The following is a 57,166-nucleotide window of genomic DNA, read 5'->3' as shown; positions in this document are numbered from 1 at the left end:
TCGTCGCCACGCTCGAGCTTGTCGCGACGATCCTGGAACTTGTCGACGATCACCTTGACGGCATCGTCATACTGAACCTTGACCGCTTCGAGATCGCTCTGCGCCTTGTCGTCGGCAACCGAGAACTTCCACCATTCGTGACGATCGACGCTGTCGAGCAGGTCCTGATCGATGACCGAACCCTTCTTCAGGCCCTTGGGCACGGAGGTCGAGGTCTGGCCGACCAGCATCTCGCGCAGACGCGACCAGGTCGCACGGTTGAGGATCGAACGCTCGTCGTCCGAATCCTTCTTCAACCGCTCGATCTCCTCGCGCTCGATCGCCATCGCGCGCTCGTCCTTGTCGATGCCGTGGCGATTGAACACCCGGACCTCGACGACCGTACCGGCAACGCCCGGCGGCAGGCGCAGCGACGTATCGCGCACGTCCGATGCCTTTTCACCGAAAATCGCGCGGAGCAGCTTCTCTTCCGGCGTCATCGGGCTTTCGCCCTTCGGCGTGATCTTGCCGGCGAGAATATCGCCCGGCTCAACCTCGGCACCGATATACACGATGCCCGCTTCGTCGAGGTTGCGCAGGGCCTCCTCGCCGACGTTCGGGATATCGCGCGTAATGTCCTCCGGCCCGAGCTTGGTGTCACGCGCCATGACTTCGAATTCCTCGATATGGATCGAGGTGAAGACGTCGTCCTTCACGATACGCTCGGAGATGAGGATCGAATCCTCGTAATTATACCCGTTCCACGGCATGAACGCGACGAGGCTGTTGCGGCCCAGCGCGAGCTCGCCGAACTCGGTCGACGGGCCGTCGGCCAGCACGTCGCCGGCGTTGATCACGTCGCCCACCTTCACCAGCGGACGCTGGTTGATGCAGGTGTTCTGGTTCGAGCGCTGGAACTTCATCAGCGTGTAGATGTCGACGCCCGAGCGGCCCGCTTCCACGTCGCCCGTTGCCCGGATGACGATACGTGCCGCATCGACCTGGTCGACGATACCCGCCCGCTTGGCCGAGATCGCTGCACCCGAATCGCGGGCCACGGTCTCTTCCATGCCGGTGCCGACGAACGGCGCCTCGGCCTGTACCAACGGCACGGCCTGGCGCTGCATGTTCGAGCCCATCAGCGCGCGGTTGGCGTCATCGTTTTCCAGGAACGGAATGAGCGATGCCGCGACCGAGACGAGCTGCTTGGGGCTGACGTCCATCAGCGTGATGTTGTCAGGGATCGCCATCAGGAATTCGCCCGCCTGACGCGACGAGACCAGTTCCTCGGTGAAGCCGTTATCGGTGTTCAGCTCGGCATTGGCCTGCGCGATCGTGTGCTTGGCCTCCTCCATTGCCGACAGATAGACGACGTCGTCGGTGACCTTGTGGTCGATGACTTTGCGGTATGGCGTCTCGATGAAGCCATACTTGTTGACGCGGCTGAACGAGGCGAGCGAGTTGATCAGACCGATGTTCGGGCCTTCCGGCGTCTCGATCGGGCAGATGCGGCCGTAATGCGTCGGGTGAACGTCGCGGACTTCGAAGCCGGCGCGCTCACGCGTCAGACCACCTGGCCCAAGTGCCGACACGCGGCGCTTGTGAGTGACTTCCGACAGCGGGTTGGTCTGATCCATGAACTGCGACAGCTGCGACGAACCGAAGAATTCGCGCACCGCCGCAACCGCCGGCTTGGCGTTGATCAGGTCGTTCGGCATGACGGTCGACACGTCGACCGACGACATGCGCTCCTTCACGGCACGCTCCATGCGGAGCAGGCCGACGCGATACTGGTTCTCGAGCAATTCGCCGACCGAACGGACACGACGGTTACCAAGGTTGTCGATATCGTCGATATCGCCCTTGCCGTCCTTCAGATCGACGAGCGTCTTGATCACGGCGAGGATGTCCTCGCTGCGCAGCGTCGTGACGGTGTCCTCGGCATCGAGGTCGAGACGCATGTTGAGCTTGACGCGACCGACGGCCGACAAATCGTAGCGGTCGGGATCGAAGAACAGGCCGCTGAATAGCGACTCTGCCGTCTCCAGCGTGGGCGGCTCGCCCGGGCGCATGACGCGGTAGATGTCGGACAGAGCCTGCTCGCGCTCCTCGGCCTTGTCGACCTTGAGCGTGTTGCGGATCCACGGACCGGTCGCGATGTGATCGATGTCGAGCAATTCGATCCGGTCGATCCCGGCGGAATCGAGCAGTTCGAGATTCTCGGCCGACACTTCGTCGCCAGCCTCGATATAGATCTGGCCGGTCGCTTCGTTGATCAGGTCATAGGCGCTGTAGCGGCCGAAGATCTCTTCGGTCGGGATCAGCAGGTCGGTGAGGCCGTCCTTGGCCGACTTGTTCGCCGCGCGCGGGGAAATCTTCTGGCCCGATGGGAACACGACTTCGCCGGTCTTCGCATCGATGATGTCGAACATCGGCTTCTGGCCGCGCCAGTTCTCGGCCTGGAACGGGATGATCCAGCCACCCTGGCCGCGGACGAAGGTCACGCGGTTGTAGAAGTGGTTGAGGATTTCCTCGCTGGTCATGCCGAGCGCGTAAAGCAGCGCCGTGACCGGCAGCTTGCGCTTGCGATCGATGCGGACGTTGACGATGTCCTTGGCGTCGAATTCGAAATCGAGCCACGAACCGCGATACGGGATGACGCGGGCGGCGAACAGATACTTGCCCGAGGCATGGGTCTTGCCGCGGTCATGATCGAACAGGACGCCCGGCGACCGGTGCATCTGGCTGACGATCACGCGTTCCGTGCCGTTGATGATGAAGGTGCCGTTGCCCGTCATCAGGGGCATGTCGCCCATATAGACGTCCTGCTCCTTGATATCGAGCACCGAGCGGGCATCGGTATCGGCGTCCACCTCGAACACGATCAGGCGCAGCGTAACGCGCATTGGTGCTGCATAGGTGATGCCGCGCTGGCGGCATTCGTCGGTATCGAACTTCGGCGGCTCGAGCTCGTAATTGACAAAGTCGAGCTCGGCCGTGCCGGCGAAGTCGCGGATCGGGAACACCGAGCGCAACGTCTTCTCGAGGCCCGAGACATAGCCGATCGACGGGTCGGAGCGTAGGAACTGCTCGTACGACTCGCGCTGAACCTCGATCAGGTTCGGCATCTGCACGACTTCGTGGATGTTGCCGAACACCTTGCGGATGCGACGCTTCAGCGTGCCGCCGTCATATGCCTTGGATGCCATGTGGTCTTTCGCCCTCGGTCTTGGCCCTTGCGGGCCGAATTAAGTGCCCGGAAACGCCCGGGCGGGCACGCAGAAAGACGCCAAAAAGCCGCTTGTCGTCCTTCTCGGATAACAGCAGCTTGTCGGCGTCTCTGGAACCACGATCTCCAATACGATCGACATGCTGCGCGACGGCACGTCATTTCCCGAAGATTGCGGTGAGAGGCGGATATAGGGAACGTGTTGGATTCTGTCAAACACGGACGGCCAGCGATGCCGCGGAGCGTGAGGCGCCACTCGTCGCCTCGCGCTCTCGTCTTGCCGCGTCGGGCAACGCGGTCCTATGGCGGTCGGACAAACTGACCTAAGGCGCCGCTGTGATTTCCCCTACCGCAAAATTCGTGCGCCTCGCCGCGCTGTCGCTGCTCTTCGTCGAGGGAGCGGCGCTCGCGCAGAACGTCCAGACGCCACCGCTCGTGCCGGGGCTGGAGGATTTCCAGCTGCCCGCGTCGCCATCGACCACGCCGACGCCGACGCCCGTGCCCACACCGGCACCGACGCGCGTCCCGACGCCGGCGCCCGTGCCGACGGCAACGCCCGTCGCGCCGGTCCGCCGGGCGACGCCGACTCCGGTGCCCACCTCCGCACCGCCAGCCAAGCGTGATCTGCCGGCGGTTTTGGCTGTGCCGACGCCAACGCCTACGCCGTCGTCCACGCCGTCGGTACCTCTGGAAGACGTGCCGCTGCCGGCTGCCACCCCGGTGGTGCCCGTGGCGCCTGTCGCGGATAGCGGTGCCGATGCCGGCGGATCGCGCATACCTGCGGTCATTGCGCTCGTCGTTCTGGCGGCGCTTGCGCTGGTGGGGCTGGCCCTGTTCCGTCGCCGCCGCCGGCGCACGGACCAATGGGATCACGAGGAAATTTCGGTCGAGGTCGCGACGCCAGACGCGCCGGCGCTGCCGGAGGCGCCGCCTGCCGACCTGCCGATCCCGGCGCTATCAACGCCCGCTGCGCCGGATGTGCCTGCGCCGCCGCTGCCGGCCTCGCCGGCACCCTCGTTCCTGCGCCCCGCGGCCAGCCCAGCGAGCACGGCGCGCGCGCAGATCGAGCTTGACCTGCGCCCGGTCCGCGCCGGCACCAACCTGACCAGCGCCGCGGTCGATTACGAGGTCACCGTGCGCAACGCCGGGGAGGCGACGGCGACCGACATCCGCGTCGATCTCGGCCTGATCAGCGCTGCGGCCGATCAGGATGCGGTGCTCAGCGGCTTCTTCGCCGCACCGATCGGCCGCCCGCTGGTCGCGCCGTTCGTCCTGGCGCCGGGGCAGCAGATATCGCTGAGCGGCATGGCGATGCGCCCGCGCGACACGCTGAACGTGTTCTCCGTTCAGGACCGGCCCTTGTTCGTGCCGCTGTTCGCGCTGAACGTGCTGTACGGCTGGGAAGGCGGCGCAAGCGGCCAATCCGCCAATGCCTGGGTGATCGGCATCGAGCGCGCCGATGGCGGCAAGATGCAGCCGTTCCGCCTGGATACGCCGCCGCGCATGTTCGACCGCGTCGGTCAGCGCCCGCATCATCTGGCGATCGCCCGCTGATCTGCGAAATCCCGGACCGTTCGTGTCTAGTGAAGTCGAGAAACCTGCGGGTGGTGTCTCGACTTCGCTCGACACGAACGGTGGGGGTGGGTCGAATCAAACGCTTAGACAGCCTTTCTAATCCCTCCACCCGGTTGATCTTCCCCGCGGTCCGCGCAATGCAGCGGTAATATTCAGGAGTTCGCCGCCATGAAGATCACGCTCGCCATCCTCGCCTGTGCCGGCCTTGCCACCGCCGCCACGGCGCAGCAGGATCCGACCCGCAGCACGCCCGCCGAGGTCGCCGCTTCCGCCGCGACCCCGCCTGCCGGCGACATCCCCGCCAAGTTCACCCCGCCGAACACCGCCAATGACTACGAGCGGCGCGAAGTGATGATCCCGATGCGCGATGGCACCAAGCTGTTCACCGTCATCATGGTCGCCAAGAATGCGGTGAACGCGCCGATCGTGCTGACGCGCACGCCGTACGACGCCGGCAGCCGCGCCAAGCGCCAGACCAGCTCGGCCCTGCTCTCCACGCTGCCGCTCGCCGACGAGATGTTCGTGAAGGCGGGATATATCCGCGTCTACCAGGACATTCGCGGCAAATACGGCTCGGAAGGGGATTACATCGTCACCCGCCCAGTGATCGGTCCGCTCAACAGGACCAAGGTCGATCACGTCACCGACGCCTATGACACGATCGACTGGCTGGTGAACAAGGCGCATCTGCCCGAGAGCAACGGCCGCGTCGGCATGATCGGATCGTCCTATGAAGGCTTCACCGTCGTCATGGCGCTGCTCAACCCACATCCCGCGCTCAAGGTCGCAGCACCCGAAAGCCCGATGATCGACGGCTGGATGGGCGACGACTGGTTCCACAACGGCGCGTTCCGCTTGGCCAACATCGCCTGGCTCGGCAGCCAGACCGGCTATAAGGGCGCGGGCAAAGCACCGCCGACCGGCGGTTATGACGATTACGTCAACTTCCGCGACGTGGGCTCGGCCGGCGATTGGGCGGCGAAGTCCGGCTATGCGCAATTGCCGTACTGGCAGAAGATGACCGCGCACCCCGCCTATGACGAATTCTGGCAGGGCCAGGCGCTCGACAAATTGCTCGCCGCCAACCCGTCCAACGTGCCGACGATCTGGGAACAGGGCCTGTGGGACCAGGAGGACATGTACGGCGCGATCCATTCGTGGGAAGCGCTGAAGGCCAAGGGCAAGACCGGCAACAACTTCCTCGTCATGGGCCCATGGCGGCACAGCCAGGTCAATCGCACGGGAAGCAGCCTGGGGCCGTTCCAGTGGCGCGGCGACACCGCACAGCAATTCCGCGAGGAAATGGTGCTGCCGCTGTTCAACCAATATTTGAAGGACGGCCCGGCCGTAACGATGCCTGCCGCGACGATCTACAATACCGGCGAGAACCATTGGGACAAGTTCGCCTCCTGGCCGCTGGCTTGTGAAACGGGCTGCGCGTCGCCGCTGAAACCGATCTATCTGCAGGCCAGCGGCGGGCTCGGCTTCGAGCGCGACGGGGCAGGGGGCGACAGCTACGTCTCCGATCCGTCCAAGCCCGTGCCGCATTTGCCGCGCCCGGTGAACTTCGATGACGGCCGCTGGGGCGACTGGCTGGTCAGCGACCAGCGCGGCGTCGATGGCCGGCCGGATGTGATGACCTATGAAACGCCTGCGCTGACCCAGGCGGTGCGCGTGTCCGGTGCCCCGATCGCCGACATCTTCGCCAAGACCACCGGCACCGACGGCGACTTCGTCGTCAAGGTGATCGACGTCTATCCCGGCGAAGTGGCCAGCGACGCCAAGATGGGCGGCTATCAACTGGCGATCAGCATGGACATCTTCCGCGGCCGCTACCGCGACAGCTTCGCGCACCCGAGCGCGATCCCGGCCAACAAGGTGCAGCGCTACAAATTCCGCCTGCCGACGGTGAACCACGTCTTCCAGCCGGGCCACCGCATCATGGTGCAGGTCCAGTCCTCGCAATTCCCGCTCTATGATCGCAACCCGCAGAAATACGTCCCCAACATCTTCCTCGCCAAGAAGAGCGATTACCAGAAGGCTACCGTGACGATCGAACGCGGCGGGGCGCAGGCAAGTGCGGTGTGGCTGCCGGTAGTGGCGGTCGACCAGAGCGCGGCAATGGCGAAATAGCCAGCGGCTACCAACGCAAGACGCGATTGACCTTATCGATAAACGGTAATATCGTTTATCGATAAGGAGTCGCGCATGAACGATCGTCTACTGGGCATCGGCGCCACGGTTCTCAAAGTGACCAACATCCTCAACTGGATGTGCGTGGTCGGCTTTGCCGTCGCGCTCCTGCTGTCCTTTCCCTTCGCGCCGGTGATCCTGGCGCATCTTGCGGCCAAATACACGACGCAGCCGGTCCTGCCGATCCTAATCGTGCTGCGCTTCATGTGCGTCCTGGGACTGCTCGTCGGCCCGCCGGTGCACGTCGTGCTCACCCGGCTGCGCGCGATCGTCGCGACCGCGCAGAGCGGCGATCCGTTCGTCGCGCGGAACGCCGGGCGGTTGCAGGCGGTCGGCTGGGCGCTGCTGGCGATCCAATTGCTCGACGTGACGTACGGGCTGATCAGCTGGGGGCTCGCCGCGCACCATGTCGATACCGCCGGCTGGGCGCCGTCGCTCGGCGGCTGGATTGCGGTACTGATGGTGTTCGTGCTCGCCCGCGTCTTCAAGATCGGTGCGCGGATGCGCGATGAGCTGGAACTCACCGTCTGATGCCCGTCACGATCAAGCTCGACGACGTGCTCGCCGCGCGCGGCATGACGCTGACCGAATTGTCGCAGGCGGTGGACATCACGCTCGCCAACCTGTCGGTGCTGAAGACCGGCAAGGCGCGCGCGATCAGATTTTCCACGCTGGAGGCGATCTGCACCGTGCTGCACTGCCAGCCGGGGGACATTCTACACGTCGAGGGGGACAGCGAATGATCAAGGCATTCTTCAGCAATCTGCTGGGCGCGTATCGTGACGGCTGGGGCGCGGCGCGCGCGCTGCCCTGGCTCGTCGCGCTGATGATCGGCATCGAATTCGCGCAGCACATGATCGAACTGCAGCTCGGCTTCTTCTCGCTCGATCCGGCGGTGCGCAAGGTGGCCGCGGCGGCACCGATCCGCATGGCGTTCGGCTGGCCCAAGATGCTGACCCTCTATGCCGTCGGCTTCCTGGTGACACGCTATTATGCCCTTGGTGACCGGCGGGCGGCACTTCGGCCTTCGCACCGTGCGTTTCGCCGGTATGCCTGGGTCGTGCTGTTTCAGCTGATCCCGGCCGCGATCATCATCTATGCCGAGCCGATCGCAGCCGCAGCGGGCGGTACGCAGGATCATGTACTGCCCTTGCGCGCGGTGATGGGGCTGGGGCAGCAACTGCTCGAACCCTTGCTGTTCCTGTGGTTCGTCAGTGCCGCGATCGGCAATGACAGCGACGGCCCGATCTCCTCGGCCAGGACTACCGGCTGGCTGTATCTATGGGCGCTGCCGCTGATGTTCGTCACGCGCGTGCCGCTCGGCATCTTGCACCAGATGCTCAATCGCTGGCCGGCCGGTCAGCCGCCCGCGGCGCAATATGCCTTGCTCACGCTCGACGCGCTCGTCGTCGGCGCGCTGGCCATGGTGCTGCCCGCGGTCCAGGTGCGCATCGCGCGCTACATCGCGGATCGGGCGCGATCGCGCGCCGCCGCGTCGTCCGTGCCGCAGGACACGCACTCTCCCTTTGCGGCCTAGCCGCTTCGGCAACCGGTGGGGAGGCAGACGGATCGTTCGACGCGGCGATCCGTTGATGCGGTCCGACCTTATTCCGCGGCGCCGTTCGCCCAAGAGGAACGATCATGAGCGAACCAGAAGCACGCATCTACGGCATGGCCGACGAGGAAAACCACCAGACGCCGGCGCCCGGCGGCGTCCGCGGTGAGGGCGCACCGATCGTCGATGACCCTGAGTTGCGGCACGACGTCACCGCCGGCGACCGCAAGGTGACCGTGCAGGAAAGCTCGGGCGTTGCGTTCGTCGAGGCAAGCGGTGCGCCGGGTCCGGTCAAAAGCCAGGACAAGCCGGTTGAAGACGAGCCGGACGCGGACGCGGACGTTGTAGGCTGCACGACCAGCCCGTTGTGCGGCCCTACAGGCCTTGCGTGGCCGGCCTGAGTTCCTGATCCTTTGTTAAGCTCTCCGATCTAGCCAGAGGCGCGATATTGGAGAGGGCTGGCGATGGACCGGGTGATTGATCTTGCGCTGAAGATTTCGCTGCTGCTGGCCAGCCTCGGATCATTGCTCTCGCTGACCAAGATGGTGATCGAGCAGTTCATGCCGATCCGCTATTATTGGTGGGGCGCGGTGGCGTTCTTCGGTGCGACGATCGTGCTGACGGCGGCGATCCGCCTGCGCGACGACCGCGCCGCCCATCGGGGTTGAAGCTGTCGTCGCAACGGCTTTTTCAGTTGATGCCGAAATGTGTGGTTGGCTTCAAAGGCCAATCCTCTGCCTACTGAACATGGAGCACTGTTCTAGCTGTTCGATGGCAACCGCGCCTGGCTCGTAACATGCGGGCGATCGATCGCCTTGGGGCGGCCTTCAGGATCGACCGATACCATCACGAACTCGGCCGATGCCGCTTGTTGACGAACGCCGGTCAGCAGTTCTTCCGACCAGAGTGCCACCCTGACCCGCATCGAGCTTCTACCGGTCATCACCACGTCAGCGATGATCTCCGTCATGTCACCTTCGCGGACGGGAGCGCGAAAGTCGATGCGGTCGGATGCCGCCATCACCATCACGGCGCGCGCGGCCCTCGTCGCGGCGATGAAGGCGCCCTTGCCGAGCATGCGGAGGGCATCGCCCCCGAACAGCGTGCCGTAATGGTTGGTCTGCGGTGGGAAGACCATGTCCATCATGTGCAGCGACGTATCGGCGGTCGTGTCCGTCGCCGTCGGCATGGCGGGCAGCGGGAGCCTCGTCGTCTCGCCCTTGACCGCGACCAGCGTGAAGACGCCGCGCGTGCACAGGCGGCGCTCGCCGCTGAGCAACGCCTCGGCGACCAGATCGACCTCGACGTCGCACGAACTGGTGCCGATGCGGACGATCCGTCCGGTCGCCTCGATCAGCTCGCCCTTGAGCGCCGGCGCGGCGAAGTCGATCCGTTCGCACGATGCGGTGACGAAGGGCGCGCGGCCGTGGCGCGAGGCAGCGAGAAAGGCCACCTTGTCCATGTGCGCCAGCGCCACGCCGCCGAACAGCGTGCCATGATGGTTGGTGTCGCCGGGAAAGATCATGTCGACCAACCGGACGATCCCCGTCGCCGCGCCCTTCGTCGCCATCGGTTCAGGCCCTCCCGGCCAGGTCGGCGCGGAGCGTCCTGGCGGCGGCGACCATCGCCGCGATCGCGGGCTTCACCTCGTCCCACTTGCGCGTCTTCAGCCCGCAGTCGGGGTTCACCCAGAGCTGTTCGGGCCGAAGATGCACCTGCGCGAGCCGCATCAGTGCGACCATCTCGTCTTGCAACGGCACACGTGGGGCATGGATATCGTACACGCCGGGTCCGATCGCGTTTGGGTAGTGATAGCGTGCGAACCCCTCGAGCAGTTCCATCTGCGATCGCGCCGTCTCGATCGAGATCACGTCGGTGTCCATCGCACCGATATCGGGGAGGATGTCGTTGAACTCCGAATAGCACATGTGCGTATGGATCTGCGTGGCGTCGTCCACACCGGCGGCCGACAGGCGGAAGCAATCGACCGCCCAATCGAGATAATGCTGCCAGTCGCGCTTACGCAGCGGCAGCCCTTCGCGCAGCGCCGCCTCGTCGATCTGGATCGCGCGTGCGCCGGCGGCTTCCAGATCGGCCACCTCGTCGCGGATCGCGAGCGCGATCTGCCGACACGATATCTCGCGCGGCTGATCGTCACGGACGAACGACCAGTTGAGGATCGTCACCGGCCCGGTCAGCATCCCCTTGACCGGCTTGCGCGTCAGGCTCTGCGCATAGCGCCACCAATCGACGGTCATCGCGGCCGGCCGCGAGACGTCACCCAACAGGATCGGCGGCCGGACGCAGCGCGAGCCGTAGGATTGTACCCAGCCGCCGGCGGTGAAGGCGAAGCCCGACAATCGTTCGCCGAAATACTGTACCATGTCGTTGCGCTCGAACTCGCCGTGGACCAGCATGTCGAGCCCGACGTCCTCCTGCCAGCGGATCGCACGCTCGGTCTCGCCGCGCAGGAACTGCTGATAGGCAGCGTCACCGAGATTGCCGCGATCATGCTCGGCGCGCACATGACGAACCGCGCTGGTCTGCGGGAAGGATCCGATCGTGGTGGTCGGGAATGCCGGCAGGTCGAGCATGTCGGCTTGTGCCGCCTGGCGCACGGCATACGGCGAGCGCCGGTCGCGCATCGCCGGCGACGCCGCTGCAAGGCGTGCGGCAACTGTCGCATCGTGGATGTGCGGGGACGTCCTGCGATTGGCGACGGCCCGGGCCGAGGCGGCCAGTTCTGCGGCGACGGTCTTGCGGCCGTCGTTCAATGCCCGCTTGAGGATCGATAGTTCCTCGATCTTCTGAACGGCGAAGGCGAGCCATTGCGTCACCTCCGGCTCGAGCTTCTTTTTCGAGCGCCAGATCGACCGGCGTGTGCAGCAGCGAGCAGGATGGCGCGAGGATCACGTCGCGCGCGGCGGCGATCGGCGCCAGGTGATCGAGCAGCGCCTCCAGATCGGCACGCCAGACGTTGCGGCCATCGACGATTCCGAGCGACAGCACCAACGTCTTCGGTGCGGCCTTCAGCACGGCGTCGATCTGATCGGGGGCGCGGACCAGATCGATGTGCAGCCCGTGGACGGGAAGCGCCACGGCGAACTCCGGATTATCCTCCAGGCCGCCGAAATAGGTGGTCAGCATCAGCTTCACGCCCGAGCCTGACAGCGTGTCATACGCGCGGGCCAGCGCATCACGCTGCCGATCGGCGAGGTCGAGGACCAGCACGGGCTCGTCGATCTGCACCCATTCGGCACCGGCCGCGGCCAGACGGCCGAGGATCACGGCGTACAGGCTCAGCACCTCGTCCAGGAAGTCGAACGGATCGACATCGCACCCCTTGGCCAGGCTCAGCCAGGTGACAGGCCCGAGCAGCACCGGGCGCGTCTCGAACCCTTGCGCCTTCGCCTCGCGATAGTCGTCGACGATCTTGGCGCCGTTCAGGGCCAGCTTCTGCCCGGCGGCGAGTTCGGGCACCATATAATGGTAGTTGGTGTCGAACCATTTGGTCATCTCGCACGCCGTCAGGCTGGCATGCGCATGGCCGCAACCGTCATCCTGCGCGGTGGTGCCGCGCGCCATCGCGAAATAGGTCGCGAGGTCGGTCTGGTCATCGGCCGCGCCGTATCGCGCGGGGATCGCGCCGAGCATCACGCTGGTGTCGAGCACATGATCGTAGAGCGAGAAATCGTTGGACGGCAGCCAGTCGGCGCCGAGCGCGCGCTGCCGCGCCCAGGCGGCGGTGCGAAGGCCGGATGCGGCCTCCAGCAATTCAGTCTCGGACGACGTGCCGGACCAATATCGTTCGAGTGCCGATTTCAGTTCGCGGCGCGGGCCGATGCGTGGAAAGCCAAGGGTGGCAACGGTGACGGTCATGGTCTTCATACCCCGATGAAAGGCGGAGAAGACGGATGGTCACAGGCAGGGCGCACGCCCGGAACATGGCTCGCGCGCGTGGCTGCAAGCGGCCAGCCCGGGATCCCCGCCGGTGGACGTTATCGCGTCGAAGGCAGGTCTCCTGGCTCACGGGTCATAACGACGGTCTGGCCTTCCCAGCGGTTCGCACCGCCAGTGACACTCGATGACCGCCGCTCGCCGCTTACAGTTGCGGGGGCAGCGCCGGCCTTGGACCTGTGTTCCTGAAAGGAGGTCCGCACCGGCTTCCCGTCTTAGCTCCGGCGCGCCTGCGCGGCCGGAGAACCTTGACGCCCGCTATGTCCCATCTTCCGCAATGAGGGTCAATCCACATATAAAGAAATCTTTATATGTGGCCTCGCCAGCAGCTGAGACGTGTCAGACGCCGATGAGCGACCGTTTTCACATGCTCACGTCACCTATGCACACGGCCCGCCGGGCCCTCAATAATCTACCGTCTGCGGCGCGCCCTTGATCTCGTCGTTGGTCAGCAGCACGCGCTTGGGGTGGGGCACTGCCTCCAGAGTCGTATCCCGATCGATCTCCATCAGCGGTTTGATGCGGCCGTCGCGAATGTCGTAGACCCAGCCGTGCAGCCAGAGATCCTGCTTCTTGGCGAACGCCGCCTGCACGGTATCGGTGCGCGCGAGATTGACGAGCTGATCGCGCACGTTGAACTCGACGAAGCGGTTGAGCTTGGCCTCGGGCGTCGTCTGGTTGCCCAATTCCTCCCAATGATCGCCGGCCACGTCGCGCGCGGTCTGCAGCCAGTCGTCGACCGGCCCGGTCGTGCCGCCATCGAGCGCCGCCTTGACCCCGCCGCAGCCATAATGGCCGCAGACGATCAGATGCTTCACGCCGAGCACGGTGACGGCATATTGCACCACCGACATCAGGTTGAGATCGTCGTCATTGACCAGGTTGGCGATGTTGCGATGGATGAACATGCCGCCGGGCGGCGTCATCGTCATCTGTTCCGGGCTGACGCGGCTGTCGGAACAGCCGATCCACAGGAATTCGGGCTTCTGGCCGTGCGTCTGGCGTTCGAAGAAGTCGGCTTTCTCTTCCGTCAGCTCGAGCGCCCAGGCGCGGTTGGCGAGCAGGAGTTGCTTGTAGTTTTTCATGCGAAACGGATTCCTGAAGTCGGTGCGTTGATCAGCGGCGCGCTGCGCTCGGCGATGTCGCCGCGTACCGTGACCTTGATGCCGCGATAGTCGGCGCCCTTGATGAACGCGTTGATGACGTCGACATTGTCGAGATCGACATAGTTGGTGGAGGACAGATCGATCAGCAGATTGGCATTGTCGGGAACCTTGTTCAGCTCCTTCTGAAGCTCGTATTTGTGGATGAAATACAGGTTGCGGCGCGCGCGGATCAGGCAATTCTCGTCATCGCAGACGAAGGTGATGGCCGAGCGGAAATTGCGCGCGATGACGAAGACGAAGCCGACGACCAGCCCGATGACGATGCCGATCAACAGATCGGTGAACAGGATCGCGACGATCGTCACCACGAACGGCACGAATTGCGACCAGCCCTGCTTGAAGCGCTCGGTAAACAGCTTCGGCTTGGTCAGCTTGTAGCCAGTGGCGATCAGCACGGCGGCGAGCGCGGCAAGCGGGATCAGGTTGAGCAGGAACGGGATCAACGCGACGCTGAGCAACAGCCATATGCCGTGCAGGATCGTCGAGCTCTTGCTCTGCGCGCCGGCATCGACATTGGCCGAGGAGCGCACGATCACCGAAGTGATCGGCAGGCCGCCGATCAGGCCGGAGACGATGTTGCCGCCGCCCTGCGCCATCATTTCCCAATTCTTGGGCGTGGTGCGGCGCTGCGGATCGAGCTCGTCGACTGCCTTGACGCTGAGCAAAGATTCGAGGCTGGCCACGATCGCCAGCGTCAGCGCGACGGTCCACACCGCGCCGTTGCCGATCTGCGAGAAATCGGGCGTGGCGAAGAACGAGGTGAACTCGCCGAAGCTCTTGGCCACCGGTACCTGCACCAGGTGTGTCGCCTGCAACTGCCAGTTGGGCTTGATCAGCCCGAGCAGCGCATTGCCGCCGACGCCGATCAGCACCACGACCAGCGGGCCCGGCACGAAACGCAGCGGGCCATCCTTGGGCCGGGCCTTGTCCCACCAGAACAGGAAGGCGAGGCTGGCCAAGGCGATCAGGATCGCGCCGGCCGAGAGATGCTGCCGCACGGCGGTGATGATCGAGGAGAAGGTGTTGCTGCCGTCCGCCTGCAGGAATTCGAAGCTGCCTTCGAAATCCCCGTCGTAGCCGAGCGCATGCGGCACCTGCTTGAGGATCAGGATCACGCCGATCGCCGCCAGCATGCCAGTGATGACCGATGAGGGGACGAATTCGGCGGCGATGCCCGAGCGCGTTGCGGCAAGCGCGACCTGGATGATGCCGCCCAGCATCACCGCCAGCAGGAACGCCTCGAACGAGGGCAGCCGCTCGATCGCGGCGAACACGATCACCGTCAGACCGGCGGCGGGGCCGCTGACCGACAAAGGCGATTTCGACAAGGCGCCAACGACGATGCCACCGACGATGCCGGCGATCACGCCCGAGAAGAGCGGCGCTCCGGAGGCAAGAGCAACGCCCAGACACAATGGCAGGGCAACCAGAAACACGACGATCGATGCGGGGAAGTCGACGCGCAGGGTCTTCAATAAGGGTAACGGCAAGACGGACCTCATGTCAGCGGCGGCCAAATTGGCGGCGAACCAGTCCGTTCTAGACGTAAGCCCGATCAACCTGTTCCCTTTATTGCAGCGCAGCAATCAAACGTTACACGCCTGTCATCTCGGCGCAGCACAATGCTTGGCCAGATCGAGTGCACCGACGCTGCGGTGGAGCGGGGCGGGGCGATCGGTATGCTTCGTTCCCGCAAGCCGCAGCACGCGGGCCGCCGCGCCGCTCCACCCCAGCCGCCCGCACCGTGACGTTCAGGCGGCCGGCGCTTTGCTCGGCAGCGCGTCGTTCAGCCTTGCGCGGTCGGACGGATCACGATGCTGCCGACATCCACTTCGGGCGGCTGCTCGATCGCATAGAGGATCCCGCGCGCAATCGCATCGGGCGGGATGGCGATCGCGCCGATCTGCCCCTCGATCATCGTCTTGGTCGGCTGGTCGGTGATGCTGTCGCCGAAATTCGTGGCGATCATTCCCGGGGACACTTCGGTCACGCGCAGGTGCGGTCCTGCCTCCTGCCTCAGTATCTCCGTCACCGTGCGAACGGCATTCTTGGTGGCGGCATAGACTCCCATCGTCGGCACCATCTTGATGCCGGCCGTCGAAATGACGTTGATCACATGTCCGCTCGCTTGGCGCGCGAAGACGGGCAGGGCAGCGGCGATGCCGTAAAGCGTGCCCCGCAGGTTCACGTCGATCATGGCGTCCCAGCCTTCGACGTCCAGTGCGTCCAGACGGGAGATCGGCCCGATCCCGGCGCAGTTGATGATGACATCGAGCCGACCGCCTTGTTCCACCGCGAGCGCGACCAGCGCTTCGAGATCGTCGCGCCGGCGCACGTCGGTCACCTTGGACACGGCCTTCCCGCCGCCAGCGGTGATCGCCTCCACCACTTCAGCCAGCGCATCCTGGCGGCGCGCGCCCAGCACGACGAACGCGCCGCGTCCGGCCAGCAGCGCCGCGGTCGCGCGGCCAATTCCACTGCTTGCGCCGGTGATGGCGACAATTTTGCCTTCGATACCCATCGTCATTCTCCTCGACACAGGAGATGGGCGGGGTGACCGAGATACTCTATGGTACACCGTCTATGAAATTGTCGCGATCGTCCAAAACCGCCATCGATCCACTGTCCGACGTGCTGGACGTTCTCGGCGCACGGGTCACGCGGCGGACCAGGATCGAGGCGTCGGGGCGCTGGGCCTTTGCCTTTCCGGCGATAGAGCGGCTGAAGTTCGTGGCCCTGCTGCGCGGCAGTCAGTGGATGATGCTTCCCGGCTGCGCGCCTCATCTGATGAACGAGGGCGATGTGTGCGTGCTCGGCCGGTCCGCTTATGCCATTGCGAGCGACCCCGCCGAGAACCCGATCGATGGGCAGGAGCTGTATAGGGACAGTGACGTCGCGCGCATTGGGGGTGACGACACGATCGGGATCGGCGGCACCGTCACGTTCGGTGCCGGCAGCGCAGACTTCCTGCTCGACATGCTGCCGCCGTTCATGATCGTTCCTCGATCGTCGCCATCGGCCGAGGCGGTCGCGACCATTCTCGGCCTGATCAATGGCGAATCGGATCGCGGCAAGATGGGCAGCGAGATCGTGGGGGCCAGGCTTGCCGATGTGCTGCTGGTGGAGGCGATCCGCGCTTATGCCGGCCGCCCCGATGCCCCTGACATCGGGTGGCTTGCCGCACTGTCCGACGCTCGTATCGGCCGGGCACTGCGAGCGATCCACGACGATGTCGCGCGCCCCTGGACGGTGGCAGAACTTGCCGCCCTGGCGGGCATGTCGCGCGCGGCATTTTCCGCCGAGTTCACCCGTCGCGTCGGGCAACCGCCGCTCTCCTATGTCCGCGCTTGGCGTCTCACGCTCGCCCGCGCAGCGCTGACCCGCGGCGACGGGACGGTTGCCAGCATAGCGGACAGGATCGGCTACACCTCGCAAAGTGCGTTCGGGCATGCCTTTCGCCGCGCCTTCGACTCATCCCCACAGGCCTTGAGGCGACTTATCGATAATGACTTGCAATAACGATTGATCACGGAGTAGTGCCCCCGCTCAGGGAGACACTCACCATGACTGCGATCATCGCGTTGCTGGCTGCGGCCGCGGCGGCTTCTACCACACCATCTGCACCGCCGGCGGTGACCGATCCGCAGCGCGCCGCCGACACGCAAGGCGGCAGGGAAGAGCCGGCGATCGACGATATCGTCGTGACGGGCGTGCAGACCGATGGCAGCAACGGCTATTACGGCGCCCCGCGCACCGCGCTCGCCACGATCAGCGTGCGGTACTGATCCGCGGCGGGGGCGCTGGCGTGATCATCCTGGGGCTCGTCACGATCATGGCCGCGATGCTGTTGGTGCGGCTCGGCTGGTCGGGCCGCCGTGGCGTCGCGCCTCTCGGCTGGGCATTGGGCGTCGGCGGGCTGTTCCTGCTGGCGGCGAACGATGGCGCATGGGGGGTGGCGGTGGGTGCGGTGGCCGGCATGGCCGTCGCGATCGCCCTCGTGCTGCACACCGGATGGCGCTCACCCGTCAAGGTGCGCCGGCCCGCGCGTACCATACCCTCGATCACGCTGCCGCATCGGCCGGCCGACATCGCCCGGAGATTGTTCGTATTCGTGCTCGTCGTCCCGATCGGCTTCGTGGCGGCGCAGTGGCTCACTTTCGGCATGCAGGCGCTGGCGCGTCGGGCCGGCGCTGGCGAGGCGGATGCGCTCGCGCTGACGCTGTTCCTCCAGCCTGTGCTATGGGGCGTGCTGATGGCGTGGCAGATGACGCGCGCCACGGCGATGCGGATGATCGCGCCGCCCGCCGGCGCAGCCATTCTCGGCACGATCCTGTGGAGCCTGTCCTGATGCCCGCTCCCCAACCCCAGACCCTGGTGCAGCGTGCGCTCGGCGGCCATGCCGCGATCGGGCTGCTCGCCGGCGCGTTGCTCTACATCGTCTCGCTGACCGGCGCGGTCGTGGTGATCCACGATCGCTGGCAGCGCTGGGAACAGCCGACCATCGCTGAGGTGACCGCGCTGACGCCCAGCGCGGCGCAGGCGGGAGTAGCGGCGGCGATCGCCCAAGACGCGGGCAAGCCGCGCACGACGCACCTCTATCTCCGCATGCCGAATGCGGACCTGCCACGTGCGGTTGCGACCACCGACCATGGCGGCTGGTATGTCGACGGGCAGGGTCGCGTGGCCGGACGCGAGGCGCATAGCTGGACCGAAATGGTCATCGGACTGCACGAATATCTGCACCTGCCGGCGACCTGGGGGATGTTGCTGGTCGGCGCGCTGGGCGTGGCGCTGGCCGCGTTGCTCATCACCGGCGTGCTCGCGCATCCGCGCATCCTGCGCGACGCCTTCTGGCTGCGCACCCGGCACGATCCGCAGATCGCGCGCGCCGACTGGCACAACCGGCTCGGCGTGTGGACGTTGCCCTTCGCGCTCGCGGTCACGCTGACCGGGGCGTTCATCGGACTGAGCGGCGTGGGCTATAGCGTGTTGGCCAAGGCCTATACCGGCGGCAATCTCGAAAAGATCTACGCCCCGATCTATGGCCCGGAGGGCATGCCGGACGCCAATGCTGCGCCGCTGGCGAACATCGCCACGGCACTGGCGACGCTGCACGCGCGCGTGCCGGCGGCCATGCCGACCTATGTCATCGTCCACGATCCCGGCACGCGCGGGCAGCATATCCAGATCCTGGCGGCACTGCCGCGGCGGCTGGTCTATGGCGAGGATTATCGCTTCGATGCGGCGGGCCGCTGGCAAGGTCCGGTCGGTCTGACCAACGGGCCGTGGGGCCAGCAGTTCGCCGCCTCGACCTACAACCTGCATTTCGGCAATTTCGGCGGGCTGCCGGTCGAGATCGCCTATCTGCTGCTCGGCCTGGCGCTGTGCGTGATCACCTCGACCGGCACGACCTTGTGGCTGGGCAAGCGGCGGCGGCGCGGCATGGGCAGCGATCGGCTGGAGGCGTGCTGGGCGGTGGTGATCTGGGGGACGCCGCTGGCGCTGGTCTGGACCGCATGGCTGCGCGGCGTGGCTGGCCCGGATGCGTTCTTGGTAGCGGCGTTCTGGGGGTTGCTCGCGGCCGGCTTGGCGGTGGCGGTTGCACGACCGCTGTGGATCGTGCCCGAGCAATTGCGCACTGTGTTGCTCGCCTGCCTGATCGCAACCGGACTGGGCCACGCGATCATCCTGCGGCCGGCTGCGCCGGCGATATTGGCCCTGGATGCCGTGATGGTGCTGGGGGCGCTGTTGTCGCTGGTCGTGTTGCGGCGGTTCCAGGCGGGTGAGGGCCGGGAGGCAGGCGCTGGTTCCCGGCCTTCCAGCTAGAGTTGACCGACTTCACCTGTACCCGTTCGTGCTGAGTGGAGACCGAGTAGCGCGAAGCGCGTATCAAGGGCTCGTATCGAAGCACCTTGGAGCGCGCGGGCGCGTGTCCTGCGATACGCCCTCTCGATACGCCCTGCGGGCTACTCGATGGCTACTCAGGACGAACGGGGGGTGGCGCTACGTCAGATCCGGACCTTGGCGCGCTGACTTGGTAAATCCCGTCCGTTCGTGTCGAGCGAAGTCGAGACACCTGCACCCAGCCCGCGCCTCGCCATCGCCCGACATGAACCGGTCGGTATCAGCTCATCCAACCCTCAGCCGGCCTGCCAGCCGCCGCCCAGCGCCCGGAACAGGTCGATCTGCGCGTCGGCGATGCGCGCGTCCGCCGTCGCCAGATCGGCGTCGGTATCGGCAAAGGTGCGTTCGGCATCCAGCACGTCGAGAAAGTCGATCTGCCCCTCGCGCTGACGGGCGCGGGTGATGCGCGCGGCGATCGCGGCATTGTCGCGCGCCGATTGCAATTGCGTGCGGCGGTCGAGTTCGCGCGCATAGGTCGACAGCGCGGTCTCGGTCTCCTCGAGCGCGGTGAGGATCTGGCCGTCGAACCTGGCGAGTGCGCCGCGCGTGTCGGCTTCGCTGGCGGCGATGCGCGCGCGCGCGGCGGACTGGTTGACCGACCAGTTGAGCAGCGGCCCGAGCAGCCAGCGGACCGCACCGCCGGTGAACACGTCGCCCAGATTGGCCGCGGTCGAGCCGATCGAACCGCCGAGCGAAATCTGCGGATAGAGTTCGGAGGTCGCGACACCGATCCGCGCGGTGGCGGCGGCCAGGCGGCGTTCGGCCGCGCGAATGTCCGGACGGCGGGCAAGCAATGCGGCGCCGTCGCCGACCGGGATCGGACGGACGAGTCGCGGCGTGGTCGTGCGCGCCGCTGCCACCGTCGGCAGCTCCTGCGGCGTGCGTCCGGTCAGCGTGGCCAGGCGAAACAGCGCCGCCTGACGCTCGGCCGCGATCGCCGGCACGAGTGCCGCGCGCTGGTCGCGCAACGTGGCGATGCGCACATAATCGAATTTCGCGGCACGTCCGGCCTCGACTCGCTTGTTCGTCAGCGTCGCCGACTTGCCGAGCAGATCGACGATGCGTTCGGCCACCGCCTGGCGCTCGGCGGCCGAGGCGGCATCGACATAGGCGCGGGTGGTGTCGGCGACGATCGCCACGCGCACCGCATCGGCATCCGCTTGCGCCGCGCCGACATCGCCACGTGCGGCCTCGATATTGCGGCGCACGCGGCCGGCGAGATCGACTTCGTAGCTCACGTCCAGCGCGGCATCATAGGTCGCGCGTTCGCGGTCGATGCCCTGGAACGACTGGAGTTGCGAGGTGCGGCCATAACTGCCGCTCGCGCCGATATTCACTTGCGGCTCGCGATCGCTGCGTGCGCCGCGCAACGATGCGCGGGCGCGATCGAGCCGCGCCACCGCCACCCGGATGTCGGTATTGGCGGCCAGCGCATCGCGTACTAGGCCGTCGAGCACCGGATCGTTATACATCCGCCACCAGCTGTCGTCCGCCGGGCTGGTCACGGTCGCAGCGTTGGCGGTGACGAACGGAGCGGCGGCCGTGGGTGGGGTGATCGGCGCGACATAGTTCGGCCCGGCGGCGCAGGCGGCAAGCGTCAGCGCGGAGAGACTGGCGAGCAGGAGGGACTTCATGCTGTGTGTCCTGTTGGTGATCGGGCCATTGCGGCCAATTTCGCCGTCATTCCCGCGCAGGCAGGAATCCATAGTGGCTGACGTCGCGCTTCTTGGCCGGACGGCTGAGGCTATGGATCCCCGCCTGCGCGGGGATGACGTTTGGTGGAGTGCCATCAGCAGGGCCTATTCGGCTGGCTGGGGATGGGGCCCGGCGTGCGGCGCGGCGTGTGCTGTCTCCGGCGCACGACGCTCGAACCTTTTGGCCAGCCCCCGGGCGACGACGTAGAAGGTCGGCGTGAAGAGCAGCCCAAAGCCGGTGACGCCGACCATCCCGAAGAACACCGCGGTGCCGAGCGCCTGGCGAAGCTCGGCACCCGCGCCGGTCGCGATCAGCAGCGGCACGGCACCCAGGATGAACGCGAACGAGGTCATCAGGATCGGCCGCAGGCGGTCGCGCGCGGCGCGGACCGCCGCATCGACCGGCGACAATCCATCCTCATCCTCGCCCTGCTTGGCGAATTCGACCACGAGGATCGCGTTCTTGGCAGCCAGCGCGATCAGCACGACCAAGCCGATCTGGGTGAGGACATTGTTGTCCATGCCCCTGAGGTTCACCCCCGCCATCGCGGCGAGCAGGCACATCGGCACGATCAGGATGATCGCCAGCGGCATCGTCAGGCTTTCATATTGCGCCGCCAGCACGAGGAAGACGAACAGGACCGCCAGTCCGAAGACCAGCCCGGCGGTGCTGCCGGCCATCTTCTGCTGGAAGGCAATGCCGGTCCATTCCCCGCTATAACCGGCGGGCAATTTGCTCGCGAGCTGGTCCATCGTGTCCAGCGAGCGGCCGGAGCTGTAGCCCGGCGCGGTATCGCCATCGACCTCCACGGCCGGGAACAGATTGTAGCGCGTCACGCGGTACGGGCCGGTCTTGTTCTCGAAGGTCGACACCGATCCGATCGGCACCATCGCGCCCGAGTTCGACCGGGTCTTGAGGTTGGCGATATCCGCCTCGCTCGATCGGAACTGCGTGTCCGCCTGCGCGGTGACGCGGTAGGTGCGGCCGAGCATGTTGAAGTCGTTGACGAAGGTCGAGCCGAGATAGACGTTGAGCGCCTCGAACACGCGCTCCGGCGGGATGCCGAGCAGGTTCGCCTTGCGCCGGTCGATATCGGCAAAGACGCGCGGCGTGGCGGTGTTGAAGAAGGTATAGATCTGGCTGAGGCCGGGCGTCTTGTTGGCCTCGCCGATCAGACCGAAGGCGGTCTTGCCGAGCTCGGCATAGCCATGCTCGCCGCGATCCTGCACCATCATCCGATAGCCGCCGGCCGAGCCGATGCCCTGGATGAGCGGCGGTGGCACCACCAGCAACATCGCCTCGTTGATGTCGGCGGTGCGGGTACGCGCCTCGTTCATGATCCCGGCATAAGTGACGCCGAGCTTCGCGCGTTCCTCGAACGACATCAGGGGAACGTAGGCTGCGGCGCTATTGGGCGCGAGCGTCTGCGACGGGCCGTCGAAGCCGGCCAGCATGACCGAGCCCTTCACGCCCTTGATCGGCAGGATGCGCGCGACGACCTTGCGCATCACTTCATCGGTGCGCTCGAGCGACGAGCCCGGCGGCAGCTGGATCACGGTCAGGAAATAGCCCTGGTCCTGTGCCGGGATGAAGCCCACCGGGGTCACCCAGAACATGCCGATCGTCGCGGCGATCAGCCCGGCATAGGTCACCATCATGCGCTTGGGCCGCACGACCAGAGCGCGGGTCAGCTTGGAATAGCGGTCGCTCAGCCGTTCGAAACCATGGTTGAACCAGTCGGCACCGCGCTTGGTGATCCGGCCGAAGCGACCCTTGGCCGGGCCATCATGCTCCTTCAGCAGCAAGGCGGCGAGCGCCGGCGACAGCGTGAGCGAGATGAGCAGCGAGATTGCGGTGGCGACCGAGATGGTCACCGCGAACTGCTTGTAGAAGGCACCCGACAGCCCGTTGAGGAACAAGGTCGGCAGGAACACCGCGAGCAGCACCAGCACGATCGCGACCAATGCGCCCGACACTTCGTTCATCGACGTCTGCGCCGCCTGCAGCGGCGTCATGCCGCGGGAGAGGTTGCGCTCGACATTCTCGACCACGACGATCGCGTCGTCGACGACGATGCCGATCGCCAACACCAGGCCGAACAAAGACAGGTTGTTGAGCGAGTAGCCGAGCGGCAGCAGCACCGCCATCGTGCCGATCAGCGAGACGGGGATCGCGACCACCGGAATGATCGCCGCGCGCCATTTCTGCAGGAAGACGATGACGACGAGCACGACGAGCAGGATCGCCTCGCCCAGCGTGTGATAGACCGCGTCGATCGACTGGGCGATGAACTCGGTCGGATTGTAGATCACGCGATATTCGAGGCCCTTGGGGAAGGTCTTCGAGATCGTGTCCATCTCGTGCTCGACCGCCTGCGCGGCGGCCAGCGCGTTGGAGCCCGGGCGCTGGAAGGCGGCAAGGATCACCGTCGGCTGGTTCGACAGATAGGTGTTCGAGGAATAATCGGCGGCGCCCAATTCGACGCGCGCCACGTCGCTCACGCGGACCTGGCGACCGTCGGGATCGGTGCGGATGACCACGTCGCCGAACTCGCTCGGCGTCTTGAGGCGGCCCTGCGTCTCGATGTTGAGCTGGAAGGCGTTGCCGCTGGGCGTCGAGCCCGGCTGGCCGAGCGATCCGGCGGCGACCTGGATATTCTGTGCGCGCAACGCCTGGACGATTTCGCCGGCCGTCAAGTCGAGCGACGCGGCGCGGCCGGGATCGATCCACACCCGCATCGCATAATCGCGTGCGCCGAACATCCGCACGTCGCCCACGCCGTCGATGCGCGCCAGGCGATCCTTGACCTGGGTCAGCGCGTAGTTCGAGATGTAGCTGCGATCGATCGAATTGTCGGGTGAGATCAGGTTCACGACCATCAGGAAGTCCGGGGAGGTCTTGCGCGTGACGACGCCGAGCCGCTGCACTTCCTCCGGCAGGCGCGGGATCGCGACCGCGACGCGGTTCTGCACCAGCACCTGCGCGGCATCCAGATCGGTGCCCGATTTGAAGGTGACGGTGATCGTGACGTTGCCGTCGCCGGTCGATTGCGACGACTGGTACAGCATGTCGTCGACGCCGTTGATTTCCTGCTCGATCGGCGCCGCGACGGTCTCGGCGACGGTCTCGGCCGAGGCCCCGGGATAGCTGGCGGTGACCGTCACCGTCGGCGGGACGATATCGGGATATTGCGAGATCGGCAGCGCGAAATAGGCGATCGCACCGATGATCGTGATCACCGCCGCAATGACCGCGGCAAAGATCGGCCGGGTGATGAAGAAGCGCGAGAAGCGCATGGGGATTTTTCCTTGGAAAAAGGACGCAGCTCACCCAACCTGTCATCCTGACGAACGTCAGGACCCAGAGCCAAGCAGCGGTATCGTGTCGAAACCCTGGATCCTGACGTGCGTCAGGATGACGGGGCCTTCATGGTGCGGTCAGCGCGAGGCGATCGTCGCCTCGCCGGCAATCGGCGGTGCGACCGTCGGTGCAGCGCCCGCCGCTTGCGCGGTGATCCGCCCGGCTTTGGGTGCCACTGTCGCCCCCGGCATCGCCAACTGCGTGCCGGTGATGACGATTCGATCGCTCGGTGTCAGTCCGGCGCGGATCACCCGCAACCCGCTGACCACTGGCCCCAACTCGACCGGCTTTTGCGAGACGACGTTCTTGCCGTCCACGACCAGCACGACCTTGCGTGCCTGATCGGTCTGGATCGCATCGTCCGGGATCAGCAGAGCGGGCTTGGTGCCGGCACTTGCCAGCCGCATGTTGCCGAACATGCCGGGCGTCAGGAAGTAACCCGGATTGGCCAGCACCGCACGGCCGCGGATCGTGCCGGAGCGCTGGTCGAGCCCGTTGTCGGTAAAGTCGAGCCGGCCCTTCCAGCGATGCTCCGCCTCGTCCTGCAACTGGATCTCGACCGCGGCGGGCGCGGCACCAGGCTGACGCGCGCGTTGCGTCTTCAGGTACAGTGCCTCGGAGCCGTCGAAGTTGAAGTAGATCGGGTCGAGCGCGTTGATCGTGGTCAGCACCGTGCCGCCGGTGCCTTCGCCGCCAGCCACCTGGTTGCCGGCGTCGACACGGCGATCCGAGATGCGCCCGCCGATCGGCGCGCGGACCTGCGTGAACGATACGTCGAGCGCCCGCGCCCGGACGCGGGCATTGGCGGCGGCAAGTGCCGCGACCGCCGCCTGCACGCGACCACGCAGTGCGTCGACCTCGCCGGCGGAGACCGCTTCGTCGGCGACCAGGCGTTGCGCCCGGCCGAGATCGGTGCGGGCGAGCGCCAGCGCGCTCGCCGCACTGGCGACATTGGCGCGGGCCTCGGCCAGCGCCGCGGCGAAGGGACGGTTGTCGATCGTGAACAGCAATTGCCCGGCGCGCACGATGTCCCCATCGCGGAAATGCACGCCGGTCACTTCACCGGCGACACGCGGACGGATCTCGACCGCGCGGCTCGGCGCGAAGCGGCCGACATAATCGTCCCATTCGCTGACCTGGCGCACCAGCGGGCTGGCCACGGTGACGTTGGCGGGCGGCGGCGCAGCGGCGACGGCGGGGTCCGAATCGAACACCTTGTAGCCGACCACCCCGAGCAGCGCGACGGGAAGCAGGATGGCCGTGGTGCGCTGCCAGCGCGGCATGCGGGAGACGCGCTCGCGCAAGGGTTCGGCGTGCGCCGTCTCGGCGTCGATCGGCGTGACCATGTTCATGTTACGCGCTCCGGCCATTCGCCGCCACGCGCAGGCCAGTGACGCTAGCGACCAGCGTCTCCATCTGCGCCTCGCCAAAGCCCGCCGCGATGAAGCGATTGATCTCCGCCATCGGCAGCGCGAAGCCCCGGCGCCAGGCGTGAACCGCCATGCGGCGCAGCGCTTCCAGCTTGGGATCGGCGAGCCGCGACGCGGTGCTCAGCCCGAACACGCCACCCAGCGCGCGCGACACGCGGCCCGGCGTCGCCAGGCTGCCGATCGTGTCGTTCTTGGCGAGCGCAATGACGCTCCATTCGAGCGCGGTGAAGCCCGACGGGCCGGGGGCCGGGGCAGGGGTGGTGCCGCGGCTGCCCAAAGGTGCCGGGAACATGTTGTCGAGATCGAGATAGGCCATGGGGTTTCCCCTTCGTGCGAAGTGAGTAAGCGAGCGGAAGGGTTCCCGCGGACAGGGTCCGCGCGTTGCCGCCGATCGAAAAGGCGAGATCGATCGCTTGCCGGACAATGCCTCTGCACTGACTCCCGAGCGTCGCTGAAAATTGGAGGCGGCGGGCGTTGCCGGCCGCGATTGCTTTAGCTTGGCGTTACACTCATCGGCGCCATTCCCCTGGCTGCTGCCGCATCCACATCAGGACCTGGCTTCCGTACTGAGCGGTATATAAAACGATGCTGCGGCGCGTCAACCACCATTGTGTAACGGGCGGTAGTTTTTATGGCAAGGGGTGAAGTTTGCATTGTCGCGCGTCCCGAATCACGCTGTCAGCCCCGACGTGTTCGGCGGTTATCTCGTTCGCGCCTAGTTCGTCATCCCCGCGCAGGCGGGGATCCATACTGGCTTGCTTCGCGACTGAAGCCCTGACGCCCGAGCTTATCGACCCCGCCTGCGCGGGGATGACGTGGTGGTGAATGTCCAGGCGACACACTCACCAAGGGCAAAGCGTGCGGCAGGGTGGACCCCGGAACAAGTCCGGGGTGACGGCAGCGGCACCCGCTTTGCGCAAAATGATGGCTAGCTAGCTCAAACAGCCGGACCGTGAACTCAAGCCGCCTCGGCGGGCTGCGTGGTCCAGCCCAGCCCCGGAATGGTGATCGATCGTTTGCCCGACAGGTCGATGCGCGTCACGAACATGTTGCGCCCCTCGATATAGCTCATCACGCGCCGCGCGCGGCCGAGCGAGCTGGTGCCGTAGATGCGCGCCACGTCCTCGTCACTCGGGCAGGGATCGCCGTCGCGCGCCGCGCGCGCGATCAGCAGGAACGCGCCCAGCATGTCGTCGGGCAGGTCCTGCGCGGTCTCGATCACCGGCGCCCATTCCGCCTCCAGACCATCGAAGATGCCGGCGCGCGCCGCCGCCAGCCGCCGGGCAAAGGCCGACAGATCGAGCGGCGAGCGCTGCACGCCCACCATCCGGCAGCGCACCTGGAAATCCTGGAACAGCACCGCCGCCGATCGCGTCGCCGATTCCGCGTCGGCCACGATCGCGCGCAGCACATCGGCCACCACCTCGCTATGATCGACGGGCTCGGCATCGGGCGGCGGTGGCGCGGGCTCGGCATCGTTCTGCTCGATATCCTGCAGCACGCGGTCGACCGGCGCCGCCTTGGGCGCGGCGGCGGGCATGATGAATTGCGGCTGCTCGACTTCGGCGAACAGCATCTGCTGCATGTCGCGCCCGCTTGTGGGCAGCGGGGTGAGCACCGGGCTGCTGCTGCGCGCGGACGTGTCGACCGCACCGATGCGGATCGCGACCGGACGGCGCGACACGGCCGGCCCCAGCGCTAGGAACGTGCCGCGGTCGAGATCGCGGATCTGCTCGGCCTGGCGGCGCTCCATGCCGAGCAGGTCGGCCGCGCGTGCCATGTCGATGTCGAGGAAGGTGCGGCCCATCAGGAAGTTGGACGCTTCGGCCGCGACGTTCTTGGCAAGCTTGGCCAGCCGCTGCGTGGCGATCACGCCGGCCAAGCCGCGCTTGCGCCCGCGGCACATCAGGTTGGTCATCGCCGCCAGCGACGCCTTGCGCGCATCCTCGGCGACATCGCCGCCGACCGACGGCGCGAACACCTGCGCCTCGTCCACCACCACCAGCGCCGGGTACCAATGCTCGCGCGGGGCATCGAACAACGCGCCCAGGAAAGCCGCGGCGCAGCGCATCTGTCCCTCGGCATCGAGGCCTTCGAGGTCGAGCACCACCGAGGCGCGCGCCTCGCGCAGGCGGCTGGCGAAGCGCACGATCTCGACCAGCGAATAATTCACCGCCTCGACCACAACGTGGCCGTACGGGCCGGCGAGCGTCACGAAATCGCCCTCGGGATCGATGATGATCTGCTGCACATGCCCGGCGCTGCGTTCGAGCAGCCGCCGGAGCAGGTGCGATTTGCCGGAGCCGGAATTGCCCTGCACCAGCAGCCGCGTGGCGAGCAGCTCCTCCAGGTCCATGGACACCGGGCTGCCGCCCGAATCCATCCCCATGTCCACGCGTACCGTCATGCTTTCCCTGTGGCCGATGCGCGGCGACAGGGAAAGGGATAAGCCGCGTGGGGGGCGGTTTGGCGGCGGCAGCGGCATCGCAGCGGTTTCCCCACCGGCTAGTCATAGGTTGGGCGGTTTCGCATCAGCCAAGACCGTCACCCCGGACTTGTTCCGGGGTCCACCCAGCGGCTTGTCCCCCCGGGACTCCGACTTGAAGGCAGAGAGTGCGGCACGGTGGCCCCCGGAACAAGTCCGGGGTGACGATGATGGATCGAACGGACCCCCTTCGCGCCTAGATCAGGCCGTGCCCTGCCCGAAGCGGCGCTGCGTGGCGGCGGGGTGGCGAACGAGCGCGTCGTCCACTCGGGCCGGCCGGTCGAGCAACTCGCCACCGCAATTGGGGCAACGCTCGTCCAGCGCGTCGGCGCATTCGGCACAGAAGGTGCACTCGAACGAGCAGATGAAGGCACCGGCATCGTCGGCGGGCAGATCGACGCCGCAGCGTTCGCAATCGGGGCGCATTTCCAACATGCCGGTACCTTTAGCGCGCCGGCGCCGGCGCGTCTCGCGGCCGTTTCAGTCGATGAACAGATAATTGGCGTCGAACTCGCCGAAGCGCTGCAGCGCCGGCCAGTCGAGGATCCGCACTACGCCTTGGCGGAATTCCAGCAGCCCGTCTTCGCGCAGCTTGCGCAGCATGCGGTTGGCATGGACCGCGGTCAGCCCGGTGGCATCGGCGAGATCCACCTGTGTCACCGGAAAGTCGAATTCCAGGTCGCGCGTCAGGCCGACCCGGCCGAGCCGGATGAACATCTCACAGAACAGATGCGCCAGCCGCACCGCCGCGCCGCGCGCACCGATCGAGGCGATCCATTCGCGGTTGATCGCCGCATCGATCATCGTCGATCGCCACAGCAATTCCGTCAGTGTCGCGGATCGTTCGGTCAGTCCGCGCACGTCGGCATGCGGGAAGATGGCGACCTTCACCGGGGTGAGCGCGGCGACCGAATGCTCCAGCCGTTTCAGCGGATAGCTGTGCAGGTCGACGAAGTCGCCGGGGATGTGGATCGCCAGGATCTGCCGCCGCCCGTCCGGCATGTCCTTGAAACGCTCGATAAAGCCATCCAGCAACAGCGTGCACTGCGTCAGCGGCACGTTCTCGCGCACGATTACGCGCTTGGCGTCGAATTCCTGCGTGCGTCCGGCGGCCGCTTCGAATGCGGCCGCATCCTCGGCCGTCAGCACCGGCGTGCGATGCGTTAGCAGGAACAGACGCGTAATCATCAATCCCCCGTTCTGGAACGCGCCGCCCCATGTGCGCGTTGGCCGACCCGTACACCCATAAGTAGCTTGGGAACAGAAAATGTCGCACCCGCCGTACGATACCCCGATCGGGGCCACCGCCGAGCAGGGCCTGGTGCTGCTGGACGGACCCGGCGGGCTGGCCTTGTCGATGACGCCAGCCGCCGCCGACGCCTCGGCAAAGGCGCTCGCGCGCGCCGCCGAGGAGGCGGAGGCGCAGACGTCGGGCGAGGTGTCGGACGGAGGCAGCGGCCGGTCGGTGGGAGCTTAAAGCCTTACCCGTCCAAGCAAGTACCGTCATGCTGAACTCGTTTCAGCATCCAGGCGCGGTCATTCGCCTCATGGACACCGTCTTTGTGGTCGCCGACCGCGCCTGGATCCTGAAACAAGTTCAGGATGACGATGGTACTTTCGGATCGGTGGACCCCTGAACAAGTCCGGGGTGACGGCTTGTTGTGCGATGCGCTGCCAATCGCTTTGTGCGCCTCCCACGAATGACCCCAAGCGCTATCGCGCCGCGCGTACCTTGCCGCCCAACGACCGGATTGCGGGCTCGGCGATGACCTGCTGCCGGTCCAACTCACGATCGATATCGGCAAACCGCTTGAGCAACGCCAGCGCCAGCGGCGCGTTGGTCGAGCGCACCAGCACCTCGTCGTTCAGGAAGCGCGAATTGCGGTTGAAATTGAGGCTGCCGAAATAGCTGATCCAATGATCGCGCCGTTCGATGACGAAGATCTTGTCGTGCATCGGCAGGCCGTCGGCATGCCGATAGCGCCGAATCTCTACCCCTTGCGCGGTCAGCCGGTCGACCGCGTCCTGCGGCACGCGGCGTTCGGTGTCGTGCACGACCAAATGGATGGCCGCACCGCGTCGTGCCGCCCCCTCCAGCGCCGCCACCGCTTTGCCTTTAAGGTGCGAGATCGCGGCCCATAGCCGGTCGCCGGCCCCGAGCCCATCCAGTTCCTCCTCGACGATGTCGGTGTGCAGGCGGGGATAGAAAAAGAGCTGCGTGTCGCGATCGCGCACGACCCGGTTCTGCGTCATGCCGAAGCGGCTGATCGCACCGCCGTCGCGCGCCAGGTCGGCGACATGGGTCACCAGCGCCTCGACCAGCCCGCGGCCGGTGATTTCCACCAGCACATTGTGGCCGCGATCCTGATCGCCGATCTCGCGCACGATCGCGGCGCTGTCGTCGTCCACGCCGCCCGACGGGTTGAAGGAGCCGACCAGCGCGACCGGGCGCGGCCAGGAGAAGGCGTAGATCTTGGCGTGGAGCTTGCCGCTGAGCGCATCGAGCGGCGCCGGCAGTTCGCGTCGGATCGTCAGGCCGTTGCTGAGCCCCGCCTGGCGGAGCATCGCCAGCACGCCGCTATTCGCCCCGGCCAGGCGCGGATCGCCTTCCACCACCAGCCGTACCTTCACGCCACGGCGGCTGGCGTCGATCAGCGCCTGCGCGAGCTCGCTATCGAGGAAGTAATAGGTCGCCCAGTCGATCGATTGGCCGGGCGGTGTCGCGCGCACCTTGGCCAGCAGCAGATCGCGCAGCACGCCGGCCGGCTTGTCGGGGCCGCCGAAATAGACCTGGCCGATCGTCGGCTCGGCGGTGCCGCCACCCACTTCCTGTTCCGGCTGTGCGATCAGCGCCAGCGTCGTGACCGATGCGATCCCGGCGATGGCGGGAACGGCAATCCATAAGCGGGATGGTCTTTTTGTGGAGCGGCGCCACGACGACCCGCCCGGCATGTTCTTGAGCATGCGGCGCATTTGATAACGCACCCGCACCACCGCTACCCTGGCGGATGTGGCAACCCATGTTGCCCGTTGTGGAAGGGCGGCGAGGGCGCCGATCGGTGCGCCGGCCGGCGCGATATTTATTTGCTTCACGGCACTTCGATACTTGCGTTTTGCCGATGCCAGCTTTGAGCGCGCGTCGCGGGCCGCCGGCCGAGCCAGCGAGGGGTGATGCGACCCGACGATGGAATGGGCGGGCGAATTACCGTCTTGCAAGGCAAGTGCTTTGGGCACAATCTGTGGGGGTCGAGCATGGGGCCTGACCCCAATGCTGGTAGAACAAGGGCTTCGTCGCCATATAGTATGAAGGCGTTGCAAGCGCCGGTTGGTCGTGCGACGGTCCCGCTTTGTTCTACCCCGGTCGACATGGGGCCTGATGATTTTTTTTGGGGGCATGTGCCCCGTCGGGGATCGGTCGCAGACCGGTTGTGCGGGCAGCAGATTGAGGAACGGATGTAATGGATTTCAGCGACAGCCAGGGAGCGGACGCAGCAATGGAAACGATGGTGCGGGACACGGTCATGAGCGCGGATGCTGCGGTGACCGCTGGGATCAAGGCCGAAGCGACCGATGTCGATCGCAAGCTGGAAGCGCGCAGCGATTCCAAGGAAGTGAAGGCGCAGCTCTATCCGGTCGAGGTCGATCATTCGCGTGACGCGCTGCTCACCGATTTCGGCAAGGATACGCTGACCGACCGCTATCTGCTGCCGGGCGAGCGCTACCAGGATCTGTTCGTCCGCGTGGCCTCTGCCTATGCCGACGATGCCGCGCATGCGCAGCGCCTGTACGACGCGATCTCGCAATTGTGGTTCATGCCCGCGACGCCGGTGCTGTCGAACGGCGGCACCGGGCGCGGCCTGCCGATCAGCTGCTACCTCAATTCGGTGCCCGACAGCCTGAACGGCATCGTCGACACCTGGAACGAGAATGTCTGGCTCGCCTCGCGTGGCGGCGGGATCGGCACCTATTGGGGCAATGTCCGCGGCATCGGCGAGCCGGTCGGCCTCAATGGCAAGACCAGCGGCATCATCCCGTTCGTGCGCGTGATGGATTCGCTGACGCTGGCAATCAGCCAGGGTTCGTTGCGCCGCGGCTCGGCCGCCTGCTATCTCGACGTGTCGCACCCCGAGATCGAGGAGTTCCTCGAGATCCGGAAGCCCTCGGGCGATTTCAACCGCAAGGCGCTCAACCTGCATCACGGCGTGCTGCTGACCGATGCGTTCATGGAAGCGGTGCGTGCGGGCGACGAATGGGTGCTGCGCAGCCCCAAGGACCAGTCCGAGCGTGGCCGCGTCGATGCCCGCAGCCTGTTCCAGAAGCTGGTCGAGACCCGTCTCGCCACCGGTGAGCCGTACATCGTGTTCGCCGATCACGTGAACAAGGCGATGCCCAAGCATCACCGCGATCTCGGCCTCAAGGTCTCGACCTCGAACCTGTGCAGCGAGATCACGCTGCCGACCGGCAAGGACCATCTCGGCAACGAGCGCACGGCGGTCTGCTGCCTGTCGTCGCTGAACCTCGAAACCTGGGACCAGTGGAAGGACCAGAAGGGCTTTATCGAGGACGTGATGCGCTTCCTCGACAACGTGCTGCAGGATTATATCGACCGTGCCGAACCCGGCATGGAGCGTGCGGCCTATAGCGCGGCGCGCGAGCGCTCGGTCGGCCTGGGCGTGATGGGCTTCCACTCCTTCCTGCAGGCCCGCGGCCTCGCCTTCGAAGGCGCGATGGCCAAATCGTGGAACCTGCGCATGTTCAAGCACATCAAGGGCCAGGTCGACGAAGCGTCGATGCAACTCGCGGTGGAACGCGGGCCCTGCCCGGATGCTGCCGACATGGGCGTGATGGAACGCTTCAGCTGCAAGATGGCGATCGCGCCAACCGCGTCTATCAGCATCATCTGCGGCGGCACCAGCGCGTGCATCGAGCCGATCCCGGCCAACATCTACACGCACAAGACGCTCAGCGGCTCGTTCTCGATCAAGAACCCGTATCTCGAGAAATTGCTGATCGAAAAGTCGAAGAACAGCGATGCGGTATGGAATTCGATCCTGGAGCAGGGCGGCTCGGTACAGCATCTCGATTTCCTCAGCATCGAGGAAAAGGATTGCTACAAGACCAGCTTCGAGATCGACCAGCGCTGGCTGCTCGAGCTGGCCGGCGATCGCACGCCCTATATCGATCAGGCGCAGTCGCTGAACCTGTTCATCCCGGCCGATGTCGAGAAATGGGACCTGCTCATGCTCCACTTCCGCGCCTGGGAACTGGGCATCAAGTCGCTTTACTATCTGCGTTCGAAGAGCGTGCAGCGCGCAGGCTTTGCCGGTGGCGTCGAGAACGACAACACGATCGACAAGCCCAAGTACGAGTTCGAAACGACCGATTACGATGAATGCCTGGCGTGTCAGTAGCCGGCGGCTGATAGGGGCCTGACATGGACCAGAAATCGGGCTGCACAGCGATTGCGGTGATCGTCGGCGTGGTGTTGCTGCTGCTCGCCATGTTCGCTTACCCGCAATACCGCGTCTATTCGCAACGGCTGGCAGGCGAGGCGGCGCTGGCCGAGGCGCAATCCTCGCGGCAGGTCGCCATTCTGGAAGCGCGCGCGAAGAAGGAAAGTGCCGTTGCGCTCGCGGAGGCGGAAGTGACGCGAGCGCGCGGTGCTGCGCAGGCTAATGCGATATTGCAGAACAGTCTCGGCGGCCCCGAAGGCTATCTACGTTATCTTCAGATTCAAGCGCTGGAATCGAGCCGTGCTACGTTGATCTACGTGCCGACGGAGGCCGGGTTGCCGGTTACCGAGGCCCGGCGTCTTGCGACCGACCCACCTGTGGTCGATCGCTGATCATGCCTTCGATGCGATCCTCCCTGACAGCAAAAACCCCGGCCCGCAGGGTGCGGACCGGGGCTTTGCGTTCGGCAGGTGAGAAGGGCTTAGGCCTCTTCTTCCAGGCCGATCGCGACGTCGGCATTCGCGCTCAGGCGGACCTTGTCGCCCTCGACCTCGGCGACCAGGCCGCCCGAGATGTAATGGTGATGCCCCTCGTGCGTGCCGGTGCCTTCGTTGACCTGCGCGCCCGAATCCTTCTTGGTCAGCTTGATGCGGTCGCCCTCGACATGGTCGACGGTGCCGACATGCACGCCGTCCGCGCCGATGACTTCCATATGTTCCTGAATTGCACTCAGATCGGCCATGGTAACAGCTCCTTCGTTACGGTTGCGGCATCTGAACGCACGACAGGCGAGTTGGTCGCATGAGCTGGCAGATCGTCATCATGTACACGGTCGCGGTGCTGTTCGCCGTCACCGGCGTGGTGCTGCTGATCGCGCTCGTGCGGCCCGCCGGCCCGGCCAAGGTCTATGTGTTCCGCATGGTCGGCATCATGGCATTGTCGCTCGGCATCGTGCTCGCCATGTCGGCCACCGCGATGTGGCGCTGGAGCGGTGCGGCATGAGCATCATCCATTCCATGAACAAGGCGAGGCGTCCGACATGGTGACATTGCTGTACGGCATGATGATCCTGGGCGGCGCGATCGCGTTCATCGGCGGCGGCGTGCTGCTGGTGTTCGGCAAGCAGATGCGCGCGCGCGACGAGGCCGCCGGCCGCATCACCGCCAAATATCCCACCCCGCAGGCACAGCGCCGGCTGGCGATCGTCATCACGGCGATCGGCCTGGCCTGCCTGCTGCTAGCCTTCATTTTCTAAGTTTCACCGGAGTTTACCCCAATGTCCCTCACCGAAGCCCGCAAGCAGTACAAGCCGTTCGAATACCCCTGGGCGTTCGATTTCTGGAAGCGCCAGCAGCAGATCCACTGGATGCCCGAGGAAGTGCCCTTGGGCGAGGATTGCCGCGATTGGGCGCAGAAGCTTTCCGAGCACGAGCGCAACCTGCTGACGCAGATCTTCCGCTTCTTCACCCAGGCGGACGTCGAGGTGCAGGATTGCTATCATGAGAAATACGGCCGCATCTTCAAGCCGACCGAGATCAAGATGATGCTGGCTGCGTTCAGCAACATGGAGACGGTGCACATCGCCGCCTACAGCCATCTGCTCGACACGATCGGCATGCCCGAGAGCGAATATGGCGCCTTCCTCGAATATAGCGAGATGAAGGACAAGCACGATTACCTGCAGACCTTCGGCGTCGACAGCGACGAGGATATCGCCAAGACGCTCGCCATGTTCGGCGGCTTCACCGAGGGGCTGCAGCTGTTCGCCAGCTTCGCCATGCTGATGAACTTCCCGCGCTTCAACAAGATGAAGGGCATGGGCCAGATCGTCACCTGGTCGATCCGCGACGAGAGCTTGCACTGCGAAGGCATCATCAAGCTGTTCCACGCCTTCTGCAAGGAGCGGAACTGCTTCACCAAATCGGTTCAGTCCGACATTCGCGAGATGTGCCAGCACACCGTGCACCTGGAGGACAATTTCATCGATCTCGCGTTCGAGATGGGCCCGGTCAACGGCATGACCCCCAAGGAGATCAAGAAGTACATCCGCTACATCGCCGATTGGCGCCTGGGGCAATTGGGCCTGAAGCCGATCTACATGATCGACGAACATCCGCTGCCGTGGCTGGCGCCGATGCTCAACGGCGTCGAGCACGCCAATTTCTTCGAACAGCGCGCCACCGAATATTCCAAGGCCGCAACGCGCGGCAATTGGAACGACGTGTGGGACGGCTTCGACAAGCGCCAGAAGGCCAAGGCCGGCCCGGCGGCTAATGAGGAGGTGATGTCCGGTGCGGATATGTTTTCGCAGGCGGGGGTTGCGGCGGAGTAATTGAACATTCCTCCAGAACGCGATAAGAAACAAATGTGGAACAGTCGCCATCCTGCAATGATTCGGAACGACAGCCCATGTGGGTTCGCACGCCGATGCCTATGCTAGACGTGAGAGCAATTGCGAATGTGGTCTTAGACCGAGCTGACGAGCTCGGTCTAAACGTCACAAATATGGCACTAAACAAGATAGCCTACTTTGTGCATTGTGATTATCTCCTGGAAAAAGGAGAACCTCTGGTTGGCGCGAAAATAGAAGCTTGGCAGCACGGACCCGTTTTTCGAGAAATTTATCACGAATTTAAACGCTGGAACGACGCTCCGATTCGTAGCCGTGCTACAAAAGTCGATCCTTTTTCTGGCGAAGTAAAAACTGCCGATGTCACATTTGGACTGGAAGAAAAAAGATATATTTTTGACCTAATCGATAGATACGTGAGATTTACCGCGGGGCAGTTGCGGGCCATTTCTCATGCTCAAGATGGACCTTGGCATGTGGTTTGGGGCCACGAAGGCAACTCAAATCCTGGAATGAAGATTAGCAATGAGTTGATTATTCAGCACTATTCTCCCGGAGCGCGTCAATGACAGATTATAGTGATCCCCTGTTCAGAAAACTTGACAAAATCCCCGGCGCGCCGAATTTTGTGCGCTACAACTTTGCGGAGTTGGTGAAAACGCTCAAGGCGTATGTTCAGTTTGCCAAAGGCATGCCGACGGTTAGCTACGCGCAGGGGATCACCTTAGTCAAAGACCTAGTTCTGGGTCTGATTGATAGCGAGCAGGCCAAAAAGGCTGCGCGGAAAATCAAAGATTCTCCTTCAAAAAGTGCCATCATCGGCTTCGTGGACGCATTTTGCGTCTATGCCGAAGATCGGAAATACCTCGCAACTCCCACGTACAGCGAATTCTCCGCTTCATTTCCGATTGGCCGAGATCTCTTTATTCCGGTCAAGCCAACGCTTGTTGCTCGCGAAGGTGGCCAGCTTAAGCCCGTGTTTGTGTTTGGCTGGAAATCCGTTCCACTCACGACGTATCAGCGACGACTGCTAATGACGATTTTCGAAGACGCGATCTTCTCGCTTACTGATTTTGAAAGTTCTGATGCGGAGATCGTTTTTCTTCCCGAGGTTAACGGCGAGCGTAAGTCAGAAGTCTGGCACCGCGGAGACTACGACCTGTTGTCGCATACTGAAGTTCGGAATCAGCTCGAAGTATTTCTGTCTGCCCGCGAGTCGGCGTATCCCATAATCGCTGACTGGCTCAAAACCCGGAAGAAAGGCCCTCAACCCGCCGTCGTCGTTGACGATACAGAGCAGCGAGACTGGATCTACAGCCCTCACCGCCTCCGAAACATTAAGTCGCTGAGCCACGCGGGCCGGCAAACTAGTCACCGTTCTTAGGGGCAGGCGAAGGCGCATCGTTGACCAAGGACGCGATCCCACGCTTAACGGTTTCATAATTAACCAGTCTACCAGCAGCCACGTCGGCCTCAGCGCGATTGTCAGCCGTTATCTCCATGTCCTGATCCACTAGCCCGCACGGGATCACCGAACACGGTCGCGAGTGTGTGCCAGCCCGCGTTTGATCTTCGCGTTCTCCAAATCCACATAGCCAGGCTCTCGCGCGCCACCTTGCTCAGCGAGTTTGCCAGCAGAGTGACGATCGATTCCATCGCCTAAATATACGCTCGCCGCCACCGAACGAAAGCGCCCTCACCCCCGCAACCACGACAGCACGAACGGCCGCCGCGGCGCGCTTGTCCCGTTCGGGGTCGCCACATCGATGTCTTGGCGATGGAACTGCCGGTACAGCACGATGCTCAGCACCGCGGCATAGAAGCACCATACCGAGGCGAAGGCATAGCCCTTCACCAGATGCACGATCGTCAGCCCGATCACGTTGAGCACGCCATATCCGCGCACCACGCGGTGCGTCGACAGCAGCAGCGCGCCGCACGTCGCCAGGATATACAGCAGCGACACCCACAACTTGCTGGTGATCGGGTTGCTATAGGCGAGCGAATGCTGGTCGATCACGGCGCAGGTCGGTGCGACGACCAGCCCGGTCATGTTGAACGCAAACACCAGCGCGCCGACCCCGCACAGCGCCAGGATCGCGCCGCGCCGCCATCCCGGCGGCTCCATCAGCGCCACCGCGGCAGGCATCAGCAGCGGCAGGATGCCGATCGCATAGAGCGTGTAGAGGAAGACGAGGTGATCGCGCGCGGTCGGCCCCAGCCGCCCCTCGAGCGCGAGCCACACCATCCCTTCGGAGAATTGGTGCACCGCGAACAGCAGCGGCACGCAGGCGAACAGCAACGCGCGCGGCTCGCGCACATGGCGCAGCGTCGCCACGCCGATCGTCGCCAACACGGCCGAAGCGGTGAAGCTGGCGGTGGCCGAGAAGCACATGGGGGGACTTTCCTGGGATGTGGGTTGCGCCAGATGCCGCTATTGGACGGGGAATAGCCAGCAACGATCCTGCACATGCACCTTGACCGGGTCAAGCGACGCACCGGCACCCTCGGCCGCTTCGCCCGCACGTTCTTGCGGGGCGATTATGTGCTGTCCTACAGGAACCAGAACGGTTAAATGATTCGGCTCTGACAGGAGCTCCCGCGATGCACTCTAGTGCCCCGACCGTTACCCACGTCGCAATTATCGATCTCGCTGACGGTACGCCGTGCCGTTACGCTCGCGCGCCAATGTTGAGAGGCGCGGGCGCCGCCTTGCGCGAAAACACGTTTCTGGCTCAACAGTGTCAACATTCGCGCACGGGATTTGGCAGAAAACCGACGTTTCTACGTTGAACCGAGCGGTTGAGCGTTCCGCCGCCGCGATGACGTTCAACCGATCGGTTGTCTGTCGATAGGCCGGCATTGGCAAGGCTACCGCCCACTGCCCAAACCCGCTTGACGCCCCAAAGAACATGATACAACATCACCTTCGCAGCGTGTCGCTGCATCAGAGTGGAGGTTGCCATGACTGCCCGTTCCACCACGTTCCGCCGCACCCAGGAAGACACCGCACCTTTTTCCGAGATGAACATCACGCCGCTGATCGACGTGCTGCTCGTCCTGTTGGTGATGATGATCCTCACCATCCCGATCATGACCCACGAGATACCCGTGGATCTGCCGCAGCCGGCGCCCGGCCCGGTGGAGACCCGCGCGGTGCACCGCATCGATCTGGCGGCCGATGGCGGGCTCAGCTGGGATGGCGCACCGCTCGAAGTTGCGGCGCTGCCCGCGCGGCTCGCCGGCTATCTGCGCGAGGACAATGCCGTGCTGCACATCAGCGCCGCCCCCGCCGCGCGCTACGAACGGTTCGATCAGACGTTGGCGGTGATCAAGCGCGCCGGAGTGACGCGGCTCGGTTTCGTCGGCAACGAACGCTTCCGTGATTTCAGCGCGGGCCCGGCGCCGGTCGTCCCGTCCGGGGATCGCGCGGCGATTTAGCGGGGAACGCGTGGCGACGAACTTGCGTTAGGGCGGTCAACTTTTGTCACCCAAGGACATGGCCCCATGCGCCTGATCGCCGCGCTACCGCTGTTGCTCGCCGCCTGTTCCGGCACCGAAACGGTCGGCGGCAACAACAATGTCGACATCAATGCCGCGGCTGAGCAGGCGCAGGACAGCATCGACAATTACGCCGCCACGACCGCCGAGCGTCCGGCTACCGCCGCGACGCCCGTGCCGGACCCGACACCCTCGCCGACGGCCAGCGAGGCGCCGGCTGGCAACGACTCGGCCCTGACGCCGCTCGACCCACCGGCGCCCGGCACCCCCGGCGGCCTGCCGGACGATCGCACGCCGATCTCCGAAGCGCCCTTCGCCGCCGACAGCGCACAGGGCGCCGCCAATGTCGTGCAGACCTATTACGCCCTGCTCGGCGAGAAGAAGTACCGCCAGGCCTGGGCCCTGTGGGGCCATGACGGCAAGGATTCGGGCCAGTCGGCGGCAGCGTTCGCGGCCAGCTTCGACGCCTACAGCGAATATCACGCCAATGTCGGCGCGCCGGGCACGGTGGAGGCGGGGATGAGCCAGCGCTGGGTGACCGTGCCGGTGCAGGTCTACGCCCGGCTGAAGCGCGGCACGCCGGTCTATGGCCTCGGTACTGCGCAACTGCACCGCATCGTGGAGGGGGTCGGCGGACCCGCCTCGCAGCAACGCTGGCACATCCGCAGCATCGACGTGAAGCTGCGGCCCAAGGGCTGAGGCTGGTCGCTCGGCCACGGCTCGGCTAAGCCGGTGCCATGCCCGCAGAGATCACCCCGGACACCGAGCATCGCGGCATGGTCGCCGCCCTGCCGGCGCGCCTTCGCCCGTTCGCCTTGCTCGCCCGGTTCGACCGGCCGATCGGCTGGTGGCTGCTGTTCTGGCCAGGCGCCTGGGCGGTCGCCTTGGCCGGCGGGGCAATCCAGCGCTGGGACCTGATCCTCTGGCTACTTCTCGGCGCCATCGCCATGCGCGGCGCCGGCTGTGTCTATAACGACATCGTCGACCGCGATCTCGACGCCCAGGTCGCCCGCACCCGCAGCCGCCCACTGGCCAGCGGCGCCGTCTCGCTGAAGGCGGCATGGGTGTGGCTGGTAACGCTGTGCCTGATCGGGCTCGTCGTCCTGCTGCAACTGCATCTGTATGCCGCAATCGTGGCGCTGCTGAGCCTGGCGCCGGTCGCCGCCTATCCCTTCATGAAGCGCATCACCTGGTGGCCGCAGGCTTGGCTTGGCCTGGTGTTCAGCTGGGCGGCGTTGGTCGGGTGGAGCGACGTGGCCGGTGCACTGACCGTGCCCGGCCTGTTGCTCTATGCCGGGTCGATCGCCTGGGTGGTGGGCTACGATACGATCTACGCGCTGCAGGACCGCGAGGACGATGCGCTGATCGGCGTGCGCTCCTCCGCGCTGCGGCTGGGCAGCAGGGTGCGCGGCGGGGTGGGGATGTTCTACGCAGTGGCGCTGGCATTATGGGCGGCGGCGTTCTGGCTGGTCCGGCCCGACCTGTTGGCGCTGGCCGCCTTGGTGCCGCTGGCGTGCCATCTCGCCTGGCAGGTGGTGACGCTGACGCCCGGCGACGGTGCGGGCGCGCTCCACCGTTTTCGCAGCAACCGTTTCGCCGGCTTGCTGATGTTCGCCGCCTGTATCGTCGTCGGGACGGCATCCACGCTTTGACCTTGGGGCCGGGCGTACCTAAGTCCTGCTCATGCTGAACACCGATCAGGCGCGAGACCGCGCCGCCGATATCGTCTCCCGTGCCACCGCCGCCGGGGCCGACGCCGCCGACGCCGTCTATGCCGCGGATACCGCCCTCGACGTATCCGTGCGCCTGGGCGCGCTGGAGGATGTCGGCCGTTCCGAAAGCGCCGAACTGGGCTTGCGTGTCTTCGTCGGCAAGCGGACGGCGAGCGTCTCCACCTCCGATCTGTCGCAGGACGCGCTGGCTGCCTTGGTCGAGCGCGCGATCGCCATGGCGCGCGAGGCACCGGAGGACGAATGGGCCGGGCTGGCACCGGCCGATCGCCTGCTGCACGGTGCGCCGCCGCAGCTCGACCTTGACGATGGCGGCGAGGTCGAACCCGCGCAGCTGAAAGCCGCCGCGCTAGAGGCGGAGGATGCCGCGCGTGCCGTGCCGGGCGTGACCAACAGCGAAGGCGGCGGCGCCTCTGCCTCGCGCAGCATCTGGGCACTGGCGACAAGCCACGGCTTTGCCGCCGCTTATGCCGCGACCGGCTACGGCATTTCCGCCAGCCTGCTGGCCGGCGAAGGCGGGCAGATGGTGCGCGACTACGATCACCACGGCGCGCGGCACCGCAACCGATTGATGTCGCCGGCAGAGATCGGCCGCGGCGCGGGTGAGCGCACGGTCGCCCGCGTCAATCCGGGCACGATCAAAAGCGGGACGATGCCGATCGTCTTCGATCCGCGGGTCGGCTCGTCGATGCTGAGCCACCTGATCGGCGCGATCTCGGGTTCGTCGATCGCGCGCAAGACCAGCTTCCTGCTCGACGCGCTCGGCACTCGCGTGTTTGCGGACGGGGTGACGATCAGCGACGATCCGCACCGACCGCACGGGCTGCGCTCGCGTCCGTTCGACGGTGAAGGGCTCCCCGTCTCGCCGACCGAGTTCGTGCGCGATGGCGTGCTGGAGACCTGGCTGCTCGACAGCGCGTCGGCCCGGCAGTTGGGCCTGGAGCCGACCGGCCATGCCGCACGCGGCATCGGCGGCAATCCCGGCGTCGCCACCAGCAACCTGTTCATGGCCGCGGGGCATGTGCCGGTCGCAACGCTGATCGGCGACATTGCCGACGGGATCTACGTCACCGAGATGCTCGGCGGAGGCGCCAACGGCGTGACCGGCGATTACAGCCGCGGTGCAGCCGGCTTCCGCATCGAAGGCGGTGAGATCACCACGCCGGTCGCGGAATTCACCATCGCCGGCAACGTCAAGGACATGTTCCTGGCACTCACCCCGGCGAACGACCTGGAGTTCCGCTATGGCAGCAACGTGCCGACGTTGCGCATCGACGGGATGACGGTCGCGGGTGCCTGATCTTGCCGATCAGGTGGCGGCGATCGCTGCCGAGGCCGGCGCGTTGGCGCTGGCCAAGTGGCGCACCGATTTTGCGCGCTGGGAAAAGGCCCCGGGTAACCCGGTGTGCGACGTCGATCTCGAGGTGAACAGCTTCCTGCGCACCCGGCTGGAAGCGCTGCTGCCCGATGCCGGCTGGCTGTCCGAGGAGACCGCGGACAATGCCGATCGCCTGTCGCGTGACCGCGTATGGGTGGTCGATCCGATCGACGGCACGCGCGACTATATCCGCGGTCGCCCCGGTTGGGCGGTGTCGGTGGCGCTGGTCGAGCATGGCCGGCCAGTAATTGCCGTACTCGATGCGCCGGCGCGCGGCGAGGTGTGGCTGGCGCAGGCAGGGCAGGGGGCGACGCTCAACGGCCACCTGATCCATGTCGGCGATCGCCGCGATTTCGCCGGCGCGCGCGTGCCGACCGATGCCTTGCCCAAGATCGACAGCGATCTCATTCCCGTCGACAAGCCCAACTCGATCGCCCTGCGCATCGCGATGGTGGCGGCGGACCGGGCCGATCTCGTCGCGACGCTGCGCTGGGGACATGAATGGGACATCGCCGCGGCGGTGCTGATCGCCGCGGAAGCCGGGGCGAGCGTCAGCGACGCACTGGGCCAGCCGCTCGACTTCAACACGCCCAGCGCCCAGGCGTTCGGCGTGCTTGTATCCACACCGGGTATACATCAGGCTGGCGTCGAACGGCTCAGCGAGCGGGCGTACAGGCTTTCGCAATAACTCCTCCCCGGCAGGGGGAGGTGGCATGCGCAGCATGACGCAGCGGTGGGCCGGCAGCGGTGGCGCTTGGGAAAGGCCCCCTCCACCATTCGGCTGAAGGAGCCGAAAGGTTCCTCCCCGGGGAGGATCAGCCCACCCCATCCTCGCGGTACTTGATCTCCAGGAACCGTCCGCGCGTCGCCAGCAGGTTGAGATCACCCTCCGCCAGTTGCGCGGACATGCCGGCGATCTGCTCGTCGATTACCTTCAGCCCGTCGGCCAGCTGCGCATCGGGCGTCTTTCCGTTGCGCTCGATCCCACGCAACGCGCTCGGTACGCGGGCATAGCCTTTCAGCAGTTCCGGCAATTGCTCGCCGATCAGCTTGCGCACTTCCGTCGCTGCCGGCTCCGCTTCGTTCAGCGTGGCAAGCTGCGGCGCGATGCCTTCCAGGCGCACGCCGATCCCGTCCACCAGCGTCTGCGCCGGTGCAGGCAAAGCAGGGCGCTGCGTCTCCAGCCATTGCTCGGTCTTTAGCGGCAACTGCTTGAGCGGGACCTGGCCAAGAGCCTCGGGAGTGACTTGCGGCGTGACGGGGAAGATCGCCAGCGCCAGCGTGGCCGCGATCAGCGCCGCCATGACCAGCATCGCGCCGCCGATGCCGAGCGGTACAATCCACCCCACCACCACGGCCGCCACCAGGATCGCCACGTCGGCCGCGACAATCCGCCCGAGCCGCGTCATGATCTCCGTGCCCTGGCGCTTGCGTCGCCGCTTGCTCAGCGATGCACTGCGTTTGCGCGTACGATCGAGATATTCGCTGCTGCGCGCGATCTGGCGATCGACGTCGGTCATGATAATGCCCTGTCATCCCCGCGAAGGCGGGGATCCATAATCTCGAACGTAAGCGCACGAAACGCACGATCAGCCGGTATAGATTCCCGCCTTCGCGGGAATGACGGATATGTGGTTAGGAAGGAAGCAGAAGCCGTCACCTTACAGCGCCTCCAGCTTGAACGTCTCGCCGCCCGAACCGCTATTCTGGGCCGCACCTTCCGCCCGGGCGATATACCCCTTCGACTTCTCGACCTCGTCGCCCAGCGTGTTGACCGTCGTCTTCATGCTATCGAGCGCCTTCAGCTTGAACGTGTCGATCGCATCCATCGTGTCGTAGATGTTCTGGAACGCGCGCTGCAGCACTTCGATCGGGATCGTGGCGCTGGCCGCTTGTTCGTGGATCGTCGCCGTCTGGCTCTTCAGCAATTTACCGGTCGAATCGATGATGTTGGCGGTGGTCGTGTTCAGCGCGGTGATCTGCTCCAGCACCAGTCTCTGGTTGGTCAGCGCCTGTGCCACCGTCACCGCCGTGCGCAGCGCCGAGACCGTCGTCGTCGATGCGCGATCGACGCCCTTCACCAGCTCGACATTGTTCTTCTTGACCAGGTCGAGCGCAAGATAGCCCTGCACCGTCACGGCCATCTGCGTCAGCAGATCCTGCGTGCGCTGGCGGACATAGAAGAGCGCACTCTCGCGGATCGCCTTGGCTTTGGCGGGGTCGCTATGGTCGAGATCGTTGGCCTTGTCCTCAAGCCGCGCGTCCATTTCCTTGGACAGCACGATCATCTGCTCCAGCCGCCCCATCGCGGACCACAGATTGGCACGCTCCACGTCGATCGCGGCATTGTCCATCAGCAGCTCGTCCTTGCCGCCGGAGAGCGACTTCAGGATCGAGGCAATGTGCGTCTGCGACGATTTGTAGCTATCGAAATAATTGCGCATGTTGCTGCCGAACGGGATCAGGCCGAACAGTTTCTTGGGCGCAGTCAGATTGCCGCGACGGCCGGGATCGAGATCTTCCACTGTGCGCCGCAATTCGGCCAGATCCTTGCCGACGCCGGTCTCCTGGTCCATCGCGCGGGTCGGCCGATCGAGAAAGCGGTTCGATTGCCCCGCCGCATCGCGGATTTCCTTTTGCCCCATCGCGCTGATCGCATCGACACGCTTGCCAAATTCGGGCGAGTTCACATCCTGCGCGACCAGATCGTCGACGAACGTCTCGACGCGCTTCTGCAACTCGCTGCGCTTGGCGTCGTCGACCGGCACCAGCCCGACCGCCTTTTCGGCGGACACCACCGGCACGGGATCTGGCGGCGTCAGCACCAGACCCTGCTCGGCGGTCAATGTTTCGGTTGCGGTCGCCATTGTCGATCTCCAGCACGATTGACCGGGATTTTGGGCGCTAAACCCGCAGCGTTCAAGTGTATTATGTCAATAGAACGCTGGCGAGCCGTGATCTGCAAACAATTGTCACGCGAAACACATCGATCCGACCCGAAGCTGCAACAACCTGCCCGTACGCGCCGCATTGCAACAAAAGGGAACCCGCATGACCAAGCTTTTCGTCCGCGGCAGCATCGCCGCGCTGCTCGCCTGCACGTCGAATGTCGCCATGGCGCAAGCCGTGGTGCAGCCGGACCAGCCCGAGCAGCCGGAAAGCTTTGCGGGCGGCGAGGATATCGTCGTGACCGCGCAGAAGCGCGAACAGCGTATCCAGGACGTGCCGCTGACCGTCACCGCAGTGACCGGCGCGCGCATGGCCGAACTCGGCGTCAATTCGCTGACCGAAGTTGCGATGTATGTCCCCGGCCTGCGCATTCAGGAGCAGAGCGCGAACAATCCCGGCTTCGTGATCCGCGGCATCACCTCCGACAACGGCTCGTCGCAGCAGGGCGCGCGCGTCACGCTATATTATAATGGCATCGATATTTCGCGGTCGCGCGGCGCCTATCAGGATCTGTACGATCTCGAGCGCATCGAGGTGGTGAAGGGACCGCAGGCGACCTTGTTCGGCACGGCATCGGCGGTCGGCGCGGTGTCGATCATCTCGGCCCGGCCAGTTGCCGGCACGTCGGGCGGGATCACCGCCTCATACGGCAATTACGATCGCACGCAGGTGTCGGGCTTCCTCAACGCGGGCAACGACGTCCTCTCCGGTCGCCTGGCCTTCGCCTACAAGTATCGCGATGGCTACGTCCGCAACATTGCCGGCGATCCCAAGATCGCCAACCAGAACCAGGGCAGGGTCAATCAGGACGATCTGAACGGCCAGGATCAGCGCGGCATCCGCGGGTCGCTGCGTTTCGTGCCGTCGGACAGCGTCACCGCCGATCTCGTGCTGACCTATGATGGGCAGCGTAACCCGGGTACCGCGTTCAAGAGCCGCGCCTTTGCGCCGACCGGCGGCCAGACCGGCGATTACGGCTATGCCGAACTGTCCGGCTCGCCCTTCAGCAAGGAAGTGCTGGGCGATCGTAAGCTTGGCCTCAAGCGCAACGTGTATGACGCGAACCTGACGATCGCCATCGACGTCGCGCCCGGCGTTACCTTCACCACAGTCAACGGCTATCGCCGCTTCGACGCCAACGAAGTGTTCGACGCCGATGGTGGCCCGGCCTGGTATCTCGAATTCGCCGAAGACGCCAAGGGCGACCAGTGGAGCCATGAAGGCCGCTTCAACTTTACGGGCGACAAATTGCGCGCCTCGTTTGGCTGGAACGCCTTCTTCGAAAACGGCTATCAGCGCGTGCCGTTCTCGACCGAAGAAGGCACCTACATCGCTTGCTCGGTCGCTGGGGCCTACGCCCCCGTCCGCGCGGCGTTGACGGCTGCCGGTGTGCCTACTGGCCCGGGCTGCGTCGCGCCCAACGGCACGATACCCGCGGCGGCGCTCGCCACGCGCTTGCTCAGCGCCGGCAGGCTGACCCAGCAGGCATATTCGTCGGAGTTCACCAATTTCGGCCGCAACAACACCTATTCGGTATTTGCAGACGCTACCTGGATGCCGATACCGGCCCTAGAGATCACCGCCGGCGCGCGCGTGCTGATCGAGGATCGCAAGTCGGGCTACAGCTCGGTGCAGCCCAACTCGGTGCTGCTCGCCGGTCTAGGCATCAATACCAGCCTCCTCGGCACCGCCAATACCGGCGGCCGCAAGTTCGAGGCGCAGCGCAGCTTCGCCGCCCTGCTGCCGCGCTTCAACGTGCTGTACCGCATCGGCGACGGGGTAAACGTCTACGGCACTGTCAGCAAGGGGCGCCGCTCGCCGGTGGTCCAGTTGGCGGCCGCAGCCGCTGTCGGCGGCGCCGTGCCCAATCTGCAGATCGTGCCGGAAGAGGTCGTGTGGAACTACGAAGGTGGCATCAAGGGCAGCATTGGTGCGTTCACCGGCTCGCTCGGCGTGTTCTACCAGCAATATGACGGCTTCCAGTTCTCCGTCACCACGGGTGCCACGACGACGGTCGAAAGCGCCAATGCCAAGAATCTCGGCGTCGAGGCGGAAGGAAATCTGCGGCTCGGCCGCATGGTCTCGCTGTTCGGCAGCTTCGCCTATATCGACGGCAAGCTCAACGACGATCCGGCATTCGGCGTCTATTCGGGCAACCGTTTCCGCCTGCAGCCGGAGATCACGGCATCGGGCGGGATCAACGTGAATGTCCCGCTGAACGACAGCGTGTCGCTCTACGCCGTCCCCTCCGCGACGTATCAGAGCAAGGTGTTCTTCGAATTGCCGAACAGCGAGGCGATCAGCCAGGGCGGCTACACCCTGGTCAACGTGCGCGCCGGTGTCGAGTTCGCGCAGGGTCGCTATCGCATCGGTGGTTTTGCACGCAACCTGACCAAGGAGCGCTACCTGATCGACGCCGGCAACACGGGCGGCGGGTTCGGCGTGCCGACCTACATCGCCGGAGAGCCGCGCTTCTACGGGGTCGAGATCGGCGCCAAGTTCTAACCTCCTAACTTCTATCCTCGCCGTTCCCCCGCGAAAGCGGGGGGCCAGGGCCACAATCGCCATCGCTGGTGACCCTGGACTCCCGCGTTCGCGGGAGAACGTTGCGGTGCAGGACCGGGCGGGATAATCGCGGAAACCAGACAGGGCCTGCCCTCGAACCTTGCTTGTGCGCCCTGCTTGTTTTGCCCCGCCCTTGTTGCGCTGCGACAATTGCGCTAGGGGCGCGCGCACCATCTTCCCCAAGCTAAAGCACCGGATATACTCATGGCCCTCCGCAATGTGGCGATCATCGCGCACGTCGATCACGGCAAGACGACCCTCGTCGACCAGCTGTTCCGTCAGTCCGGCACGTTCCGCGACAACCAGCGCATCGAAGAGCGCGCAATGGATTCCAACGATCTCGAAAAAGAGCGTGGCATCACCATTCTCGCCAAGCCCACGTCAGTCGACTGGACGCCCCCGGGCGAAAGCGAGAGCATCCGCATCAACATCGTCGACACCCCCGGCCACGCTGATTTCGGCGGCGAAGTGGAGCGCATCCTTTCGATGGTCGACGGCGTCGTCCTGCTGGTCGATTCGTCGGAAGGCGCCATGCCGCAGACCAAGTTCGTGACCGGCAAGGCGCTGGCGCTCGGCCTGAAGCCGATCGTCGTCGTCAACAAGGTGGATCGTAACGACGCCCGCATCCAGGAAGTGCTCGACGAAGTGTTCGACCTGTTCGTGTCGCTCGATGCGAACGACGACCAGCTCGATTTCCCCGTCCTCTACGCATCGGGCCGCAACGGTTACGCCTCGGCCGACATGGACGCGCGCGAAGGCACGCTGATCCCGATGTTCGAGACGATCGTGAAGCATGTGCCGCCCCCCGCCGTGGAAGTCGCCGGCGTGCCGTTCACCTTCCTCGTCACCCTGCTCGACCGCGATCCGTTCCTCGGCCGCATCCTCACCGGCCGCGTGAACTCGGGCGTGGTGAAGACCAACCAGGCGATCCACGCGCTCGATAATGACGGCAAGATCGTCGAGACCGGCCGTGCATCGAAGATCATGTCGTTCCGCGGCCTGGATCGCGTGCCGGTCGACGAAGCCAAGGCAGGCGACATCATCAGCCTCGCCGGCCTGACTGTCGCAACGGTCGCCGACACCATCGCCGACGTCAGCGTGACTGAGCCGCTGCACGCGCAGCCGATCGATCCGCCGACGTTGTCGATGCGTTTCGCGGTGAACGATTCGCCGATGGCTGGCCGCGAGGGCACGAAGGTGACCAGCCGCATGATCCGCGAGCGCCTGTTCCGCGAAGCCGAATCCAACGTTGCCGTGAAGGTGACGGAAGCGGCCGACAAGGACAGCTTCGAAGTCGCGGGCCGCGGCGAGCTTCAGCTCGGCGTGCTGATCGAGACGATGCGCCGCGAGGGCTTCGAGCTTGGCATCAGCCGCCCGCGCGTGCTGTTCGGCGAGGACGAGGACGGCAACAAGACCGAGCCGTACGAGACGGTCATCATCGACGTCGATGATGAGCATTCGGGCACGGTCGTCGAGAAGATGAACATTCGCAAGGCCGAGATGACCGACATGCGTCCCTCGACCGGTGGCAAGACGCGCATCACCTTCTCCGCGCCGTCGCGTGGCATGATCGGCTATCACGGCGAGTTCCTGTCGGACACGCGCGGCACCGGCATCATGAACCGGCTATTCGAGAAATATGGCCCTCACAAGGGCAAGATCGAAGGCCGCAAGAACGGCGTGCTGATCTCCAACGGCACCGGCGAAGCAAACAACTATGCGCTGGGTCCGCTGGAAGAGCGCGGCATCCTGTTCGTCGGCCACGGCGAGGCGTTGTACGAGGGCATGATCGTCGGCGAAAACGCCAAGCCGGACGATCTCGAAGTCAATCCGATGAAGACCAAGGCGCTGACCAACTTCCGCGCCAGCGGCGGCAAGGACGACCAGGTCCGCCTGACCCCGCCCAAGCGCGCCACGCTGGAGCAGGCCATCGCCTATATCGACGATGACGAACTGGTCGAAGTGACGCCGAAGTCGATTCGCCTGCGCAAGCGCTACCTCGACGCCAACGAGCGCAAGCGCGCGAGCCGCGCCAAGCAGGCGTAAGGCGGGCCGGGCAAAGCGCAGCGTGAGCTGCGCCGCGCCTTGAGGCCCGCCCGGCCGGCCTTGCTATGGCGAGGACCGACGGCGCGGCTTTGCCGCGCCGTTTTTTGCCAGTAGCCCCCACGTCCCCTACCATGGGGGCCCTGGCAGACGGTCGCTTGGTCGCGAAACAGCGGAACGGACATCGCGCTCCATCGCTGCGCCTAACCGCTGCCTCCGCCGGGAAGTAGATTGGCATCGTAATAGAGAGGCCGCAGAAAGGCGGGTCGCGCATGCGCGAGATGCAGAAGTTGGTGAAAGTCTGCTGTGGTTTTGGGCGTTGCTGTGGACGTCAGAAGACGGCAATCATGATGAATGACGTTCGCGCGGCTTCTTGTAGTGGCGATCTTGATCAGCATCGCGATCGTTGGTTGGGCCTATCGGACGGCCATCTCTGATCCGATAGTCCGCTTTGCTACAGTCGAGATGCTGCCAGCTGAAAGCTCACAAAAGCAGCTTCGGATCCTCTTCCTTTCTGACGTTCATGTGGCGGGGCCTGACATGCCTCCGGAACGGCTGAGCCAAATCGTTCGGCAGGCGAATGCTCAGCGGCCTGATGCGGTGCTGATCGCAGGAGATTTCGTGAGCGACAAGGCGCTTGCTACCAAACGCTTCTCTTTGGAGAACGCGATCGCGCCGCTCGGTGACCTTAAAAGCCGGTTTGGGACTTTTGCCGTGTTGGGCAATCACGATCACTGGCGCAGTGCTGCAGCGGCTTATTCGGCCTTGCGGCGCGCTGGCATCAACGTGCTCGACAATAGCGCCGCGCGGGCAGGTCCTTTGGTTATCGGCGGTCTGGATGATGCATTCACGCATCATGATGATCTCAGCGCCACATTGCGCGCGATGGCGGCCCTTGGCGGAGAGCCAGTCTTGCTGAGCCATAGCCCAGATCCATTCCCGCGCGTTCCGGCAGAAGTGAAGCTCATGCTGGCCGGGCATACCCACTGTGGTCAGATCAGGCTGCCACTTGTCGGGGCGATTTCTTACATGTCCGAGTATGGCGACAAGTACGCTTGTGGCGTCGTTATAGAACACGGCAAGACGCTCGTGGTCGGTGCGGGCTTGGGAACCAGCCTATTGCCATTGCGACTGGGAGCAGTGCCTGACATGTGGCTCATCGTGGTCAAAAGGCGGAGCCGCTCTTTAATGCCGCGCGCTGAACCCCCGATAAACGCCGCATTCCGAGTGGGTTAAGCTCGACTCGCTTACTCCTTTGCAACAAGCTCGGTGGGTCGCGCGTTTAATGACCCAAGCGGATAAGGGCTTGCTGGCATGAGGAGTATGAACATGAACAGCGTGTTGAAGAAAGCGGGTCTGGGCGTCGCACTCGCTGCTACGGCCTTGACCGCCGCGGCACCGGCCGATGCGCAGCGTTATCGCGGCGGCTATGGTGGTGGATGGGGCGGTTATGGCCGTCATTATGATCGCCACTACGATCGTACCGGTCCCGCATTGGTTGCGGGGATTGCCGGGCTGGCGATCGGTGCGGCGATCGCGTCGAACGGGCGTGATCGCTACCGTGACGATTATTATCGTGATCGCGGGTATCCACGCAATTACAATTACAATTACTACAATCGCCGCGGTTACTATCCCAACGATGGCTATTACGCGCAGCGTTATCGCGGCCGTGGCTATGGCGGCTGCCGCGTCGAGCGTCGCTGGGATCCGTATTACGGTCAGCCGGTACGCGTGCGCGTCTGCTACTGATCGCGTGAACTGCAGGAAGCGGCGCCGGATTGATCCGGCGCCGTTTTGGTGTCTGGCGTTGGCGGGGATTTTGCGCCAAAGGCAGCGCCCATGACCGACACCCCGCCAGACCGCCTGTCCTCCAACCCGCGCAGCCCGTTCTTCGACGAAGACAAGCTCGCGCGCGGCATCGGTATCCGCTTCAAGGAGCGCGAGCGCCATGACGTCGAGGAATATTGCCTGTCCGAAGGCTGGATCCGCGTTGCGCTCGGCAAGAAGGTCGATCGCAAGGGCAATCCGCTGACGATCAAGTATAGCGGCCCGGTGGAGGCCTGGTACGAGCGCCCGGCCGACGGCGACGCGCCCGACACTACGGATGCTGCCGAGGGCTAATCTAGCTGTCACGCTACGATGCGCTATGCCGTTTCCCCTGCGAAAGCAGGGGCCAGAGCCCAAGCGTAGCACCTGTGACTCTGGGCCCCTGCCTTCGCAGGGGAACTGATCGTATCAATCGTGCTCGATGAACGAGCCTTCCGGCATGTGACGCTGGGCCGCTGCCAGATCGAGCACTGCATCCGAAGGCTGCACGCAGCGGTCGTGCGACACCAGGGAAGCTCCCCGGGTCACCAGGACGCCTGAACGGAACGCCGGATCGTTCGGGCCGTCGCCAAAGCTGGTGCGGATCGTGCTGCTGTACACCACATAGCCGTAAGGTCCTTTGGCGAAGCGGATCTGGCTCTCACCGCCGCCGGAATAGGCGCGATTGGCATAGGACAAGCCGGGCGCGCGGACGGGCGATGCCAGTTCGAGCTTGCCGGGCAGGCCGGACCGGTATTGAGCGGCGGTGCTGCTGCCGCAGACAGCAACCAGCCGGCGCTTGGTGCGGCACTCGAAGATGACCGTCTCGCTCGGCGCACACAAGCTGGCGCGCTTCACCACTGGCGCCGCTTGAAGCGGCGCCAAGGCGAGCGGCGTCGCCAGTGCGAGCAGTGCCGCCGGTCTCAGTGGACGAACCGCGCCACGACGTCGCGGTAGCTGCGGCTGACCTTCACCGAGGCACCTGATCCCAGCACCAGGAAGCATTCGCCATTGGTATGCGGCTTCACTTCCTTGACCAGATCGAGGTTGACGATGGTCGAGCGATGCACGCGCTGGAAACGGCGCGGGTCGAGGCGCTTTTCCAGGTCCTTCATCGTCTCGCGCAGGATCAGCGTGTTGTCGCCGGTATAGATGCACATATAGTCGCCCGCGGCATCGATCCGCTCGATCTTGTCGACGTCGACGCGGAAAATCTGTCCGCGATCCTTGATGTTGATCAGCTTCTCGAAACGGTTCGAGGAAACCTGGTCGCCACCGTCGTTCATGTCGCCGACGCTGTCGGGCGCGACCTCGGCCAGTACTTCCTTGAGCTTTTCCACCTCTTCCACGCCGCGCTTTTCGGCCAGTCGTTGGCGCACGCGCTCGATCGTGTCGGCCAGGCGCGATTCCTCTACCGGCTTCATCAGGTAATCCACCGCCTGCGCTTCGAACGCCTTCAGCGCATGGTCGCTATAGGCGGTGACGAACACGAACAGCGGCGGCTCGACCTCCATCAGCCCCTGCACGACCGAGAAACCGTCGAAGCCCGGCATCTGGATGTCGAGGAAGACCAGGTCCGGCTTGTGCGTCTTGATGCTGCGGATGGCTTCACGGCCATTCTGGCACCGATCGATGATCTCCACGTCTGCGTGCGCCTGGAGGCGGAGTTCCAAGCCCTGGATCGCCAGCGACTCGTCATCCACCAAAATCGTTCTAATCGTCATGCGACCTCTCTTGCCGATTCCCTCGATGGTTCATCGAGCTGGAACGGAATTTCAATTTCTACCTCGAACCCGCCGCTCGGACGGCTCCTCGCCTCGAAGCTGTGATCGGGCCCGAACGCCTGCGCCAGACGCTCTCTGATATTGGCAAGCCCGACCCCGGTTGAAAGGCTTGGACGTGCTTTCATTTCATGCAACCCCGGACCGGTGTCCGATACGGCGATCTGCACGCGATCTCCGGCGAGCCGCGCCGTGACGCAGATTTCCGCGCCTTCTTCCTTCGGCGTCACCGCATATTTGATCGCGTTCTCGACCAAAGGCTGGAGCAGCAGCGAGGGCAAACGCGCCCGTTCGACGCGCACGTCGATGTCGAAGCGCGGCTGCAGCCGCTCCTCGAAGCGCATCTTCTCGATCTCGAGATACAGCTTCAGCGTCTCCACCTCCTGCTGCAGCGTGACATTGGCGGTCGCCTCGTTGGCCAGGGTATACCGCAGGAAGGACGATAACCGGCTGAGCATCGCGTTGGCGCGCTCGGTCTGTTTCAGGAGCACCAATGTCGAGATCGAATTGAGCGTGTTGAACAGGAAGTGCGGGTTCAGCTGGTAGCGCAGCATCGCCAGCTGCGCCGATGAGGCGGTGTTTTCGAGCGCGGCCAACTGGTCGATCTGCTCCTCGACGATCAGGTAGAAGTTGATCCCGAAATAGAGCGCCGACCAGCCCGCCAGCACGGTAAAGTTGAGGAAGATCGTGCCCAGCACCAGGTTGAGGTTCAGGCCTGGATTGGCCAGCTTGATGAACGAGAAGGAGAAGGCATCGAGCACCGCATACAGCAAGGTTGCCAGCAACAGCGTGAAGATGCTGAGCAGTACTCCGCTGATCCGCGGCAGCCCCCGATAATATCCGTAGAGCGTGGAGAGCAGCAGCGTGATGCAATAGCCGACGATCGATTCGATCACCACCGGCACGATCATGTCGAGCGACGGGCCGTTGGAGATGCTGGAGACGCTGCGCAGGATGAGATAGCCGGTCCAGCCTGCTGCCTGGAGTGTCCAGAACGCGCGGCTCTTTTCTTCGAAAAAAGGCCGCGAGAAGATGTCCGGCTTCTTGAGCGCGACGGCGGGCAGGGCAGGGGATGGCATCACCCATGCCTTACAGTGCCTGGCAGGAGAGCGCAAAGCGGGCACCGGGGGCGGCCTGGGTCAAAGCGTCCGCTTGCTCTCGCCGTCTGCGGGGGCCAAGGCAATGCCGTGCGCGCGCCCTGCCTTGCCACCGGTCTTCGCCGGGTCTTGCTGCTGACGGCGTTGCTGTGCGTGCTGCTCGCGCGGGTCGCAGTGCCGGCGGGCTGGATGCCGATGGCAGACGTCGATGGCGGGTTCGTCCTCGCACCCTGTTCCGGCATGGGGATGATGGCGATTGCCGCGCCCGCCGCCACGCACGAGCCCGGCATGCACATGGCGGCCGCGCATGAGGGTGCCGAGGCGGACGGCAAGCGCCACCCGGACCCGGCCGGCGATCATCCCTGTTCCGGCGCTGGCGTCACTGCGGCACTGACGATGCCGATCGTCGGCCTGCCCAGCGCGATCGCGCCGCGGCCGGCGACCTTTGCCCGATCCGTACCACTCACCTTTGTCGGCCACGGCCTGGCCGCGCCACCGCCTCCCTCCACCGGTCCCCCGATCCCCGCCTGAATCGTCACTGCGCATCCCTGCGCTCGTTTCAGTCGAGGATCGTTTCATGTCCAATCTCAAGGGCGCGCTCCGGCGCGCCGTCTGCCTGTCCGCACTTGCCGCGGCGTCACCTGCTTTTGCCCAAACCACCGATGGCGACGACGTCCTGGTCGTCGGCCAGCGCGACGCGCCGATCGAGATCGAGCCGCGCGGTTTGTCCGTCAGTTTGGGCGAGAAGCAGTTCGCCGGGGTCAACGCGTTCAACACCGAAGACCTGATCAAATATGCGCCCGATTTCTTCGTCCGCACGCGCTATATCGGCGACAACAATGCCGTGCCCGGCTTCCGTGGCACGCACAGCACGCAGAGCGCCCGCTCGCTGGTGATGGTCGATGGCTTCGTCGTGTCGAACTTCCTGGGCAATTCGTTCGGCTTCCCCCCGGCCTGGGGGATCGTCTCGCCGAGCGAAGTGCGCCAGTTCGACATCGTCTACGGCCCCTATTCGGCGCGCTACCCCGGCAATTCGATGGGCGGTATCGTCAATATCTCGACGCGGGCGCCGGACAAGACCGAGGCGTTCGGCACGGTGCAGGCCTGCGTCCAGCCATACCGCCAATATGGCACGCGGGAGGATTTCGAGGGCTATTCCGCCGAAGCCGGCTTCGCGCTCAAGCCCGAGAACAGCCCGTTCGGCTTCCGTGCCTCGGTACGGCGGCTGCGCAACGACAGCCAGCCGCAGCAATTCTACCAATTCGGCTATAGCGGCGCGCTGTACGGCAACGGGGCGGGCAGCACGCCGGTGACCGGCGCCTATGCCGATCCGGCGCTGATTGCGGTCGCCGGCACCAAAGGCATCGTCGCGCCGGTGATCGGCGATTACTCGTCGGTCGCCACGCGGCAGGATCAGGCGCGCGGGCAGGTCCGGTTCGACTCGGGGGAGTTCCATGCCGAGGCGCTGTTCACCTATTGGTGGAATCGCGAGGAGACGCTGCACCCGCAAACCTATCTGCACGATGTCGCGGGCAAACCGTTCTACGGTGATGCCAGTGGGCAGGCGAGCTTTGGCGGCCATAGCTATCTGCTCAATGCCGCGACCAATTACCGGCTCGGCATTGCGCAGAAGAACGAATGGCTGGCCGGACTCAAGCTCGAAGGCCCGCTGCTCGGTTTCGACACGCGCCTGAACCTCTCCACGCTGCGCTTCGACAAACAGGAGACGCGGTCATCCAACGGCTATGCCGCGGGGATCGCCAATGGCGCGGGGCAACTGACGCAACAGGGACCAACCGGCTGGTATACCGGCGATCTGCTCGCGACACGTGCGTTCGGCGCGCATGACCTTGCGATCGGCGCCAACGGCAATCTCTACGAGACCGACCAGAGCGTGTTCGACACGACCAACTGGCGCGCGGCCACTGGCCGTACGGCGCGCACACGGACCCTCGGCCGCACGCGAACGATCGGCGTGTTCG

General features: G+C 65.1%; 53 protein-coding genes, 1 pseudogene and 1 riboswitch (2 of these 55 cut by a window edge). Of the genes and pseudogenes, 32 read left to right on the top strand and 22 right to left on the bottom strand.

Translation table 11 applies throughout. From position 1 onward, the window contains the following. On the bottom strand, positions 1-3,188 hold the 5' portion of the coding sequence (gene rpoB / locus NV382_RS06060) for a DNA-directed RNA polymerase subunit beta (protein ID WP_260599618.1). Its footprint begins 964 nt before the window's first position; 3,188 of the gene's 4,152 nt are visible here — the first part of the coding sequence; the start codon lies at positions 3,186-3,188; its stop codon lies beyond the left edge, outside the window. 356 nt (positions 3,189-3,544) lie between these two features. On the opposite strand from rpoB, the gene NV382_RS06055 reads away from it, so the two are divergent. From NV382_RS06055 to NV382_RS06025, 7 genes are all read left to right on the top strand, one after another. Next, complete coding sequence (locus NV382_RS06055; protein ID WP_260599617.1) at positions 3,545-4,762, top strand: hypothetical protein; 1,218 nt, start codon at positions 3,545-3,547, stop codon at positions 4,760-4,762. Between the two features lie 189 nt (positions 4,763-4,951). After that, positions 4,952-6,916: a CocE/NonD family hydrolase gene (locus NV382_RS06050; RefSeq protein ID WP_260599616.1), complete on the top strand. Its 1,965-nt coding sequence runs from the start codon at positions 4,952-4,954 to the stop codon at positions 6,914-6,916. 75 nt (positions 6,917-6,991) lie between these two features. Further along, positions 6,992-7,507: a DUF2975 domain-containing protein gene (locus NV382_RS06045; RefSeq protein WP_260599615.1), complete on the top strand. Its 516-nt coding sequence runs from the start codon at positions 6,992-6,994 to the stop codon at positions 7,505-7,507. After that, the gene (locus tag NV382_RS06040) at positions 7,507-7,719 is read left to right on the top strand and encodes a helix-turn-helix domain-containing protein (protein WP_260599614.1); all 213 of its coding nucleotides are present in this window, start codon (positions 7,507-7,509) and stop codon (positions 7,717-7,719) included. Before NV382_RS06045 ends, NV382_RS06040 begins: the two co-directional genes overlap by 1 nt. Continuing rightward, entirely contained in the window at positions 7,716-8,513 is a 798-nt protein-coding gene (locus NV382_RS06035; protein WP_260599613.1) for a hypothetical protein, read from the top strand. Before NV382_RS06040 ends, NV382_RS06035 begins: the two co-directional genes overlap by 4 nt. Before the next feature lie 104 nt (positions 8,514-8,617). Next, positions 8,618-8,932 (top strand): hypothetical protein, encoded by a 315-nt coding sequence (locus NV382_RS06030; protein WP_260599612.1) that lies wholly within the window; start codon positions 8,618-8,620, stop codon positions 8,930-8,932. Between the two features lie 63 nt (positions 8,933-8,995). Continuing rightward, positions 8,996-9,199 carry a hypothetical protein gene (locus tag NV382_RS06025; RefSeq protein ID WP_260599611.1) on the top strand — a complete coding sequence of 68 codons (204 nt, stop codon included), beginning with the start codon at positions 8,996-8,998 and terminating at the stop codon, positions 9,197-9,199. A 92-nt stretch (positions 9,200-9,291) separates the two neighbouring features. Here NV382_RS06025 and NV382_RS06020 read toward each other — a convergent pair whose 3' ends face one another. From NV382_RS06020 to NV382_RS05995, 6 genes and pseudogenes are all read right to left on the bottom strand, one after another. After that, positions 9,292-10,101 (bottom strand): acyl-CoA thioesterase, encoded by an 810-nt coding sequence (locus NV382_RS06020; protein WP_260599610.1) that lies wholly within the window; start codon positions 10,099-10,101, stop codon positions 9,292-9,294. 4 nt (positions 10,102-10,105) lie between these two features. Then, positions 10,106-11,368 carry a 5-methyltetrahydropteroyltriglutamate--homocysteine S-methyltransferase gene (gene metE, locus NV382_RS06015; RefSeq protein WP_260599609.1) on the bottom strand — a complete coding sequence of 421 codons (1,263 nt, stop codon included), beginning with the start codon at positions 11,366-11,368 and terminating at the stop codon, positions 10,106-10,108. Between the two features lie 145 nt (positions 11,369-11,513). Next, a pseudogene (locus NV382_RS06010) lies at positions 11,514-12,410 on the bottom strand (5-methyltetrahydropteroyltriglutamate--homocysteine S-methyltransferase); the annotation flags it as partial. 115 nt (positions 12,411-12,525) lie between these two features. Continuing rightward, positions 12,526-12,753: riboswitch (cobalamin riboswitch) on the bottom strand. A 139-nt stretch (positions 12,754-12,892) separates the two neighbouring features. Continuing rightward, a complete protein-coding gene (locus tag NV382_RS06005; protein ID WP_260599608.1) occupies positions 12,893-13,573 on the bottom strand; it encodes a carbonic anhydrase in 681 nt (226 codons plus the stop codon). Further along, a complete protein-coding gene (locus tag NV382_RS06000; protein ID WP_260599607.1) occupies positions 13,570-15,144 on the bottom strand; it encodes a SulP family inorganic anion transporter in 1,575 nt (524 codons plus the stop codon). Before NV382_RS06000 ends, NV382_RS06005 begins: the two co-directional genes overlap by 4 nt. Before the next feature lie 296 nt (positions 15,145-15,440). Continuing rightward, positions 15,441-16,175, bottom strand: coding sequence for an SDR family oxidoreductase (locus NV382_RS05995; protein ID WP_260599606.1), 735 nt, complete (start codon positions 16,173-16,175; stop codon positions 15,441-15,443). Between the two features lie 32 nt (positions 16,176-16,207). Here NV382_RS05995 and NV382_RS05990 point away from each other — a divergent pair, with 32 nt between their 5' ends. Genes NV382_RS05990 through NV382_RS05975 form a run of 4 tightly spaced genes read left to right on the top strand, consistent with a single transcriptional unit; the run spans position 16,208 to position 19,480 of the window. Further along, complete coding sequence (locus NV382_RS05990) at positions 16,208-17,173, top strand: AraC family transcriptional regulator (RefSeq protein ID WP_260599605.1); 966 nt, start codon at positions 16,208-16,210, stop codon at positions 17,171-17,173. A gap of 44 nt (positions 17,174-17,217) precedes the next feature. Beyond that, the gene (locus NV382_RS05985) at positions 17,218-17,439 is read left to right on the top strand and encodes a hypothetical protein (RefSeq protein WP_260599604.1); all 222 of its coding nucleotides are present in this window, start codon (positions 17,218-17,220) and stop codon (positions 17,437-17,439) included. Between the two features lie 20 nt (positions 17,440-17,459). Next, positions 17,460-18,002 (top strand): hypothetical protein, encoded by a 543-nt coding sequence (locus NV382_RS05980; protein WP_260599603.1) that lies wholly within the window; start codon positions 17,460-17,462, stop codon positions 18,000-18,002. Beyond that, positions 18,002-19,480 carry a PepSY-associated TM helix domain-containing protein gene (locus NV382_RS05975; protein ID WP_260599602.1) on the top strand — a complete coding sequence of 493 codons (1,479 nt, stop codon included), beginning with the start codon at positions 18,002-18,004 and terminating at the stop codon, positions 19,478-19,480. Before NV382_RS05980 ends, NV382_RS05975 begins: the two co-directional genes overlap by 1 nt. A gap of 314 nt (positions 19,481-19,794) precedes the next feature. Here the strand turns inward: NV382_RS05975 and NV382_RS05970 are convergent, their stop codons facing one another. From NV382_RS05970 to NV382_RS05940, 7 genes are all read right to left on the bottom strand, one after another. After that, a complete protein-coding gene (locus NV382_RS05970) occupies positions 19,795-21,192 on the bottom strand; it encodes an efflux transporter outer membrane subunit (protein WP_260599601.1) in 1,398 nt (465 codons plus the stop codon). A 165-nt stretch (positions 21,193-21,357) separates the two neighbouring features. After that, on the bottom strand, positions 21,358-24,549 hold the full coding sequence (locus NV382_RS05965) for an efflux RND transporter permease subunit (protein ID WP_260599600.1): 3,192 nt from the start codon (positions 24,547-24,549) through the stop codon (positions 21,358-21,360). 141 nt (positions 24,550-24,690) lie between these two features. Further along, a complete protein-coding gene (locus NV382_RS05960) occupies positions 24,691-25,965 on the bottom strand; it encodes an efflux RND transporter periplasmic adaptor subunit (protein ID WP_260599599.1) in 1,275 nt (424 codons plus the stop codon). A 1-nt stretch (position 25,966) separates the two neighbouring features. Beyond that, a complete protein-coding gene (locus NV382_RS05955) occupies positions 25,967-26,359 on the bottom strand; it encodes a hypothetical protein (RefSeq protein WP_260599598.1) in 393 nt (130 codons plus the stop codon). A 642-nt stretch (positions 26,360-27,001) separates the two neighbouring features. Continuing rightward, positions 27,002-28,450 carry an ATP-binding protein gene (locus tag NV382_RS05950; protein ID WP_260599597.1) on the bottom strand — a complete coding sequence of 483 codons (1,449 nt, stop codon included), beginning with the start codon at positions 28,448-28,450 and terminating at the stop codon, positions 27,002-27,004. Positions 28,451-28,729: 279 nt separating this feature from the next. Continuing rightward, positions 28,730-28,963: a DUF1272 domain-containing protein gene (locus NV382_RS05945; RefSeq protein ID WP_260599596.1), complete on the bottom strand. Its 234-nt coding sequence runs from the start codon at positions 28,961-28,963 to the stop codon at positions 28,730-28,732. Between the two features lie 45 nt (positions 28,964-29,008). Beyond that, entirely contained in the window at positions 29,009-29,716 is a 708-nt protein-coding gene (locus NV382_RS05940; RefSeq protein WP_260599595.1) for a Crp/Fnr family transcriptional regulator, read from the bottom strand. Positions 29,717-29,795: 79 nt separating this feature from the next. Between NV382_RS05940 and NV382_RS05935 the strand changes: the two genes are divergently transcribed. Continuing rightward, positions 29,796-30,005, top strand: coding sequence for a hypothetical protein (locus NV382_RS05935; RefSeq protein WP_260599594.1), 210 nt, complete (start codon positions 29,796-29,798; stop codon positions 30,003-30,005). 28 nt (positions 30,006-30,033) lie between these two features. Then, positions 30,034-30,165, top strand: a complete 132-nt coding sequence (locus NV382_RS05930; RefSeq protein WP_260599593.1) for a hypothetical protein — start codon at positions 30,034-30,036, stop codon at positions 30,163-30,165. Positions 30,166-30,241: 76 nt separating this feature from the next. On the opposite strand, the gene NV382_RS05925 is transcribed toward NV382_RS05930, so the two are convergent. After that, the gene (locus NV382_RS05925) at positions 30,242-31,519 is read right to left on the bottom strand and encodes a phospholipase D-like domain-containing protein (protein WP_260599592.1); all 1,278 of its coding nucleotides are present in this window, start codon (positions 31,517-31,519) and stop codon (positions 30,242-30,244) included. A gap of 467 nt (positions 31,520-31,986) precedes the next feature. On the opposite strand from NV382_RS05925, the gene NV382_RS05920 reads away from it, so the two are divergent. Beyond that, on the top strand, positions 31,987-33,939 hold the full coding sequence (locus NV382_RS05920; RefSeq protein WP_260599591.1) for a ribonucleoside-diphosphate reductase subunit alpha: 1,953 nt from the start codon (positions 31,987-31,989) through the stop codon (positions 33,937-33,939). 23 nt (positions 33,940-33,962) lie between these two features. Beyond that, a complete protein-coding gene (locus tag NV382_RS05915; protein WP_260599590.1) occupies positions 33,963-34,373 on the top strand; it encodes an SPFH domain-containing protein in 411 nt (136 codons plus the stop codon). 89 nt (positions 34,374-34,462) lie between these two features. Here the strand turns inward: NV382_RS05915 and NV382_RS05910 are convergent, their stop codons facing one another. Then, positions 34,463-34,723, bottom strand: coding sequence for a DUF2171 domain-containing protein (locus NV382_RS05910; RefSeq protein ID WP_260599589.1), 261 nt, complete (start codon positions 34,721-34,723; stop codon positions 34,463-34,465). A gap of 59 nt (positions 34,724-34,782) precedes the next feature. On the opposite strand from NV382_RS05910, the gene NV382_RS05905 reads away from it, so the two are divergent. The 5 genes from NV382_RS05905 (at position 34,783) to NV382_RS05885 (ending at position 37,715) form a co-directional block, all read left to right on the top strand. Next, positions 34,783-34,983: a hypothetical protein gene (locus NV382_RS05905; protein WP_260599588.1), complete on the top strand. Its 201-nt coding sequence runs from the start codon at positions 34,783-34,785 to the stop codon at positions 34,981-34,983. Between the two features lie 37 nt (positions 34,984-35,020). Further along, positions 35,021-35,236 carry a hypothetical protein gene (locus NV382_RS05900; protein ID WP_260599587.1) on the top strand — a complete coding sequence of 72 codons (216 nt, stop codon included), beginning with the start codon at positions 35,021-35,023 and terminating at the stop codon, positions 35,234-35,236. A gap of 21 nt (positions 35,237-35,257) precedes the next feature. Next, entirely contained in the window at positions 35,258-36,313 is a 1,056-nt protein-coding gene (locus NV382_RS05895) for a ribonucleotide-diphosphate reductase subunit beta (RefSeq protein WP_260599586.1), read from the top strand. Between the two features lie 77 nt (positions 36,314-36,390). Further along, on the top strand, positions 36,391-36,900 hold the full coding sequence (locus tag NV382_RS05890) for a Panacea domain-containing protein (protein WP_260599585.1): 510 nt from the start codon (positions 36,391-36,393) through the stop codon (positions 36,898-36,900). After that, positions 36,897-37,715 carry a hypothetical protein gene (locus NV382_RS05885; RefSeq protein WP_260599584.1) on the top strand — a complete coding sequence of 273 codons (819 nt, stop codon included), beginning with the start codon at positions 36,897-36,899 and terminating at the stop codon, positions 37,713-37,715. Before NV382_RS05890 ends, NV382_RS05885 begins: the two co-directional genes overlap by 4 nt. A gap of 312 nt (positions 37,716-38,027) precedes the next feature. Here NV382_RS05885 and NV382_RS05880 read toward each other — a convergent pair whose 3' ends face one another. Next, positions 38,028-38,726 (bottom strand): DUF6629 family protein, encoded by a 699-nt coding sequence (locus tag NV382_RS05880; protein WP_260599583.1) that lies wholly within the window; start codon positions 38,724-38,726, stop codon positions 38,028-38,030. 569 nt (positions 38,727-39,295) lie between these two features. Between NV382_RS05880 and NV382_RS05875 the strand changes: the two genes are divergently transcribed. From NV382_RS05875 to NV382_RS05855, 5 genes are all read left to right on the top strand, one after another. Next, positions 39,296-39,772 (top strand): ExbD/TolR family protein, encoded by a 477-nt coding sequence (locus tag NV382_RS05875; protein WP_260599582.1) that lies wholly within the window; start codon positions 39,296-39,298, stop codon positions 39,770-39,772. Positions 39,773-39,838: 66 nt separating this feature from the next. Further along, positions 39,839-40,531, top strand: coding sequence for a hypothetical protein (locus NV382_RS05870; protein ID WP_260599581.1), 693 nt, complete (start codon positions 39,839-39,841; stop codon positions 40,529-40,531). Positions 40,532-40,569: 38 nt separating this feature from the next. Further along, on the top strand, positions 40,570-41,484 hold the full coding sequence (gene ubiA / locus NV382_RS05865) for a 4-hydroxybenzoate octaprenyltransferase (RefSeq protein WP_260599580.1): 915 nt from the start codon (positions 40,570-40,572) through the stop codon (positions 41,482-41,484). Positions 41,485-41,515: 31 nt separating this feature from the next. After that, positions 41,516-42,862: a TldD/PmbA family protein gene (locus tag NV382_RS05860; RefSeq protein WP_260599579.1), complete on the top strand. Its 1,347-nt coding sequence runs from the start codon at positions 41,516-41,518 to the stop codon at positions 42,860-42,862. Further along, a complete protein-coding gene (locus NV382_RS05855) occupies positions 42,855-43,628 on the top strand; it encodes a 3'(2'),5'-bisphosphate nucleotidase CysQ (protein ID WP_260599578.1) in 774 nt (257 codons plus the stop codon). The genes NV382_RS05860 and NV382_RS05855 overlap by 8 nt, the downstream gene beginning before the upstream one ends. A gap of 127 nt (positions 43,629-43,755) precedes the next feature. On the opposite strand, the gene NV382_RS05850 is transcribed toward NV382_RS05855, so the two are convergent. Then, the gene (locus NV382_RS05850) at positions 43,756-44,460 is read right to left on the bottom strand and encodes a hypothetical protein (RefSeq protein ID WP_260599577.1); all 705 of its coding nucleotides are present in this window, start codon (positions 44,458-44,460) and stop codon (positions 43,756-43,758) included. A 141-nt stretch (positions 44,461-44,601) separates the two neighbouring features. Continuing rightward, positions 44,602-45,807, bottom strand: coding sequence for a toxic anion resistance protein (locus NV382_RS05845; RefSeq protein WP_260599576.1), 1,206 nt, complete (start codon positions 45,805-45,807; stop codon positions 44,602-44,604). A 184-nt stretch (positions 45,808-45,991) separates the two neighbouring features. Here NV382_RS05845 and NV382_RS05840 point away from each other — a divergent pair, with 184 nt between their 5' ends. From NV382_RS05840 to NV382_RS05820, 5 genes are all read left to right on the top strand, one after another. Continuing rightward, positions 45,992-48,394 (top strand): TonB-dependent receptor, encoded by a 2,403-nt coding sequence (locus tag NV382_RS05840; protein ID WP_260599575.1) that lies wholly within the window; start codon positions 45,992-45,994, stop codon positions 48,392-48,394. A gap of 264 nt (positions 48,395-48,658) precedes the next feature. After that, the gene (typA, locus tag NV382_RS05835; RefSeq protein ID WP_260599574.1) at positions 48,659-50,500 is read left to right on the top strand and encodes a translational GTPase TypA; all 1,842 of its coding nucleotides are present in this window, start codon (positions 48,659-48,661) and stop codon (positions 50,498-50,500) included. A gap of 375 nt (positions 50,501-50,875) precedes the next feature. Further along, entirely contained in the window at positions 50,876-51,733 is an 858-nt protein-coding gene (locus NV382_RS05830; RefSeq protein WP_260599573.1) for a metallophosphoesterase, read from the top strand. 93 nt (positions 51,734-51,826) lie between these two features. Continuing rightward, a complete protein-coding gene (locus NV382_RS05825; protein WP_260599572.1) occupies positions 51,827-52,249 on the top strand; it encodes a hypothetical protein in 423 nt (140 codons plus the stop codon). A 90-nt stretch (positions 52,250-52,339) separates the two neighbouring features. After that, positions 52,340-52,621: a DUF3297 family protein gene (locus NV382_RS05820; RefSeq protein WP_260599571.1), complete on the top strand. Its 282-nt coding sequence runs from the start codon at positions 52,340-52,342 to the stop codon at positions 52,619-52,621. A gap of 114 nt (positions 52,622-52,735) precedes the next feature. Here the strand turns inward: NV382_RS05820 and NV382_RS05815 are convergent, their stop codons facing one another. From NV382_RS05815 to NV382_RS05805, 3 genes are all read right to left on the bottom strand, one after another. Continuing rightward, a complete protein-coding gene (locus tag NV382_RS05815) occupies positions 52,736-53,167 on the bottom strand; it encodes a hypothetical protein (RefSeq protein ID WP_260599570.1) in 432 nt (143 codons plus the stop codon). Between the two features lie 62 nt (positions 53,168-53,229). After that, positions 53,230-54,030 (bottom strand): LytR/AlgR family response regulator transcription factor, encoded by an 801-nt coding sequence (locus NV382_RS05810; protein ID WP_260599569.1) that lies wholly within the window; start codon positions 54,028-54,030, stop codon positions 53,230-53,232. Then, entirely contained in the window at positions 54,027-55,166 is a 1,140-nt protein-coding gene (locus tag NV382_RS05805) for a sensor histidine kinase (RefSeq protein ID WP_260599568.1), read from the bottom strand. The genes NV382_RS05810 and NV382_RS05805 overlap by 4 nt, the downstream gene beginning before the upstream one ends. Positions 55,167-55,274: 108 nt before the next feature. Here NV382_RS05805 and NV382_RS05800 point away from each other — a divergent pair, with 108 nt between their 5' ends. Together NV382_RS05800 and NV382_RS05795 are read left to right on the top strand one after the other, a co-directional pair. Beyond that, the gene (locus NV382_RS05800) at positions 55,275-55,715 is read left to right on the top strand and encodes a hypothetical protein (RefSeq protein ID WP_260599567.1); all 441 of its coding nucleotides are present in this window, start codon (positions 55,275-55,277) and stop codon (positions 55,713-55,715) included. 46 nt (positions 55,716-55,761) lie between these two features. After that, positions 55,762-57,166: the 5' portion of a TonB-dependent receptor gene (locus NV382_RS05795; RefSeq protein WP_260599566.1), read on the top strand. Its footprint extends 926 nt past the window's final position; only the first 1,405 of its 2,331 coding nucleotides appear in the window; it begins with the start codon at positions 55,762-55,764; the stop codon falls past the right edge of the window.

The organism is Sphingomonas endolithica (assembly GCF_025231525.1).
GTDB classification, from domain to species: Bacteria; Pseudomonadota; Alphaproteobacteria; order Sphingomonadales; family Sphingomonadaceae; genus Sphingomonas; species Sphingomonas endolithica.
This window is presented reverse-complemented; position numbering and strand designations above follow the sequence as displayed.

Excerpts from the sequence above, each read along its gene's own strand:
- NV382_RS05985 (WP_260599604.1), top strand. The coding sequence starts at position 17,218 with ATGACTGCGATCATCGCGTTGCTGGCTGCGGCCGCGGCGGCTTCTACC.
- NV382_RS06005 (WP_260599608.1), bottom strand. The coding sequence starts at position 13,573 with ATGAAAAACTACAAGCAACTCCTGCTCGCCAACCGCGCCTGGGCGCTC.
- NV382_RS05805 (WP_260599568.1), bottom strand. The coding sequence starts at position 55,166 with ATGCCATCCCCTGCCCTGCCCGCCGTCGCGCTCAAGAAGCCGGACATC.
- NV382_RS05850 (WP_260599577.1), bottom strand. The coding sequence starts at position 44,460 with ATGACCGACGTCGATCGCCAGATCGCGCGCAGCAGCGAATATCTCGAT.
- NV382_RS05890 (WP_260599585.1), top strand. The coding sequence starts at position 36,391 with ATGTGGGTTCGCACGCCGATGCCTATGCTAGACGTGAGAGCAATTGCG.
- NV382_RS06020 (WP_260599610.1), bottom strand. The coding sequence starts at position 10,101 with ATGGCGACGAAGGGCGCGGCGACGGGGATCGTCCGGTTGGTCGACATG.
- typA (WP_260599574.1), top strand. The coding sequence starts at position 48,659 with ATGGCCCTCCGCAATGTGGCGATCATCGCGCACGTCGATCACGGCAAG.
- NV382_RS05885 (WP_260599584.1), top strand. The coding sequence starts at position 36,897 with ATGACAGATTATAGTGATCCCCTGTTCAGAAAACTTGACAAAATCCCC.
- NV382_RS05970 (WP_260599601.1), bottom strand. The coding sequence starts at position 21,192 with ATGAAGTCCCTCCTGCTCGCCAGTCTCTCCGCGCTGACGCTTGCCGCC.
- NV382_RS05955 (WP_260599598.1), bottom strand. The coding sequence starts at position 26,359 with ATGGCCTATCTCGATCTCGACAACATGTTCCCGGCACCTTTGGGCAGC.
- NV382_RS05915 (WP_260599590.1), top strand. The coding sequence starts at position 33,963 with ATGGACCAGAAATCGGGCTGCACAGCGATTGCGGTGATCGTCGGCGTG.
- NV382_RS05935 (WP_260599594.1), top strand. The coding sequence starts at position 29,796 with ATGTCGCACCCGCCGTACGATACCCCGATCGGGGCCACCGCCGAGCAG.
- NV382_RS05900 (WP_260599587.1), top strand. The coding sequence starts at position 35,021 with ATGGTGACATTGCTGTACGGCATGATGATCCTGGGCGGCGCGATCGCG.
- NV382_RS05825 (WP_260599572.1), top strand. The coding sequence starts at position 51,827 with ATGAACAGCGTGTTGAAGAAAGCGGGTCTGGGCGTCGCACTCGCTGCT.
- NV382_RS05895 (WP_260599586.1), top strand. The coding sequence starts at position 35,258 with ATGTCCCTCACCGAAGCCCGCAAGCAGTACAAGCCGTTCGAATACCCC.
- NV382_RS06045 (WP_260599615.1), top strand. The coding sequence starts at position 6,992 with ATGAACGATCGTCTACTGGGCATCGGCGCCACGGTTCTCAAAGTGACC.
- NV382_RS06050 (WP_260599616.1), top strand. The coding sequence starts at position 4,952 with ATGAAGATCACGCTCGCCATCCTCGCCTGTGCCGGCCTTGCCACCGCC.
- NV382_RS05820 (WP_260599571.1), top strand. The coding sequence starts at position 52,340 with ATGACCGACACCCCGCCAGACCGCCTGTCCTCCAACCCGCGCAGCCCG.
- NV382_RS05995 (WP_260599606.1), bottom strand. The coding sequence starts at position 16,175 with ATGGGTATCGAAGGCAAAATTGTCGCCATCACCGGCGCAAGCAGTGGA.
- NV382_RS05810 (WP_260599569.1), bottom strand. The coding sequence starts at position 54,030 with ATGACGATTAGAACGATTTTGGTGGATGACGAGTCGCTGGCGATCCAG.
- NV382_RS05840 (WP_260599575.1), top strand. The coding sequence starts at position 45,992 with ATGACCAAGCTTTTCGTCCGCGGCAGCATCGCCGCGCTGCTCGCCTGC.
- NV382_RS05880 (WP_260599583.1), bottom strand. The coding sequence starts at position 38,726 with ATGTGCTTCTCGGCCACCGCCAGCTTCACCGCTTCGGCCGTGTTGGCG.
- ubiA (WP_260599580.1), top strand. The coding sequence starts at position 40,570 with ATGCCCGCAGAGATCACCCCGGACACCGAGCATCGCGGCATGGTCGCC.
- NV382_RS05960 (WP_260599599.1), bottom strand. The coding sequence starts at position 25,965 with ATGAACATGGTCACGCCGATCGACGCCGAGACGGCGCACGCCGAACCC.
- NV382_RS05875 (WP_260599582.1), top strand. The coding sequence starts at position 39,296 with ATGACTGCCCGTTCCACCACGTTCCGCCGCACCCAGGAAGACACCGCA.
- NV382_RS05905 (WP_260599588.1), top strand. The coding sequence starts at position 34,783 with ATGAGCTGGCAGATCGTCATCATGTACACGGTCGCGGTGCTGTTCGCC.
- NV382_RS05870 (WP_260599581.1), top strand. The coding sequence starts at position 39,839 with ATGCGCCTGATCGCCGCGCTACCGCTGTTGCTCGCCGCCTGTTCCGGC.
- NV382_RS05860 (WP_260599579.1), top strand. The coding sequence starts at position 41,516 with ATGCTGAACACCGATCAGGCGCGAGACCGCGCCGCCGATATCGTCTCC.
- NV382_RS06030 (WP_260599612.1), top strand. The coding sequence starts at position 8,618 with ATGAGCGAACCAGAAGCACGCATCTACGGCATGGCCGACGAGGAAAAC.
- NV382_RS06040 (WP_260599614.1), top strand. The coding sequence starts at position 7,507 with ATGCCCGTCACGATCAAGCTCGACGACGTGCTCGCCGCGCGCGGCATG.
- NV382_RS05945 (WP_260599596.1), bottom strand. The coding sequence starts at position 28,963 with ATGTTGGAAATGCGCCCCGATTGCGAACGCTGCGGCGTCGATCTGCCC.
- NV382_RS05940 (WP_260599595.1), bottom strand. The coding sequence starts at position 29,716 with ATGATTACGCGTCTGTTCCTGCTAACGCATCGCACGCCGGTGCTGACG.
- NV382_RS06035 (WP_260599613.1), top strand. The coding sequence starts at position 7,716 with ATGATCAAGGCATTCTTCAGCAATCTGCTGGGCGCGTATCGTGACGGC.
- NV382_RS05930 (WP_260599593.1), top strand. The coding sequence starts at position 30,034 with ATGCTGAACTCGTTTCAGCATCCAGGCGCGGTCATTCGCCTCATGGAC.
- NV382_RS05920 (WP_260599591.1), top strand. The coding sequence starts at position 31,987 with ATGGATTTCAGCGACAGCCAGGGAGCGGACGCAGCAATGGAAACGATG.
- NV382_RS05975 (WP_260599602.1), top strand. The coding sequence starts at position 18,002 with ATGCCCGCTCCCCAACCCCAGACCCTGGTGCAGCGTGCGCTCGGCGGC.
- NV382_RS05965 (WP_260599600.1), bottom strand. The coding sequence starts at position 24,549 with ATGCGCTTCTCGCGCTTCTTCATCACCCGGCCGATCTTTGCCGCGGTC.
- NV382_RS05845 (WP_260599576.1), bottom strand. The coding sequence starts at position 45,807 with ATGGCGACCGCAACCGAAACATTGACCGCCGAGCAGGGTCTGGTGCTG.
- NV382_RS06025 (WP_260599611.1), top strand. The coding sequence starts at position 8,996 with ATGGACCGGGTGATTGATCTTGCGCTGAAGATTTCGCTGCTGCTGGCC.
- NV382_RS05910 (WP_260599589.1), bottom strand. The coding sequence starts at position 34,723 with ATGGCCGATCTGAGTGCAATTCAGGAACATATGGAAGTCATCGGCGCG.
- NV382_RS05950 (WP_260599597.1), bottom strand. The coding sequence starts at position 28,450 with ATGACGGTACGCGTGGACATGGGGATGGATTCGGGCGGCAGCCCGGTG.